Source organism: Pseudomonas sp. CC120222-01a, from assembly GCF_003097235.1.
GTDB lineage: Bacteria > Pseudomonadota > Gammaproteobacteria > Pseudomonadales > Pseudomonadaceae > Aquipseudomonas.
The window spans coordinates 1-57,538 of the sequence record NZ_QEQQ01000009.1 but is presented as its reverse complement, the minus strand read 5'-3'; the positions used below and the strand labels follow the sequence as shown (position 1 = coordinate 57,538).

Below are 57,538 nucleotides of genomic sequence, written 5' to 3'. Positions count from 1 at the left end.
GTCACCCACCAGGATCACCTTTCCGTTGGCCGGTGTCTTGATCGGTGTTCCAGCCGGGACCGCAAAGTCCAGCCCGGCATGCGGGTTGCGCTCCTCGCCATTGAAGAAGCGGCGCACGCCGAACTTGCTCGATAACGGCCCGCTGACGGGTTTGTCGAGGATCAGGTTGCTCGGCAGCACCGGGCTGAAGCTGCGATACGCCTTGATCTGCTCGGCCAGTTCACGGTCGATGCGCTTGAGGTCGTCCGGGTTCGGGTTGACCTGGCGGGTGTTCTTCAAGGTGATGTGCTGCTCGGGGTACTTCTTGCTGCCAACGCTGAAGGGCAGGCTGCGGCCGCCCTGGGTCAGCACGGCGGTGCCGGGCTTCTGGGTCAGCGGGATGCCGACGATGGCCAGCCAGTTGTCCTGCTCCTTGACCACCAGCACTGGCTTGCCATCGAAGCGCGCGCTCGGGGCGGTTGCTGACGGGCCGAGGTCGACCACTGCTACACCACCCGGCACCGGTTTGTTCAGGGTGCGGGTGATGTAGCTGGCCTGGGCGCCTGCGGCCAGCAGCATGAGGGAGAGGGCGAGCAGGGGCGCGAACAGGCGGGGCATGTGTCAGTCCAGTAAAGAGAGGGTGACCGGGGTCAGGTGATTGTCTTCGACGCGTACCAGCAGCTCGCCTTCGTTCAGGCGCGCGGTCAGGCGCTGGCCGTTGCGGGTCTGCTCGGCGCTGCGGATGGCCTGGCCCTGCTCGTCGAGGAGGATGCTGTAGCCGCGTGCCAGGGTCGCCAGCGGGCTGACTACCTGCAGCGTCTGCAGTTGTGCCTGGAAGCGCTGGCGACGGTCCTTGAGTACTTCGCGCATGGCCCGTGGCAGGCGCTCGGCGAGGCTGTGCAGGCGCTGCTCCAGCAGCTTCAGGGTGCGCCCCGGATGCTGCGCGGCCAGGCGGGTATCGAGGCGTGCCAGGCGCTCGCGGCGCTGGTTGAGGTTGAGCATGAAGGCGCGGCGCAGGCGCATGTCCAGGTCATCCAGGCGTTGCGCTTGCTGGCGCAGGCGTTCACCGGGATGGCGCAGGCGCCGGGTCAGCGACTCCAGGCGCAGGCGGTCATGGGTCAGGCGGTTCTGCATGCGCAGCAGCAGGCGCCGCTGCAGGCCATCGAGGCGCTGCTGCAGACCGCTGTTGTCGGGGGCCAGCAGTTCGGCGGCAGCCGAAGGCGTAGGCGCGCGCACGTCGGCGACGAAGTCGCTGATCGACACATCGGTTTCGTGGCCGACGGCGCTGACGATTGGCGTTACGCAGGCGGCCACGGCGCGGGCCACGGCTTCTTCGTTGAAACACCAGAGGTCTTCCAGCGAGCCACCACCGCGGGCCAGGATCAGCGCGTCGAAGCCCAGCCGGTCAGCTTGTTGCAAGGCGCGGACGATCTGGTTGATCGCCTCGCGGCCCTGCACGGCAGTGGGGATCAGGTTCAGCTCGACCTGCGGTGCCCGGCGGCCGAACACGCTGATGATGTCGCGGATCACCGCGCCAGTGGGCGAGGTGATGATGCCGATGCGTTGCGGATGGGCCGGCAGCGGCTTCTTGCGCTCGGCACTGAACAGCCCTTCGGCGCCGAGCTTCTCTTTCAGCGCCTCGAAGGCCAGGCGCAGGGCGCCATCACCGGCCGGTTCGACCGTGTCGAGGATCAGCTGGTAGTCGCCACGCCCTTCGAACAGCGACACCTTGCCGCGCACGCGCACTGCCAGGCCGTCACGCAGGGCCTGGCGCACGCGGGTGGCGTTCTGCCGGAACAGTGCGCAGCGCACCTGGGCACCGCTGTCCTTGAGGGTGAAGTACATGTGGCCGGAGGCCGGGCGGGCGAGGTTGGATATCTCGCCTTCCACCCAGACGCTGCGGAACACGTCTTCCAGCAGCACGCGCGCGCGGCCGTTGAGTTGGCTGACGGTGAGGACCTCGCGGTCCAGGCCGAGTCGTTCGAAAGGGTCTTTGATCATGGTGGGCATGATAAAGGACATGACGCACGGTTGTCTGTTCCGGCGATGAGGCCAGAACAGGCTAACCTGTGCCGGTCGCTCAAGGAATTGGCCCCATGCTCGCCCAGCTGTCCTTCTCTGCTTTTGAATGGATTCCGATCCTCCTGGCCATCGGCATCGCCTACATCGTCTTCGGCATCGCCGGCTTCGGCACCGCGCTGGTGGCTGGCCCGGTACTGATCCATTTCATGCCCCTGTCGCGGATCATCCCGCTGCTGGTGCTGCTGGACTTCGTCGCCGCCTTCGGCAACCTGTTGCCGTCACGTCGCGACGTGGTGCGCGGCGAGCTGCTGCGCCTGTTGCCGTGCATGGCCGTGGGCTGCACCCTGGGCGTGGTGTTCCTGCTGCACCTGAAGTCCGAGCTGCTGTTGCTGCTGATGGGTTTGTTCGTCACCGCCTATGCGATCTACGGCCTGGCGGTGAAGGTGCGACCGGCCCGGTTGTCGGGCCTCTGGGCGGTGCCCATGGGCACGGTTGGCGGGCTGTTCGGCGCCTTGTTCGGCAGTGGCGGTTTCCTTTATGCGATCTACCTGAGCGCCCGGCTGGAGATAAAAGAGCAGGTGCGCGCGACCCAGAGCGCCCTGATCAGCTGCAGCACCATTGTGCGCCTGTCGCTGTTCCTGCTGGCCGGCGTGTACGCCGACACCAGCCTGTTGCTGCTCGCCGCCTGCCTGCTGCCGGTGATGTTCATCGGTCTCTGGGCGGGCCGGCGACTGACCCTGAAGCTGTCCCGCGAAGCCTTCGTGCGCCTGGTCACCTGGCTGGTGCTGGCCAGTGGCCTGGCGCTGATCGGTCGCTACCTGAGCGGCTGAGCTGTAGAATTGCAGGATTACCGCAGTCCGCAGGCCCGCTTCGTTCATGAACACCCAGAGCATCATTGTCCCCAAGCTATCCACCGTCGAGGTGCACGAAGCCCGTGCCCGCGCCATCCTGCGCTGGCTGGTGCGCGAGAAGATCGTCGAAGAACAACTGACCACTTGCGGGCGCACCGGCAACCGCATGGGCCATGCCTTGGCGGCGGGCGCGCGCAAGGTCGCCCTGCATCCTGAAAAGCTGCCGTTTGGCGAGCAGGTCAATGGCCTGGAGGTGATGCTCAAGCGTTGCATCTATACCCCGACCGAGGGGTTCCTCGAGGAGGCCGGTTGCCCGGAATGCCGGCGTGAGGTCGGCGAGCCGCTGTTCGAGAGCCTGGAGGAGTGGATGCCGGCGGTGAGCGACAACTTCACCTGCCCGCTGTGCGGCCATGAAGACGACATCAATGGCTTCATTTACCTGCAGCCATGTGCCTTTTCCAACCTTGGGTTCATCTTCAACAACTGGGGCGAGGCCGGGTTCACCCAGGCCTTTCTCGACAGCTTTGCCGACTGGCTCGACCAGCCGGTGGCAGTGGTGCAGGTAAAAGTGCCACAAGGCTGACCGAAGGCCCTTATTTTGCATTGAGCGGCGCGCCGTGGATGAGTATAATGGCGCGCTTCCATTTTTCCCGCCCGGGAGCCCCCGCGATGCTGCGTATCAGCCAAGAAGCCCTGACCTTCGACGATATCCTCCTTGTACCTGGCTACTCCGAGGTACTGCCCAATGAAGTCAGTCTCAAGACCCGTTTGACTCGTGGCATCGAGCTGAACATTCCGCTGGTTTCCGCTGCCATGGATACCGTCACCGAAGCGCGCCTGGCCATTGCCATGGCCCAGGAAGGCGGCATCGGCATCATCCACAAGAACATGACCATCGAACAGCAGGCCGGCGAAGTGCGCAAGGTCAAGAAGTTCGAGGCTGGCGTGGTCAAGGACCCGATCACCATCGACGCCGACGCCACCGTGCGCGACCTGTTCGACCTGACCCGCCTGAACAACATCTCTGGCGTTCCGGTACTGGCGAACGGCGACCTGGTCGGCATCGTCACCTCCCGTGACGTGCGCTTCGAAACCCGTCTGGACGCCAAGGTCCGCGACGTGATGACGCCGAAAGAGCGTCTGGTCACCGTCCGCGAAGGCGCCAACAAGAACGAAGTCCGCGAGCTGCTGCACAAGCACCGCCTGGAAAAGGTCCTGATCGTTGACGACAAGTTCAACCTCAAGGGCATGATGACCGTCAAGGACATCGAAAAGGCCAAGGCCTACCCGCTGGCCAGCAAGGACGACCAGGGTCGCCTGCGCGTCGGCGCTGCGGTCGGCACCGGCAAGGACACCGGCGAGCGCGTTGCCGCCCTGGTTGCCGCCGGCGTTGACGTGGTGGTGGTCGACACCGCCCACGGTCACTCCAAAGGCGTGATCGACCGCGTTCGCTGGGTCAAGGAAACCTACCCGCAAGTGCAGGTGATCGGCGGCAACATCGCCACCGGCGCTGCGGCCAAGGCCCTGGCTGAAGCCGGCGCCGACGCCGTCAAGGTCGGTATCGGCCCAGGCTCGATCTGCACCACCCGTATCGTTGCCGGTGTCGGCGTGCCGCAGATCAGCGCCATCGCCAACGTTGCCGCAGCACTGGAAGGCACGGGCGTGCCACTGATCGCCGACGGCGGCATCCGCTTCTCTGGTGACCTGTCCAAGGCCATCGTTGCCGGTGCTTCCTGCGTGATGATGGGTTCGATGTTCGCCGGTACCGAAGAAGCACCGGGCGAAGTCGAGCTGTTCCAGGGCCGTTCCTACAAGGCCTACCGCGGCATGGGCTCGCTGGGTGCCATGGCACAGGCGCAAGGCTCGTCCGACCGTTACTTCCAGGACTCCTCGGCTGGCGCCGAGAAGCTGGTACCGGAAGGCATCGAAGGCCGCGTTCCTTACAAGGGCGCCCTGGCCGCGATCATCCACCAGCTGATGGGCGGCCTGCGTTCGTCCATGGGCTACACCGGCAGCGCAACCATCGAAGAGATGCGCACCAAGCCGGAATTCGTGCGCATCACCGGTGCCGGCATGGCCGAGTCCCACGTGCATGACGTACAGATCACCAAAGAAGCCCCTAACTACCGCGTAGGCTGAGGTTTCAAGCAATAACCGAACGGGGCTGTCACGAACAGCCCCGCGTCGTTTCCGATTTCCACTGACGAGATTGAGTCATGGCCCTCGACATTCACGCTCACCGCATCCTGATCCTCGATTTCGGTTCCCAGTACACCCAGCTGATTGCCCGCCGCGTGCGCGAAATCGGCGTGTACTGCGAACTGCACCCGTTCGACATGGACGATGAAGCGATCCGCGAATTCAACCCGCGCGGCATCATCCTCGCTGGCGGCCCCGAGTCGGTCCACGAAGCCAACAGCCCACGCGCCCCACAGGCTGTGTTCGACCTGAACGTGCCAGTTCTGGGTATCTGCTACGGCATGCAGACCATGGCCGAACAGATGGGCGGCAAGGTCGAAGGTTCTGACCTGCGCGAGTTCGGTTATGCCCGCGTTGACGTGGTCGGCAAGAGCCGCCTGCTCGACGGTATCGAAGACCACGTCGACGACGACGGCGTACTGGGCCTGGACGTGTGGATGAGCCACGGCGACAAGGTCACCCAGATGCCGGGCAACTTCCACGTGCTGGCCAGCACCCCGAGCTGCCCGATCGCCGGCATGTTCGACGATTCGCGCGGCTACTACGGCGTGCAGTTCCACCCGGAAGTGACCCACACCAAGCAGGGCGGTCGCATCCTGTCCCGCTTCGTGCAGGACATCTGCGGCTGTGAAGCCCTGTGGACTCCGTCCAACATCGTTGAAGACGCCATCGCCCAGGTGCGTGAGCAAGTCGGTTCGGCCAACGTCCTGCTGGGCCTGTCCGGCGGCGTTGACAGCTCTGTTGTTGCCGCGCTGCTGCACCGCGCCATCGGCGACCAGCTGACCTGCGTATTCGTCGACAACGGCCTGCTGCGCCTGCACGAAGGCGACCAGGTGATGGCCATGTTCAAGGAGAACATGGGCGTCAAGGTGATCCGCGCCGACGCTGAAAAGCAGTTCCTTGACAACCTGGAGGGCGAAGCGGACCCTGAGAAGAAGCGCAAGATCATCGGCCGCACCTTCATCGACGTGTTCGATGCCGAAGCCAGCAAGCTGGACAACATCCAGTTCCTCGCCCAGGGCACCATCTACCCGGACGTGATCGAGTCGGCTGGCGCCAAGAGCGGCAAGGCCCACGTGATCAAGTCGCACCACAACGTGGGTGGCCTGCCGGAGGAAATGAACCTCAAGCTGGTCGAGCCGCTGCGTGAACTGTTCAAGGACGAAGTGCGCAAGATCGGCCTGGAGCTGGGCCTGCCGTACGACATGGTCTACCGCCACCCGTTCCCGGGCCCGGGCCTGGGCGTGCGCATCCTCGGTGAAGTGAAGAAGGAATACGCCGACATCCTGCGTCGCGCCGACCACATCTTCATCGAAGAACTGCGCAAGGCCGACTGGTACCACAAGACCAGCCAGGCATTCGTGGTGTTCCAGCCGGTCAAGTCGGTCGGTGTCGTCGGCGACGGCCGTCGCTACGCCTGGGTCGTCGCACTGCGTGCCGTCGAGACCGTGGACTTCATGACCGCGCGTTGGGCACACCTGCCGTACGAGCTGCTGGAAACCGTCAGCGGCCGTATCATCAACGAAATCGACGGTATCTCCCGCGTCACCTACGACGTGTCGAGCAAGCCGCCAGCCACTATCGAGTGGGAATAAGTTGAGCCACAAGGGCGCCGCAAGGCGCCCTTGTTGTTTCTGCCGTCAGCGCAGGTGAAACAACACTTCACTTAATATTTCCCATTTGCAGGTGTATCGTATTCGCCCTTCACCGCCAGCTGTGCTGGCAGCTTGATTGCGCAGAACGCGAGGTACCCGCACCGATGTCCTTCACCCGTCGACAAATGCTCAAAGGCCTGACCGGCCTGGTTGTGGTTGGCCTGGGCGCCGGTGGCGCGGCCCGTTACTGGCTGGGCAAGGTCGAGGACGACAATGCCGGGCATGACTACGAGCTGATCGCCGCGCCCCTGGACGTCGAGCTGGTGCCCGGCTTCAAGACTGAGGCCTGGGCCTTCGGCCCTTCGGCGCCGGGCACTGAGTTGCGCGTGCGCCAGGGCACCTGGCTGCGGGTGCGCTTCATCAACCACCTGCCGGTGGAAACCACCATCCACTGGCATGGCATTCGCCTGCCGCTGGAAATGGACGGCGTGCCCTACGTTTCGCAACTGCCGGTCAAGCCGGGCGAATACTTCGACTACAAGTTCCGCGTGCCGGATGCCGGCAGCTACTGGTACCACCCCCACGTCAGTAGCTCCGAGGAACTCGGGCGCGGGCTGGTCGGCCCGCTGATCGTCGAGGAGCGCGAGCCGACCGGGTTCAAGCACGAGCGCACCCTGAGCCTGAAGAACTGGCACGTGGACGAGCAGGGCGCCTGGCTACCCTTCAGCATCCCCCGCGAGGCTGCACGCAACGGCACCGCCGGGCGGCTGATCACCATCAATGGCCAGGCTGACTCCGTCACTGAGTTGCCGGCTGGGCAGGTGGTGCGCGTGCGTCTGCTGAACCTGGACAACACCTGGACTTACCGGTTGAACCTCAAAGGTAACTGCGAGGCGAAAATCTATGCCCTCGACGGCAACCCGGTGACCCCACGGCCACTGGATGATGAGTACTGGCTCGGCCCGGGCATGCGCATCTGCCTGGCCATCCGCATTCCCGAGGCGGGCGAGGAAGTTTCCCTGCGCGACGGTTTCGTGCGCCTGGGCACCTTGCGCTCGGTGGCCAGCACCGACGCACCGGGCGAGTGGCCCAAGGCCCTGCCGGCGAACCCGATCGCCGAGCCGGACCTGGAGAATGCCGAGAAGCTCAACTTCAATTTCGAATGGGCGGCGAGTGTCTCGGTCGAAAGCGATCCGGACAAGCCGTCGAGCATGTGGCAGATCAACGGTCAGGCCTGGGACATCACCGACAAGACCTGCGCTGACCGGCCGATCGCCACGCTGAAGAAGGGCAAGAGCTACATCTTCGAGCTGAAGAACATGACCCAGTATCAGCACCCGGTCCACCTGCACGGCATGAGTTTCAAGGTGATCGGCTCCAATCGCCGCCAGATCCCCGAGCAGTACTTCACCGACACCTACCTGTTGGGCAAGAATGAACGCGCTCAGGTGGCCTTGGTGGCGGATAATCCGGGCACCTGGATGTTCCACTGCCACGTCATCGACCACATGGAAACCGGCCTGATGGCCGCGATCGCGGTGGTCTGATGCGTCCGCAGATCGTCGATCGCAGTCGCGATCAGGAATTCATGCGCCTGGCCCTGGCCCTGGCCGCCGAAGGCGCGGCCATGGGTGAGGTGCCCGTGGGCGCGGTGCTGGTGCAGCATGGGCAGGTGATCGGCCAGGGCTTCAACCGGCCGATCATCGACAGCGACCCCAGCGCTCACGCCGAGATGGTGGCTATTCGCGCGGCAGCCAAGGCCGCCAGCAACTACCGCCTGCCGGGCAGCACGCTTTACGTGACCCTGGAGCCGTGCAGCATGTGTGCAGGGCTGATCGTGCACTCGCGGGTGATGCGGGTGGTGTATGGCGCACTGGAGCCCAAGGCGGGGATCGTGCAGAGTCAGGGGCAGTTCTTCGGGCAGGGCTTTCTCAACCATCGGGTGATGGTGGAGGGCGGGGTGCTGGCGGAGGAGTGCGGGCAGATCCTCAGTGACTTCTTCAAGGCCCGCCGGGCCAAGGCTTGACCTGTACCGGCCTCTTCGCGGGCGTGCCCGCGAAGAGGCCAAAGCAGGCCTACATCGGCGGCGACTGATCCGCCGGCTTGTCCTTGTTCACCCCAGGCACATGCAGGTTGCCCTCGGCCACCTGGCCTTCGAGCTGCGGTTGGGTTACCCAGGTGAGGATGTCGTAGTAACGGCGGATGTTGGCCACGAAGTGCACCGGCTCGCCGCCACGGGCATAGCCGTACTTGGTCTGCCGATACCACTGCTTCTGGGCCAGCCGCGGCAGCATCTTCTTCACGTCCAGCCACTTGTTCGGGTTGAGCTTTTCGCGCTTGGCCAGGGTGCGGGCGTCTTCCAGGTGGCCGGTGCCGACGTTGTAGGCGGCCAGGGCGAACCAGGTGCGGTCTGGCTCCTTGATGCTGTCGTCGAGCTCTTCCTTGATCTTCATGAAGTACTTGGCACCGCCCTGGATGCTCTGCTTAGGGTCCAGGCGGTTGGACACGCCCATGGCCTGGGCCGTGCGCTGGGTCAGCATCATCAGGCCGCGCACGCCGGTCTTGGAGGTGACTTCAGGCTGCCACATCGATTCCTGGTAGCCGATGGCTGCCAGCAGGCGCCAGTCGACCTGCTCGACCTTGGCGTAGCTCTTGAAGTGCTTCTCGTACTTGGGCAGGCGCTGTTGCAGGTGCTGGGCGAAGGTGTAGGCACCGACGTAGCCAAGGACGTCGACATGGCCGTAGTAACGGTCCTTCAGGCGCTGCAGGGTACCGTTCTTCTGTGCCTTGTCGAGGAATTCGTTGATCTCGTTGAGCAGGCTGTTGTCGTCACCGGCTGCCACCGCCCAGCGCTGGTCACGGGTGTCGCCGAGGTCGAAGGCGACCCGCACGTTGGGGAAGTACACCTGGTTCATCGACAGTTCATTGGAGTCGACCAGAGTCAGGTCGATCTGCCCTTCATCGACCATGCGCAGCAGGTCGACCACTTCGACCGCGTCGGATTCCTCGTACTCAAGGCCGGGATACTGCTTTTTCAGCTCGGCCAGCTGGTCGGCGTGGCTGCTGCCCTTGAGCACCATGATCTTCTTGCCGACCAGACCCTTGGCATCGGTGGGGCGCGGGCGGCCGTTGCGGTAGATGACCTGGGGGGTCACTTCCAGGTAAGGGTGCGAGTACTTGACCTGCGCCTTGCGCCGGTCACTGCTGACCAGGCCGGCCGCCGCCAGCACCGGGCCGGAAGGCTTGCCGAGCGAGTCGTACAGTTCGTCGAGGTTGTCGGCGGTCTCGATCTGCAGCTTGACGCCGAGATCTTCGGCGAAATGCTGGACCAGCTCGTATTCGAAGCCGGTTTCGCCGTTGCGGTCCTGGAAGTAGGTGGCCGGGCTGTTGCGGGTGATCACGCGCAGCACGCCGTCCTCCTTCACGCGCTCGAGGGTGCTGGGTTTTTCAACGCAGGCACCGAGCAGCAGAAAGAGTCCGGTTGCGATTAGCCATCTGGCGCAACGCTGGCGCAAAGCAGTGTGGGCGAACATAGGTTGCAGTATACGCAAAGGACCGGCACAGCCATATCTCGACAACGGTTAGCTTGTCTGGTAGCGATTTTTTCGCTATGGCACGGCAGGGGCGGTCCAAGGCCGGCAGGTTCGCTGTTTTTTCTGACCCCGAAGTCCGGTTCAGCCGCCCGGCAGCCGTGGTGTAGAGCGGGTGCCGAAAGCCGTCGAATTAGGCTAGAATGCACGGCCTCTAAGCACACCCCTTCCTGAGGCTGTCCCGACGATGTTGATCCTGCGCGGCGCTCCTGCCCTTTCTGCCTTTCGCCACGGTAAATTACTCGAGCAACTGAGCCAGAAAGTCCCCGCTGTTACTGGTTTGTATGCCGAATTTGCCCACTTCGCCGACGTTGACGGCGAGCTGACCGCCGACCAGCAGCAGGTGCTGGGCCGTCTGCTCAAATACGGCCCGAGCGTGCCGGTACAGGAGCCGACCGGCCGCCTGTTCCTGGTTGTGCCGCGCCTGGGCACCATCTCGCCATGGGCCAGCAAGGCCAGCGACATCGCTCACAACTGCGGCCTGCAGTCGATCCAGCGCCTGGAGCGCGGCATCGCCTACTACGTGGCCGGCAACCTGAGCGACGCCGACGCCGAGCTGATCGCTGCCGAACTGCACGACCGCATGACCCAGCGCGTGCTGGCCAAGCTGGAGCAGGCAGCCGACCTGTTCAGCCACGCCCAGCCCAAGCCGATGACCTCGGTCGACATCCTCGAAGGTGGCCGCGACGCACTGGCCAAGGCCAACATCGACCTGGGCCTGGCCCTGGCCGAAGACGAGATCGACTACCTGGTCAATGCCTTCCAGGGCCTCAAGCGCAACCCGAACGACATCGAACTGATGATGTTCGCCCAGGCCAACTCCGAGCACTGCCGCCACAAGATCTTCAACGCCAGTTGGGATATCGACGGCCAGGCGCAAGAGAAGAGCCTGTTCGGCATGATCAAGAACACCTACCAGATGCACAACGAAGGCGTGCTGTCGGCTTACAAGGACAACGCCTCGGTGATCGTCGGTTCGGTGGCCGGGCGCTTCTTCCCGAACCCTGAAACCCGCCAGTACGGCGCGGTGAAGGAGCCGGTGCACATCCTGATGAAGGTCGAGACGCACAACCACCCGACCGCCATCGCCCCGTTCTCCGGCGCCTCCACCGGCTCCGGCGGCGAAATCCGCGATGAAGGTGCGACCGGCCGTGGCGCCAAGCCAAAAGCCGGCCTGACCGGCTTCACCGTATCCAACCTGCGCATCCCGGGCTTCGAACAGCCATGGGAGCAGGCCTACGGCAAGCCTGAGCGCATCGTCGACGCGCTGGACATCATGATCGAAGGCCCGCTGGGCGGCGCCGCGTTCAACAACGAGTTCGGTCGCCCGGCCCTGACCGGCTACTTCCGTACCTTCGAGCAGGCTATCGACACCCCGCACGGTGAAGAAGTGCGCGGCTACCACAAGCCGATCATGCTTGCCGGCGGCATGGGCAACATCCGTGAAGACCACGTGCAGAAGGGCGAGATCACTGTCGGCGCCAAGCTGATCGTGCTCGGTGGCCCGGCCATGCTGATCGGCCTGGGCGGCGGCGCCGCTTCGTCGGTGGCTACCGGTGCCAGCTCGGCTGACCTGGACTTCGCCTCGGTACAGCGCGAAAACCCTGAGATGGAGCGCCGTTGCCAGGAGGTCATCGACCGCTGCTGGCAGCTGGGTGACAAGAACCCGATCGCCTTCATCCACGACGTTGGCGCCGGTGGTATCTCCAACGCCTTCCCTGAGCTGGTCAACGACGGTGGCCGTGGCGGCCGCTTCGAACTGCGCAACGTGCCCAACGACGAGCCGGGCATGGCCCCGCACGAAATCTGGAGCAACGAATCGCAGGAGCGTTACGTGCTGGCCGTCAGCGCCGTCGATTTCGAGCGCTTCCAGGCCATCTGCGAACGCGAGCGTTGCCCGTTTGCCGTGGTCGGTGAAGCGACGGAAGAGCCGCACCTGACCGTCAGCGACAGCCATTTCGGCAACACCCCGGTGGACATGCCGCTCGACGTGCTGCTGGGCAAGCCGCCGCGCATGCACCGTTCGGTCACCCGCGAAGCCGAGCTGGGCGATGATTTCGACCCGAGCCAGCTGGACCTGGACGCTGCCGTGCAGCGCGTGCTCAGCCACCCGGCCGTGGCCAGCAAGAGCTTCCTGATCACCATCGGCGACCGCACCATCACCGGCCTGGTTGCCCGCGACCAGATGGTCGGCCCGTGGCAGGTCCCGGTGGCCGACTGCGCCGTCACCGCCACCAGCTTCGACGTCTACACCGGTGAAGCCATGGCCATGGGCGAGCGTACTCCGCTGGCACTGCTGGATGCCCCGGCGTCCGGCCGCATGGCGATCGGCGAGACCATCACCAACCTGGCCGCCTCGCGCATCGAGAAGCTGTCCGACATCAAACTGTCGGCCAACTGGATGTCCGCCGCTGGCCACCCGGGTGAAGACGCCCGCCTGTACGACACCGTCAAGGCTGTCGGCATGGAGCTGTGCCCGGAGCTGGGCATCACCATTCCGGTCGGCAAAGACTCGATGTCGATGAAGACCAAGTGGAGCGAAGAGGGCGTCGAGAAGAGCGTTACCTCGCCGATGTCGCTGATCATCACCGGCTTCGCCCCGGTCACCGACATTCGCCAGACCCTGACCCCGCAACTGCGCATGGACAAGGGCGAGACCGACCTGATCCTGATCGACCTGGGCCGCGGCAAGAACCGCATGGGCGCCTCGATCCTGGCCCAGACCTACGGCAAGATCGCTGCCCAGGCACCGGACGTCGATGACGCGGAAGACCTCAAGGCGTTCTTCGCCGTGATCCAGGGCCTGAACGCCGATGGCCACCTGCTGGCCTACCACGACCGTTCCGACGGCGGCCTGCTGACCACCGTGCTGGAAATGGCCTTCGCCGGCCACTGCGGCCTCGACCTGCACCTCGACCCGCTGACCGACAGCAAGGCCGACGTCGCCGCCATCCTCTTCAACGAAGAGTTGGGCGCGGTCATCCAGGTTCGCCAGGATGCCACCCCGGACGTACTGGCACAGTTCAGCGCTGCTGGCCTGGGCGAAGAGTGCGTTGCGGTGATTGGCAAGCCGATCAACAACGGTGAAGTGTCCATCAGCCTCAATGGCGAAGTGCTGTTCGACGACGACCGTCGCATGCTGCAGCGCCAGTGGGCCGAAACCAGCTACCAGATCCAGCGCCTGCGCGACAACGCCGACTGCGCCGACCAGGAGTTCGACCTGCTGCTCGAGGAAGAAAACCCGGGCCTGTCGGTCAAGCTGGGCTACGACGTCAACGACGACGTCGCCGCTCCGTACATCAAGAAGGGCGTGCGCCCGCAAGTGGCGATCCTGCGCGAGCAGGGCGTCAACGGCCAGGTCGAGATGGCTGCCGCCTTCGACCGCGCAGGTTTTGCCGCCATCGACGTGCACATGAGCGATATCCTCGCCGGCCGTGTCGACTTCGAAGCCTTCAAGGGCCTGGTCGCCTGCGGTGGCTTCTCCTACGGTGACGTGCTCGGTGCCGGTGAGGGCTGGGCCAAGTCGGCGCTGTTCAACAGCCGCGCCCGTGATGCCTTCCAGGCCTTCTTCGAGCGTACCGACAGCTTCGCCCTGGGCGTGTGCAACGGTTGCCAGATGATGTCCAACCTGCACGAGTTGATCCCGGGCACCGAGCACTGGCCGCACTTCGTGCGTAACCGCTCGGAGCAGTTCGAGGCACGTGTGGCCATGGTCGAGGTGCAGAAGTCCAACTCGATCTTCCTGCAGGGCATGGCCGGTTCGCGCATGCCGATCGCCATCGCCCACGGTGAAGGCCATGCCGAGTTCGCCAGCGAAGAGGCACTGCTGGCAGCCGACCTGTCCGGTTGCGTGGCGCTGCGCTACGTCGACAACCACGGCAAGGTCACCGAAGCCTACCCGGCCAACCCGAACGGCTCGCCGCGTGGTATCACCGGCCTGACCAGCCGTGACGGCCGCGTGACCATCATGATGCCGCACCCGGAGCGTATGTTCCGCGCCGTGCAGAACTCCTGGCGCCCGGATGAGTGGCAGGAAGACGCCGCGCTGATGCGTATGTTCCGCAACGCCCGCGTGTGGGTGAACTAAGGCGTGTACAAGCTCGCCTTCTTCGTCCCGGCCAGCCATGTTGAAGTGGTCAAGGCCGCCGTGTTCGCCGCCGGAGGCGGGCGTATCGGCGACTACGACCACTGCGCCTGGCAGACCTTGGGCCAAGGCCAGTTTCGCCCGTTGGACGGCAGCCAGCCGTTCCTCGGGCAAACCGGCCAGGTCGAGGTGGTCGAGGAGTGGAAGGTGGAACTGGTGGTGGCCGACGACCTGATCGCTCAGGTTGTCGCTGCGCTCAAGCAGAGCCACCCGTACGAGACGCCAGCCTACGAAGTCTGGCGACTCGCCGAGTTCTAGACCGCATCACGGCCATTCGCGGGACAAGCCCGCTCCTACAGGGATATCACCGCTCTGAAGCAGCGTGATATCCCTGTAGGAGCGGGCTTGTCCCGCGAATAGGCCGGTTCAGCCAGCCACAATCTCCCGCCTCTGCTCAGGCCGCCGCAGCCAGGCACACGCCAGCAACCCCACCTCGAACAATACCCACATCGGCACCGCCAGCATCGTCTGTGAAAACACATCCGGCGGCGTCAGAATCATCCCCACCACAAAGCACCCGACGATCACGTAGGGCCTGCTGCGCCGTAACGTGGCCACATCGGCCAACCCCACCCAAACCACGATGAAGGTCGCCACCGGGATCTCGAAGGCCAGGCCGAACGCCAGGAACAGCGCCAGGATGAAGTCCAGGTACTGGCTGATGTCGGTCATCATCGCCACACCGTCCGGCGTCACGCTGGCAAAGAAGCCGAACATCATCGGGAACACCAGGTAGAACGCGAAGGCCATGCCGGCATAGAACAGCACGATGCTCGACACCAGCAACGGCAGGGCGATGCGCCGCTCGCGGCGGTACAGCCCCGGAGCGAGAAAGCCCCAGGCCTGGTGCAGCAACAGCGGCATGGCCACGAACAGCGCGCACATCGCTGTCAGCTTGAAGGGCGTGAGGAACGGTGAGGTGACGCTGGTGGCAATCATGCTTGCGCCTTCCGGCAGGAAGCGGCGCAGGGGTTCCGAAATCAGGGTGTAGAGCTGCTGGGCGAAGGGGAACAGCCCGGCGAACACCCCCGCCAGCAGCAACAGGCAGCGTACCAGGCGCTTGCGCAGGTCGCGCAGGTGGTCGGTCAACGGCATGCGTGCGGCCGGGTCCAGGGCAATGCTCATGGGGTGTTCTCCCGGACGCCGGTGGCGGGCACGATGCCATTGGCCGACTCCGCCTTGAGGCTGATGCCTTGACGGATTTCCTGCTCCAGGCGCTGCAGGGGCGCGCTGTCCAGATTGGGCATATCGATCTCGCGTTCCATCTGCGCACGCAAGCCGTTCATTGCCCGGCGTGCCTGGCCCAGGCCGCGGCCCAGGGTGCGCGCCGCAACCGGCAGGCGTTCCGGGCCTAGCACCAGCAGGGCGACGACCCCAACCAGCAACAGCTCGCTGAAACCTACCTCGAACATCAGGCTTGGCGGTCCGCTTGTGGCTGCTGTGCGGCCTGAGCGGTTACCGGTGGCTGTTGCTGCACTTGAGCGGCACCTGGGGCGTTGACGTCATGATCGCCACCCATGGATTTGCGAAAGCCCTGGATCGCTTCACCGACATCGCTGCCCAGGCCCTTGAGGCGCTTGGTGCCAAACAGCAGAAACACGATCAGCAGTACGATCACCAGTTGCCAGATTCCGATGCCACCCATTTCGACCACTCCTGTAAGGTCATGAAAATGAAGGCCAATCCTGCCGCGTGCAGATGACGCCCAGATGACTGCAAGGCGATTGCAACCTGACTGCAACACGCCACGTGTTGACTGGCGCCTTTCATCGATTGCAAGGGAGCGTGGCATGGGTGGCAAGCGGCAGCAGGGCGCGGCACTGCTGATGGTGATGGTGGTGCTGGCCATGCTCGCCGCAGGTATGGCCTGGCTGGTGGAGGATGGTCGACGCCAGGTGGATGAGGTGCAGCTGTTGCGCCAGCGGGTGCAGGTGCGAGCCATGGAACAGGCCGGCCTGGCCTATGCCGAACAAGCCCTGCGTGACCCTGCCTGGCGGCTCAGCCCGTTGTTCTGGCAGGCGCTGCGCGGGCAACCGCTGAAGTACGACTTCGGCGCCGGGCAGGCGCAGCTGCGGGTTCGTGACCAGCACACCTGCTTCAACGTGAATGCGCTGCTGGGGGCCGATGGTGAACGGGCCGAGCGCCAGTTGAAGCGCTTGCTGGGGGACGACATGGCCGCCGAGCGTCTGGTCGATGCCTTGGCCGACTGGCTCGACAGTGACAGCGATGCTCGCCTGCAAGGCGCCGAAAGCGCCCAGTACCTACGCCAGCAGCCCCCGCGCCTGGCGGCCAACCAACCGATGCTCGATACCAGTGAACTGAACCTGCTGCTGGAACCGGACGCTTCCCGGCAACGGCGTTACCCGATGCTGTGCGCCTTGCCGCAGACCACTGGCTGGCGACTGAATGCCAATGCACTGGGATTGGAGCACTTGCCATTGCTCGATGCACTGTATGAGGGGCGCTACCCGCGTTCGTTGCTCAGCCGCATTGTCAGTGGGCGGCCGGCGTCGGGGTACGAGGATGCCTCGGCGTTGCGCCAGGCGCTGGGAGCGGTGGATGACGAGACGTTCGAACGGTTGAGCGAGGGGTTGTTGCTCAACAGTGGGTATTACCTGTTGCAGCTGTCGTTCGAGGAGCAGGGCAGGGTGATGCGCAGCGAGTTTCAGGTGGAGGCGTTAGGCGTGGTGCAGTGGCATGCCCGGGTGCCGGCGCAACAAGTGCGAGTGCGCAGCCGGGAGCCGATGGCTTGGTGAGGCTGGAGATTGCTGGGGCTGCTTCGCAGCCCTTTCGCGACACAAGGCCGCTCCCACAGGTACAGCGCCTGATTCGAAATTGGCGCTGTACCTGTGGGAGCGGCCTTGTGTCGCGAAAGGGCCGCAAAGCGGCCCCATGCACGGAACTATCAGGCGGTACCGATCTCCCCACCATCATCCCGCTGAATTACCACCGTCGTAGCCCGTGGCCTTACCTTGGCCCCGGCCGGAGTCGCATCGGTCGCCTTGTCGGTATAAGGCCAGTTATCCGGGTGCTGGATATTGATGAACAACGTCTTGTTGTCCGGCGTGAAGCTGATGCCCGTCACCTCGCAACCGTTCGGCCCGACGAAGAAGCGGCGCAGGGCCGTCTGGTTCTGGGCATTGATCGGCACCTGCTTGCCACTGGCATCCACCAGGTCAGTGGGGATCACCGCCAGCAGCTGGTCGTTGGTGTAGTCGGTGAGTGTGGTTTCGCCGTTGTCGGTCTCGAACCACAGCACGCCACGGCTATCGAAGCTCATGCCGTCAGGGCTGGCGAACTGGTTGAGTTCGGTCAGGCCCGAGCGGTTGATGTCGGCAGTACCGGCCGCGTTGGCGCCGAACACGAAGATGTCCCAGGTGAAGCTCAGCTGGTCGTCGCTGTCGTGCCAGCGGATGATGTGGCCGTGACGGTTCGGGCCACGTGGGTTGGCGGCATCGACCTTTTCCGGGGTACGCGCGCTGTTGTTGGTCAAGGTCAGGTAGGCGTCGCCGTTGAGCGGGTTGACGGCCGTCCACTCCGGGCGGTCCATCGGCGTGGCGCCCACGGCATCGCCGGCACCCCGGGTGTTGAGGATGATGCCCGCGAGGTCACCGTACAGCGCCCCGAGGGTGCTGCCGGCGGAGGTGGCGGTGTTCACGTCGAGCAGCAGCCACACGCCAGTACCGTCGGCATTGAAGCGGGCGACATACAGCTTGCCCTGGTCCAGGTACTTGGCTCCGGTGGCCAGGCGGTCCGCCGGGTTGGCGTCGGCAGCATCCCACACGGCCGTGGAGACCCACTTGTACAGGTACTCGTTGTTCGAGTCGTCACCCATGTACCAGACCAGCGGCTTGCCGACCACCGGCAGGCCCGGGCAGCAGCCTTCGTGGCGGAAGCGGCCCAGGGCCGTGCGCTTGGTAGCCAGGGTGCTGCTGTTGTACGGGTCGATCTCGACGATGTAGCCATAGGTGCTGGCTTCGTTGCGGTAGTCGTCGGTGGCGCTGGCACCTTTGACGGTGACGTCGAAGCGGGCGAACTCATCGGCTACTTCGCTGCTGTCACCGGCAGCACTTTCCCACTTGTACTGGCCACTGGAGGTGCCGACGCCGATGCGGCGCTGGTCTTCCGGGCGGGTGCCCTTGTTGACGAAGATACCCGGCCAGTTCTCTTCGCAGGTCAGGTAGGTGCCCCAAGGGGTGTAGCCATTGCCGCAGTTGTTGTTGGTGCCGCGGCAGTGGGTGCCATCGGCCGAATACTTGGTTTTGACGTGGTCGGTGCCACGCAGCGGCCCGGTCAGTTCCATGCGCGAAGCGGTGGTGAAGCGGCGGTTGAGCGGGTCGTTGTCGACCACCTGCCAGCGGCCGTTGACCTTCTGCAGGCGCACCACGCCAGCGCCGTGGGCGTTGATCTCCTTGCGCACCTCTTCGGCCGGGCGCTTGCCACTGGCATCGGTAGTCGGGCCATTGGGGTGCAGGGCCGCGGTGTCGATGTATTCGAAGTTGATCGCCAGGAGGCCGTCTTCGGAGCTGCCGTTGATCGGGAAGAAGTGCATGCCGTCGTGGTGCATGCCCATGGCATTGGCCTGGTCGGTCGAAGTGTTGCTGCCGTCCGATTTCCACGGGTTGCCGTTGCTGTTCAGCGGCGTGCCCCAAGGCGCCAGCACATAAGCGCTGTAACCGGCGGCGACGACACAGGCATCGGTACGCGAGCCAGGGATGGACTGGAAGCCCAGGGCCAGTTTCGGCTCTTCAGGCTCGGTCACCGGTGGCTCGGTCACGGGCGGCTGGGTGACCGGATCGTCATCGGAACTACCACTGCTGTCGAAACAGCCGGTCAGGCCGGTACCGGCAATCATGGCGATGGCCGCGCCCAGGCTGCCGCGCATCACGCTGCGACGGCTCAGGTAAGCGTCCATGACGCTGGCCATTGGCAGGTTGCCGCTCTGGTTGCGGTCCAGGTTATCACCGGTATCTCGACTCATCAGGGTGTCCTTATAGTGGCTGAGTTAGAGGAAACCGCGACTTTAGGGCGCTACTGTGATGATTCATTGGCAGAAATGTTAACGGGTTTTTAAAACTGTAAGTTCTTATTACAAATCCAGACAGATCGATTTGGAATGATTGTCGGATTTCTGACATTAAACTGTCATGCCTACGCCGCAACATCCGGGGCCCAACGAGAACTCGGATAAGGATGGCGGGCCCGATGGCAAGCAGTGTGAACAGGCGCGAATTGATCAGCTGGATGGGTGTCGGTGCGCTGGCACCGCTGCTCGGCGCCTGCTCTGCATTGCCAGGCCAACGAGGCGGCAGCGCCCGTGTGGATCTTCTATACGTCGCCGACACGCTGGATGCGCGCCAGCCCGGCCTGCCGGTGGTGCCGGCCACGCGCCTGGGCCCGGTCAGCCACCTGGGCCGTGCACCGTGGATGACCGGTGCCAGTGCCAGCCTGGCTTACCCGCAACTGGCACCGTTGCTCGATGCCAACCAGCCGGCGGGTGCAAAACTGGGCGGCTACGCCGTGCTGGGTGCGCTGCTGGAGCAACTGCGTAGCGAAGCCGGGGCGGGCAACAGCCTTACCCTGGAGAACGGCCAGGGCTGGAACGGTAGCGGCCTGGCCTACCTCACCCAGGGTGAAAGCGGCGTGCAGGGCAGCCAGCTGCTGGGCAGCGAAGTGCGGGTCAGCAGCGATGAGCGTGTGCTCTGGCCCCAGCGCAGTGCGGCGCTCTATCGCCAGTCTTCCGCCATCACCCTCGGCGCCGGGCTTGCGGACGCTCAACGCAAGTCGCTGAACCTTGAGCCGCTGCATCTCTTCGAGCGCGGCGGTGCGCGCATCGCCGTGGTGGGTGTCACCGACCCCTACGCCCAGGACCAGAAAGCCTCCCTTAAACAGTGGTACCAATCGTTGCTGCCGACTTTCGAGCAGGCGCGGCGCGAGGCCGACCTGGTCGTGGCGATGGCCGATGTCGGCACCGGGCCGGGCCTGTGGCTGGCCGAGCGGTTGACTGAAGTCGACGTACTGCTCTGTGCCCGCGGCCAGGACCTGTGGCCGGCACCGGTGCAAGCCACCCAGGCCAGTGGCCGACGGGTGCCGGTGCTGTTTGCCGGCTGCCGCGGCAGTGGCGCATTCCGCCTGCGTTGCCAGCAGGTCGCCGGGCAATGGCAGTTCGACGGGCAGTTCTTCCCGGCCTTTGAGCGCTATCTGTCGCCTGCTGCGCAGATGCGCGCCAGCCAGTTGCAGGGTGAACTGCACCAGCAACGTGCCGGCCACGCGGCGTGGCTTGACCAGCCACTGGCGCGTGCGCCGCAGGCCCTGTGGCGCCGCGACACCCGCGGCGGCAGCTGGGATCGCCTGCTGCACCAAGCCTTGGCCGACGACAGCAGCATGCCGGTGTTGCTGCCAGGCCTGCGCTACGACTACCCCTTGGCGGCAGGCGAAGCGATTACCCGCGAGCACCTGATCAGCCTGACCGGTGGCTACCCGGCACCGGTGGTCGAGGCCCCGGCCCGGCAAGTCGAACAAGTGCTGGAGAACGCGGCCGAGCAACTGTTCGGCGACCCACTGCTGCTCGACAACAGCCAGGACCTGCCGCGCTGGCAGGGCCAGGCCTGGCGTGTCAGCTACAGCCCGCAAGGCAAGCGCGTCAGCGGTATCGAAGCGGTGCAGGGCCTGTGTCGTACCTTTGGCCTGCAGTTCGAAACCCAGGCGGGTGAACCGCTATGGCAGCAGGTCGAGGCCTGGCTGGCGCGGCAGAAGGCCGATTGGCAGCTGGCGTCATTGCAACTGCCCGAGGTGCGCTATGTGCAGGGCCACCCAGGCTGGCACCCGCGGCAGGCCGTTTCGTGAGCCTGGCTTCACGCCTGATGACCGGCGGCCTGCTGACCCTGGCCGGCTGGCTGGCTGCCCAGTGCGTGTTGCAACTGGGGCGCCAGCCGCAACCGTCCAGCCCGGCGCAGGTCGCCGCCACTGCGCTACCTGGCCTGCTGGTCGGTCACTGGCAGCCAGCGGCCGATGACGGCGCGATCGCCATCACCCGCCTGCCGTTGCAGTACCTCGGCGGCCTCAAGGCCCAGCCGTTGTCGGCCAGCGTGGTGGTGCTGCGTTACGGCCAGCAGGTCCGCACCCTCGGCCGTGGTCAACGCCTGGCGCCGGGCATCGTATTGCAGGACATCGACGCCGATGGCCTGATTTTCGACAACCAGGGGCGGCGCGAACGCCTGCCCTGGCCGCCACGCCCTGCCGTGACCGGCTTCAAGCGGCAAGGATGAATGATGTTCGCCAGATACTGCGTGGCCGCAGCCTTGAGCCTGGGCCTGACACTCGCCTGGGCAGAAGAGCCGGAAACCTTCGATGACAACGGCACGCCGGTGTATGAGGTGAACTTCGTCGACACCGAACTGGGCGAGTTCATCGACAGCGTGTCGCGCATCACCGGCACCACCTTCATCGTCGACCCACGGGTCAAGGGCAAGGTCACCGTGCGCACCGTCGACCGCCACGATGCCGATGCCATCTACGACATCTTTCTCGCCCAGCTGCGTGCCCAGGGCTATGCCGCCGTCGACCTGCCCAACGGCAGCGTCAAGATCGTCCCCGACCAGGCTGCGCGTCTGGAACCGGTGCCGGTCGAGTCCGCGGGCAAACAGAGCGAAGGCAGCGATGGCGTGGCCACCCGGGTGTTCAATGTGCGCAATGCCGCCAGCGAGCAGATGCTCGGCATCCTCAAGCCGCTGATCGACCCCCGCGTCGGGGTGATCACGCCGTATCCGGCAGCCAACCTGCTGGTAGTCACCGACTGGCGCAGCAACCTCGAACGTATCGACAGCCTGCTGCGCCAGCTCGACCAGGTCAGCGACGAGCCGCTGCAGGTCATGCCGCTGCGCCATGCCAGCGCTGCCGACACCGCGCAGCTGCTCACTCGCCTGCTGGCCCGCGAGCAAGGCGCCGCCAGCACCCAGGTGGTCGCCGACCCGCGCAGCAATGCCTTGCTGGTACGTGGCAGCACCGACCGCGTGAGGGCGCTGCTCGGCCAGCTCGACCGCCCCAGCGACAACCAGCACAACAGCAACACCCAGGTCATGTACCTGCGCCACGCCAATGCCGCCGAAGTGGTCAAGGTGCTGCGCGGCCTCAGCCAGGAAGGCGCGGTGCCCGGTGCAGCAGATGGCGAAGGCGAGGGCAAGGAGCGGCCAGTGATGGCGGCCGCCAGCGACTCGGGCATTCGCCTGGAATACGAAGAGGGCACCAACGCCGTGGTCATGGTCGGCCCCGACAGTGAACTGGCGGCCTACCGCTCGATCGTCGAACAGCTGGATATCCGCCGTGCCCAGGTGGTGGTCGAGGCGATCATCGCCGAGGTGTCCGATATCCAGGCCCAGGAACTCGGCGTGCAGTGGTTGTTCGCCGACGAGAAGTTCGGCGCCGGCATCGTCAACTTCGGTAGCAACGGAGTGAACATCGCCAACATCGCCGGTGCCGCCGCCAGTGGCGACAACGAAGCACTGGGCGACCTGCTGTCGTCCACCACCGGCGCCACCGCTGGCTTTGGCCATATTGGCGGTGGTTTCAACTTCGCCATGCTGATCAACGCCCTCAAGGGCAAGAGCGGCTTCAACCTGCTGTCGACGCCAACCCTGCTGACCCTGGACAACGCCGAGGCGTCGATCCTGGTTGGCCAGGAGGTGCCATTCGTGACCGGCTCGGTGACCCAGAACAACGCCAACCCCTACCAGACCATCGAGCGCAAGGAAGTCGGCGTGAAGCTGCGTATCAAGCCGCAGATCAACGTCGACAACAGCGTACGGCTGGACATCGTCCAGGAGGTTTCGTCGATTGCCGACTCCCGCGCCGCCAGTGACGTGATCACCAACAAGCGCGAGATCAAGACCAAGGTCATGGTCGAGGACAATGGTCTGGTCATCCTCGGCGGCCTGATCAGCGACGAGCTCAGCACCAGCGATCAGCGCGTGCCGTTGCTCGGTGACATTCCCTACCTGGGCCGACTGTTCCGTTCCGACGCCAGCAAGAACACCAAGCAGAACCTGATGGTGTTCATTCGCCCACGCATCCTGCGCGACGGGCCGAGCTTGGCGCGCCTCAGCGAAGGCAAATACCGCACCCTGCAGCAGACCACGCCGCTGCAGTTGCCCGACCTGGCCGAAGGCACCCCGTTGCTGCAGGTGTTCCCCGCCAGCCGCGCACGCCTCGAAGGCGGTAACTGGTGATGCTGCCCTATCGCCTGGCACGCCAGGCCGGGCTGGCCATGGCCCCGTCCGAAGAAGGCTGGCGCCTGTGGCTGCGTCGCGACGCCGACAGCGCCCAGTTGCAGGAACTGCTGCGCGTACATGGCCGGCCCATGGCGCTGGAGTACCTGGAACCTGCGGCGTTCGATGAGCGCCTTGGCCAGCTCTATGAGGCGGGTGCCGGCGCGACCGAAGCGCTGATCGAAGGCATTGGCGATCAGGTCGACCTGGACAGCCTGATGAGCGAAATGCCGCGCATCGAGGACCTGCTCGAAAGCGACGACGAAGCCCCGGTGATCCGCCTGATCAACGGCCTGTTCGGCCAGGCGCTGCGCCTGCGTGCGTCGGATATCCATATCGAAACCTTCGAGCAGAGCCTGGTGGTGCGCCTGCGCGTTGATGGCCACCTGCGCGAGGTACTGCGCCCGCCGCGGGCGCTGTCGGCGATGCTGGTGTCGCGGATCAAGGTCATGGCCCGGCTGGACATCGCCGAGAAGCGCCAGCCCCAGGATGGCCGCATCACCTTGCGCGCAGCGGGCAGGGAAGTGGACGTGCGGGTGTCGACATTGCCTGGCATTCATGGCGAGCGCGTGGTGATGCGGGTGCTCGACAAACAGGCCAGCCTGCTGGCGCTGGCCAACCTGGGCATGCCCGCCGCCGTGCTGCAGGGCCTGCGCAGCTGCCTGGCGCGGCCCAACGGTATCGTCCTGTCCACCGGCCCGACCGGTTCGGGCAAGACCACCACGCTGTACGCCAGCCTCAATAGCCTCAACGACGGCAGCCGCAACATCCTCACCGTCGAGGACCCGGTCGAATACGCAATCGCCGGCATCGGCCAGACGGCGATCAACCCGCGTGCCGGGCTGACCTTCGCCAGTGGCCTGCGCGCCATTCTGCGCCAGGACCCGGACGTGATCATGCTCGGTGAAATCCGCGACCAGGAAACCGCGCAGATCGCCGTGCAAGCCAGCCTCACCGGCCACCTGGTGCTGTCGACGCTGCACACCAACAGCGCGGTGGGTGCTGTCACGCGCCTGCGCGACATGGGCATCGAGCCGTTCCTGATCGCCTCGTGCCTGCGCGGCGTGCTGGCCCAGCGCCTGGTCAGGCGCTTGTGCCAGTGCGCTGTCGCGCAGCCACTGCAACCGGCCGAACGCGCCCTGTGGCCCGAGCTGGCGGCGCTGCACAGTAGTTATCACGCGATCGGTTGTGAGCATTGCCAGGGCAGTGGCTATGTCGGCCGCCTGGGGCTTTACGAGTTCATTGAACTGGACGCTGGCCTGGTCGGCCTGCTGTACGACGGCGCCAGCGAACTGGCCATGCAGGGCTACCTGGCCGAGCGCAGGCAAAGCCTGGTGGCGATGGCCAGCGACTGCCTGGCCCGCGGCGAAACCAGCCTCGCCGAAGTGCTGCGCGTGGTACAGGGCTGACCGATGCCGACTTTCCGTTATCAGGCCGTCGATCTCGCCGGCAAGACCCACAAGGCCAGCCTGCAGGCCGACAGCGAACGCCATGCGCGCCAGTTGCTGCGCGAGCAGGGCTTGTTCCCGCGCCAGCTGCAGCGCCATGAAGCCGGTAGCCGCCAACCGCGGCGCCAGCGCCTGAGCCGTGCGCAGCTGTGCGAGCTGACCCGCCAGTTGGCGACCCTGACTGGCGCGGGTATCCCCCTGGTCGATGCGCTGGCCACGCTGGAACGGCAACTGCGCGAACCGGCTCTGCACAGCGTGCTGGTGGCACTGCGCGGCTCGCTCGCCGAAGGCCTCGGGCTGGCCCGCAGCCTGGCTCGGCAAGGGGCGCCATTCACCGGTTTGTACTGCGCGCTGGTCGAGGCGGGCGAGCGCTCCGGACGCCTGGCCCAGGTACTGACCCGCCTGGCCGATCACCTCGAACAGGTGCAGCGCCAGCAGCATAAGGCGCGCACCGCGCTGATCTACCCCTGCGTACTGATGGGCGTGTCGCTGGCAGTGGTGGTCGGCCTGATGACCTTCGTCGTGCCCAAGCTCACCGAACAATTCGCCCACGCCGGGCAGAGCCTGCCGCTGATCACCTCGCTGCTGATCGGCCTGAGCCAAGGCCTGGTGCAGGCCGGCCCCTGGCTGCTGGGTTTGGCGCTTGTCGCCGGCCTGCTGGGCAGCTGGCTGCTGCGCAAGCCGAACTGGTGCCTGCGCCGTGATGAACTGCTGTTGCGCCTGCCGCGTATCGGCGTGCTGCTGCAGGTACTGGAAAGCGCCCGCCTGGCGCGCAGCCTGGCAATCCTCTGCAGCAGTGGCGTGGCCCTGCTCGAAGCCCTGCAGGTAGCCACCGAGACTGTCGGCAACCGGCGCATCCGCCTGGCCATGGCGCAGGTGCGCCAGCAAGTGCAGGGCGGCACCAGCCTGCACCGCGCCCTGGATGCCAGCCAGCAGTTTCCGCCGTTGCTGGTGAACATGGTCGGTAGTGGCGAGGCCAGCGGCACCTTGGCCGACATGCTCGAACGCGTGGCCGACGACCAGGAGCGAGGCTTCGCCCGCCAGGTGGACACCGCCATGGCGCTTTTCGAACCCCTGATGATCCTGGTGATGGGCGCCGTGGTGCTGTTCATCGTGCTGGCGGTGCTGTTACCGATCATGCAACTCAACCAGGGCCTGCAACTGTGAAAACAAGGAGCACTTCCATGCAGCATCGACGCAACCGCCAGCGCGGCTTCACCCTGATGGAAATCATGGTGGTGATCTTCATCATCGGCCTGCTGATCGCCGTGGTCGCGCCCAGCGTGCTGGGTAATCAGGACAAGGCCATGAAGCAGAAGGTCATGGCCGACCTGGCCACGCTTGAACAGGCACTGGACATGTACCGCCTGGACAACCTGCGCTTCCCCAGCAACGAGCAGGGCCTGGCTGCATTGGTGAAAAAGCCGACCCAGGAGCCGCTGCCACGCAGCTGGCGCAGTGACGGCTATGTGCGCCGCCTGCCGGAAGACCCATGGGGCACCCCGTACCAGTACCGCATGCCTGGTGAGCATGGGCGGGTCGATGTGTACTCACTGGGTGCCGATGGCGTGCCCGGTGGTGAAGGCCAGGATGCCGACCTGGGCAACTGGACGCTCTAGACCATGCGTGGCCAGCGCGGCTTCAGCCTGCTCGAATTGCTCGTGGTACTGGCCATCGCCGGGCTCATGACCGGCATGGCGGTGGCCTGGCTCGACAGCGGCAAGTCCAGCGTCGATCAGGCGCTGCAGCGCCTGGCCACGGAAACCCGCACCCAGGCCGCGCTGGCCCGGCACGCCGGGCAGCTGCGCGGATTACGCTGGACTGGCCAGCGGCCTGAGTTCGTGCGCCGTGAAGGCGATGGCTGGGTGGTCGAGGCCGGAGCCCCGGCTGACTGGCCAAAGGGCCTGCGCCCGGACTGGCCGGCCAGCGCCCAGCCACGTGTGCTGTTTACCCCGCAGGGCTGGGCGCAACCGGGCTCGGTGAGCTGGCGCTGGGTCGACGGCAGCCAGCGTTGGGAGTGGGGCCGCGACGGCCAGTTGCGCGTGGCGATGGCGCCATGAAGCGCAGGCAGCGCGGGTTCACCTTGCTGGAAGTGACCGTGGCCCTGGCGATAGCCGCCGTGCTGGCGGTCATCACCAGCCAGGTGCTGCGCCAGCGCCTGGCGGTGCAGGACAACGTGCAGCAGCATCGTTTGGGCGTGCTGTGCGCTCGCGAGCTGCAGGCGCGCTTCACCGTCGAGCAATATTGGCCGGCCAGCAACCAGGTGGAGGGTGTGCTCAGCCAGGGCGGCCAGGCCTGCCATTGGCACATGCAACTGCGCCGCACCGGTGTGCGCGAGCTGCGCCGTGGCGAATTGCAGTTGTATGCCGACCGCGACCAGCGCCTGCCACTCGGGCAATACAGCGTTTTTCTGGAGCAGCCATGAAGCGGCGCCAGGCAGGTTTGACCTTGATCGAACTGATGGTCGCCATGGCCCTGACCGCGCTGCTCGGGGTCATGCTGTCGGCGTTGGTCAATGGCTGGCTCAAGGTGCGCGAGCGGCTGCAGGTGAACACCCAGGAAACCAGCGTGCTGGAGTTCTGCCTGGCCCTGGAGCGGCGCTTCGACAGCCCGGTGCTGCGCCGTCTGTACGAACAACGCCTGCCTTTGGCCAGCCGCTGGCTCGACTGGCAGGCCGACCGCCAGCAGTTGCTGTGGGTGGCCGCCGCCGCCTTGCCCGAGGCCGAGGGCGGTTCGCGCCTGCAACGTCAACGCCTGCGCTTCGATGCGCGTGAGCAACGCCTGCTGCTGGAAAGCTCGGCCGAGCTGTACGCTGCCAGCGAGCCGCGCTGGGTATTGCGCGAGCAACTGCCGCGGGTCAGCGCGATCAATGTGCTTTACCACCAGGGTGACCGCTGGCTGCCCTGGCCCTCCGACCAACCCGCGCACCCCGGTCGTGGCGTGCGCCTGGAATTGCAGCGTGATGGAGCACCGTATGTCTGCACCTTTGTTCTGCCCTGGGGGCGCTCATGAAGTTTGAATGGCGCAGGCAAGCGCCGACCCGACCGTGGTTGTTGCTGCGCCCGGGAGAGGTCTGGGACTGGCTGCTGGTCGAGGCGGATGGCAGCCATCGCCAAGGGCAGGGCGAGCCACCGGCGAACTTGCAGGCACGGGTGGCGCTTATCGTCCCCGGGGAATGCTGCAGCCAGTTTCAACTGGCGGCGCCGCCTGGCTTGAAGCGCGATGAGTGGCCGCTGTTGCTGGAAGACCGCTTGCTGCAGGCAACGGACGCGATCCTGTGTGCCTGCCTGTCGCGTCAGGCGGGGCAATTGCGCCTGATGGCGGTGGAGCGGCAGTTGCTGGTGCCGTGGCGCGAGCAATGTGCCGAATGGGGGTTGCAGGTGGACTGCTGCTGGGCCGAGTTCCAGCTGTTGCCGACACCCGAGCCGGGCACGGCCTGGCAGTGGCAGCGCACGCCGGACATCTGGTTGTGCAAAGGGCAGGTCGAGGCCGGACTTGAGCATTGGTTGGCCTGGCCCACGGCGTTGGGCGAGCTGCCCCGGCAACCTTGGTCGGGACTGTCCCAGAGGGTTGTAGCCGGCGCTTGGCCAGGTGCGTTGGCACCGCTCGACAACCTGCCCAGCCTGCTCGAACGCCCCCGTCAGGTGCGCTCGCTGCCTGGTGTGTCACGGCAACAGCGGCGCCTGCTTGTGGCGTGCCTGGTGTTGGCCAGCGCATGGGGCGGCCTGTGGCTGACCCAGCAATGGCGCCAGGTGCAGACCTGGCGTGGGCAGGTGGTGGCGGTCACCGGCGAACAGGCCAGCCCCCGGCACGCGGCACAGGCCTTGAAGCGCCTGCGGGAAAGCGAACTGCAACAGCAATTGCGTGAACGTCAACTCGAAGGCCTGCAAGTACGTCTGCAAGCCTGGCTGCGCGAGCACCCAGCCTGGCGGCTGCAAGCCGTGCGTTTCGATGGCCAGCGCTGGCACCTGCGCCTGGACGGCGATGGCGCCGCGCCGCCATGGGCCGAGATGGCCAGTGCGGTCGGCGCTGCCGTGCAGGTACAGGACGGGCAGGTGGTGTTCGACCTGGGAGCGGCCTCATGAATCGGGACTGGATGCAGCGTCACCGGCTGTGGTTTGCATGGGGGCTGATTGGCTTGCTGCTGGCGTTCCTGGCCATGCGCGAAGGCTTGGCGCAATGGCGTGAGCTCAGCCAGTGGCGTGAGCTGGCAGTGCAGGCCGCAAGCTTGCGGGATGGCCCGGGCGTGAGCCTGGAGCGCCTGCGCCAGTCAGCCCAGTCGCGGCAAATCGAACTGGCTGATGTCGAGGTGCAAGGTAAAAGCTGGCAGTTGCGGGGGCGGGTAGCGGATGAGCGCGTGTTGCAGGGCTGGTTGCAGAGCCTGCGTGCGGAAGGGGCGCAGCCATTGCAATGGGGGCTTGAGCAGGATGCCAAGGGGCTGCGTTTTGAGTTGGTGGTGCAGCCATGAGCCGTCGCGGGCTGCTGTGGTGCGGGTTGGTGTTCACGCTGACCCTGCTGGTCGAGTTGCCGGCTGCCTGGGTGGCGCGCGGTGTTGGCCTGCCGGCACGTGATGTCAGCGGCAGCGTGTGGCAAGGCCAGGCACAGCAACTGGGGCCGGTCGGGCCGGTGCGCTGGGTGGTGCAGCCATGGCGCATACAGGCCAACGCTGAGCTCGGCTTTCAGGGCCAGGCCTGGCAATTGCGCGCTGAAGGCTGGCCTTGGCGCTGGCGGCTGGAAGCTTCGGCTTTGGCCCCTCAGGCGACGGTTCTGGCGGACTACCGCCTGGCCGGGCAATGGCAAGGAACGCTGCGCATGCAGGGTTGGGGGCGCCAGTGTCGAAGCAGTGAAGGGCGGGTGAGCGTGACCGACCTGGCCTTGAGCGAACCGTGGTCGCTGGGGTTGGGGCAAGGTTGGGTAGAGATGGATTGCCGTGCAGGTTGGCGCTTGCGCGGGCAATTGGTGCAGCAGGGGCAACATGAGTTGAAGTTGGAGGCCGACCTGCTGGCGCACCGAGCGACAATTTTGCTCGATTTGCAGCCGGACGCCGAACTGACTGCAGTATTGCGGGGTATGCAATGGCTGGGCCCACAGGCGTTGTCTGGGCAAAAAAAGGTTCAGTGGTAGCGATTCTTCCTACAGACATTTCTAACGTTACGAAAAGCGCCATAGAACAGAAGCGCTAGCCTCTCGTTTGGGAGGCAATGATTTCCCTGGTGTGTGGCTTTTTGATGTCATGTTTACTCCCCTGAAGCCCGCGCCGCAAAAGGCCTGCACTCGGTTGACACAACAACGCTCAAGCCTATTTACTCAGTGCCTTTCACGGATGATTACACGGCAATTGGATTGAGACATTCACCGTGCATTTCAGGGAGATGCTGATGTACATGGATCGACGCGACCCGGTCGCAGGCTATCCCGTTTCTGGCGAACAGGAGTAACTCTCATGTTCGAAGCAGCCAGGTTCGGCGACGATATTTCACACACCAGCGCGCTGGGGGGCTTCCTGATCGGGGCCGCCCTGGGGATTGCGCTGGTGGCCACGGTGGCCATCGCCACCTTCACCTGCGGGTTCGGCGTGGCCTTGCTGGCCGGCCTCGCAGCCGGTATCGGAGGCAGCTTGCTGACCGCCGCCGGAGAGGCGATAGGCAGTATGTTCTCGTCCCCCTCAGGGACGATAACCACTGCCTCACCCAACGTCTTCATCAACAGCCGTAAGGCCGCCCGGGTCGAGAAAAGCATCGGCGCCTGCGACAAGCACCCCGGGCCGGTGCAGATCGCCGAAGGCTCGACCAACGTCTTCATCAACAGCGTCGCTGCGGCACGCAAGGGCGACAAACTGACCTGCGGCGCGACCATTTCCGGTGGTTCCGGGGATGTCTACATTGGCGGCGGCACTTACCGTTACCTGCCGGTCGATGACGAGATTCCAGAATGGCTGCGCACTACCGTGGATGTGCTGATGGCCATCGCCGGTGCCGCCGGCGGTATCGCCCAGTTGATCAAGGCCGGGACCCAGGCCGGCATGAAAGCCATCATGCCCTGCGCCCTGAAGTTCACCGCAGGCTTCGTCGCCGGCGAGGTGGCCAGCCGCTACGTGATCGAGCCCGTGGCACGCAAAGCCATCGGTGGCTTGGTCGGCAACCCGGTTGACCTCACCACTGGCCGCAAGCTGATCCCCGATGAAATCGACTTCAGCCTGCCCGGCCTGATGCCGATCGAGTGGTCACGCTTCTACGCCAGCGACCTCACCGTCGACAGCGTACTCGGCCGTGGCTGGGTGCTGCCCTGGGAACAGAGCCTGCGCCGCCAGGGCTCGTTCATCTACCTGACTGACAATCAGGGCCGCGAAGTCCCGTTCGTGACCCTGCAGCCGGGCGAGCGTCTCTACAACCCGCACGAACAGGTGTACTTGGTGTGCACCGAGGGCGGTCACTACATCCTGCAGACCCTCGACAACCTGTTCTTCTATTTCGGTGAAGTGCCCGACAGCAACACCGAAGTGCCGCTGCAACGCATCGAAAATGCCCTCGGCCATTTCCTGCATTTCACCCGCACCCCCGACGGCACCCTGACCGACATCAGTGCCACCGGCGGCACCCGCGTGCACCTGCACTACGACAATCCGCTGGGCCGGCTGACCGACATCAAGCGCGTGGTCGACAACCAGGCCGTCGAAACGCTGACCCAGTACCGCTACGACGAACTCGGCCAGCTGACCACGGTGATCAACCGCAACGGCGACACCGTGCGCAGCTTCAGCTACGCCGAAGGCCTGATGGTCACCCACAGCAACGCCCTGGGCCTGGGCTGCCACTACCGCTGGGAAACCCAGGGCGGCAAACCACGCGTGGTCGAGCACTGGACCAGCGATGGCGAGCACTACCATTTCCGCTATGACCTCGACGCCCGCACCAGCTGGGCCACCGACGTGCTCGGCCGCGAACTGGAAGTGCAGTACAACGCCGACCACCGCGTGGTCGCCAGCCGTGACTACGGTGGTGAGCGCTACTCCATCGCGCTGGACGAGAACGGCAACATGGTCGGCCTCGACCTGCCGGACGGTAACCGCCTGACCTTCAAGTACGACGAATATGCCCGCCTGCTCGAAGAAACCGACCCGCTGGGCCGCAAGATCCAGTACGAATACCACCACCTGACCACGCTGGTGACCCAGGTCAGCTACCCGGACGGCAGCACCTGGCGCGCACGTTACGACGACAAGGGCAACCTGCTCGCCGAATTCGATGCCCTCGGCCAGATGACCGAATACCTCAACAGCGATGACGGCCTGCCGCACACCATCATCGATGCGACCTACAAGTCCAAGTACCTGTGGTGGAACACCCTGGCCCAGGTCGAGCGTTATCAGGATTGCTCCGGCAAGAGCACCTACTACCGCTATGACGAGCGTCAGCACCTGGTGGCGGTGACCGATGCGCTGAACCAGACCACCAGCCTGGAGCGCAAACCGGACGGGGAAGTGCTGCGCATCACCCATCCGGACGGGACCAAGGAAAGCTTCACCTACAACGTCTACGGCCAAGTGCTCAGCCATACCGACGGTAAAGGCCAGACCATCCGCCTGATGCGCACCGCCCGTGGCCTGCCGAGCAGCCGCGAAGATGCCAAGGGCCAGCGGGTGCGTTACGAGTACGACAAGGCTGTGCGCCTGACCGCGCTGGTCAACGAGAACAACGCCACCTACAGCTTTGCCTACGACGCCTCGGACCGGCTGAGCGAAGAGGTACGGGTGGATAACCTGACCCGGCGCTTCAGCTACAACGTTGGTGGTCACCTCACCCGGCTGGATGAGATTGGCTACGGCGAAAACGCCGAGCGCCCGGAGCGGCATACGCTGTTTGAGCGTGACACCATTGGCCGCCTGATCGCCAAGCTCAATCGCGACGCGCAGCAGCAGTTCACCTACGACGACGGTGACCGTTTGCTCAGCATTGAGCGCCACCCGAGTGGTATTGGCAAGCAGCTGGGCGTAACCGAAGAAAAGCTGGAGTACGCTTACGACCTGCTGGGCCGGCTGACGCAGGAAATCACGCCCGCTGGGACGCTGGGCTACGAGTACGATCCACTCAGCAACCTGACTACGTTGACCCTGCCGGATGGGCGCAAGGTTAACCACCTGTATTACGGCAGCGGGCACCTGCACCAGCTGAACCTAGACGGCCAGGTGATCAGCGACATGGAGCGGGATGATCTGCACCGCGAGGTGTACCGGACCCAGGGCAAGCTCACCAGTTGCTTCGGCTACGACGCGATGGGGCGCAAGGCCTGGCAGTTTGCCTCGACCTTGCCCGCGGACAAGCTTTCGCAGGTGCACAATACCGGCATCAATACCTCGCTGCTGGTGGAGCATGCCTACAACCCGATTCACCGCCGCTATCAGTACGACCCGGCGGGCGAGTTGGTACGTACGCTCGACAAGCTGCGCGGCGAGATCAAGTACGAGTACGAAGCCAATGGCCAGTTGCGCAGCCGTGATACCGGCTCGCTGGTGGGCAGCGAAGAGTTCCGCTATGACGCGGCGGCGAACCGCCTGAACTTCAATGCGCGGCAGTTTGACAAGGTGAGGGACAACCGGATCAAGCAGTGGCGGGATCAAGAGTACCGGTACGACCCTTGGGGCAACCTGATCGAGAAGCTCTCGGGGCACAGCAAGCTGCAGACCTTTGCCTATGACTGCGAGAACCGGTTGGTTCGGGCTGAAACCGTGGTCAATGGCAGGCTGGAGAGTGCGGGACACTACCAGTACGACAGCCTTGGGCGGCGGGTGGCCAAGCAGGCTGAAATCAATGGTGAAGTTGAGCAGAAGCGCTTCCTCTGGCAAGGCTTGAGGATGCTTCGGGAGGAGGCGCCAGGGCAGTGCACCGTGTACCTGTACGAGCCGGGTAGCTATGCACCACTGGCGCGTGTTGACCAAGCAGAAGGCGAAGAGCAGAAACTCTACTACTTCCATACGGACCAGATTGGTACGCCGCTGGAACTGACGGACACAGATGGCAAGATCGTTTGGCAGGCGACGTATCGCTCGTGGGGCTCTCTAGAGCAGCTAGCTATCAGTGAAGTCGAGCAGAATCTTCGATTTCAGGGTCAATACTTTGATGACGAATCGGATCTAAACTACAATACGTTTCGATACTATGATTCTGAAGTCGGGCGATTTGTTACCCAGGATCCGATTGGATTGGCAGGAGGGTTCAATCTTTATCGCTATGCTGCGAACTCGATAAGTTGGATAGACCCTTATGGCTTGGCAGGTTTCTTCACGAGCTCAACGTTCACCGCTCCGTCTGGTAGCACGCACACCGTTTTTCAGCAGAAAATTGACTGGGACTTGCCTGTTAATACTCGCGAAGGTATCAAAACAAATCTTGATTTAGCGTCGGAGGGTAAAAGTCCTTTTGTTTTGAAAAATGGTAGTTACTCTCAGCTTAATTTGCACCATTCTAAGCAGGATGCGCTTGGCTCGCTCTTTGAGTTATCAGCAGATACGCATCAGACATATGGAAGGACAAACGCGCTTCATCCTCATCTGCCGGGGCAACATCCACATAATCCAGTAGATCGCACTATTTTTAATGGCGACAGAGAAAGTTATTGGATGTCGAGAGCGCAGGCGGAAAAAAATATTCGTTCAAGTAAATTAACTTGTGGGTGACTCAAAATGCTATCGGATAAAGTTATAAATTTTTGTCGCCAAAAAGGCTGGTGGTATGATGATGCTAGCGCAGATTACGAGGCTGAGCTAGTTAAGTTAGGGGTTGATATAGGGTCGGACTGTGCTGAGTTTTTCTTGCATGCCGAAGATGGCCCCACATTTTCCTCGAGAGGACATGAACTCTATCAGCTTGGTTGGTTCTCTAAAAACACCAAGTTTGATCTTGCACTGAAGCGCACTCATGACACTCTAGGTTTGAGCTTTGATTACATACCCTTGGACAGCTTTGAGGGTGAAAGCGGCTATTACTATAATTCCAGAACTGGAGAGGTGCTTGAGATTTCCCTTGGTGTGAGATTGGAAGATTTCAAAGCGGGGCGATTTGCCCCGCAGTGGAGTGACTTCAATAGTTTCATTGAGTTTTATTTTGAGCTGAGCTGATCCTTATGCTGGGAGAAATTATGAAGGTCACTAATCTTTTATATCTCTAGTCATTTTGGTTGGTAAAAATGTATAGCGACGCAATTAAAGGTGCTTCGTTGACGCTGTGTGGGTAAGAGCATTTACTACCGATACGACGAGCGCCGGTATGTGGTAGCCCACCCGCCTGGAGTACCAGCCGGACGGTGAAGTGGTGCGTATCAGCCATCCGGACGGGACCAAGGAAAGCTTCACCTACAACGTCTACGGCCAGGTGCTCAGCCACACCGACGGCAAGGGCCAGACCATCCGGCTGATGCGCACCGCCCGTGGCCTGCCGAGCAGCCGCGAAGATGCCAAGGGGCAGCGGGTTCGCTACGAGTACGACAAGGCCGTGCGCCTGACGGCACTGGTCAACGAGAACAACGCGACCTACAGCTTTGCCTACGACGCCTCGGATCGGCTGAGCGAAGAGGTGCGGGTGGATAACCTGATCCGGCGCTTCAGCTACAACGTCGGTGGCCACCTGACTCGACTGGATGAGATTGGCTACGGCGACAATGCCGAGCGGCCGGAGCGGCATACGCTGTTCGAGCGCGACACCATCGGGCGCTTGATCGCCAAGCTTAATCGCGATGCGCAGCAGCAGTTCACCTACGACGACGGTGACCGGTTGCTGAGCATCGAGCGCCACCCGAGTGGTATCGGCAAGCAGCTGGGCGTGGCCGAGGAAAAGCTGGAGTACGCCTACGACCTGCTGGGCCGGCTGACAAAAGAAATCACGCCTGATGGGACGCTGGGCTACGAGTACGACCCGCTCAGCAACCTGACCACGCTGACGCTACCGGATGGCCGCAAGGTCAATCACCTGTATTACGGCAGCGGGCACCTGCACCAGCTGAACCTGGATGGCCAGGTGATCAGCGACATGGAGCGGGATGATCTGCACCGTGAGGTCTACCGCACCCAAGGCAAGCTCACCAGTTGCTTTGGCTACGATGCGATGGGACGCAAGGCCTGGCAGTTTGCTTCGACCTTGCCCGCCGACAAGCTCTCGCAGGTGCATAACACCGGCATCAACACCTCGCTTCTGGTAGAGCATGCTTACAACCCGATTCACCGCCGTTACCAGTACGACCCGGCCGGTGAGCTGGTACGCACACTCGACAAGCTGCGCGGCGAGATCAAGTACGAATACGAAGCCAACGGTCAGTTGCGCAGCCGTGATACCGGCTCGCTGGTGGGTAGTGAAGAGTTCCGCTACGACGCCGCGGCGAACCGGCTGAACTTCAATGCCCGGCAGTTTGACAAGGTCAGGGATAACCGGATCAAGCAGTGGCGTGACCAGGAGTATCGCTACGACCCGTGGGGCAACCTGATCGAGAAGCGCTCGGGGCACAGCAAGCTGCAGACCTTTGCCTATGACTGCGAGAACCGGTTGGTTCGGGCTGAGACAGTGGTCAATGGCAAGCTGGAGAGTACGGGGCACTACCAGTACGACAGCCTAGGGCGGCGGGTGGCCAAGCAGGCTGAAATCAATGGTGAAGTTGAGCAGAAGCGCTTCCTCTGGCAAGGCTTGAGGATGCTGCGGGAGGAGACGCCTGGGCAGAGCATTTTGTACTTGTATGAGCCGAGTAGCTATGCGCCGTTGGCTCGGGTCGATCAGGTGGAAGGGGAAGAGCAGAAGCTCTACTACTTCCATACTGACCAGATTGGTACGCCTCTGGAGCTGACGGATAGCAATGGCAGGATCGTTTGGCAGGCGACGTATCGGTCATGGGGTGAGATAGAGCAGCTACCTATAAATGAGGTCGGGCAAAATCTGCGCTTCCAAGGTCAGTACTTTGATACTGAAACAGGACTGCACTACAATACCTTCCGGTATTATGATCCTGAAGTTGGACGTTTTGTTACTCAAGATCCTATCGGCATAGAAGGCGGCTATAATTTATACGTTTATGCTCCAAATGCTGTTATCTGGATTGACCCTTTTGGACTATGCAAGAGCGCCGTTAGTGGTGACAAAGGTCGAACCAAGGCGATGCATGATTTGGAACGGAGTGGGTATAAAATTGTCGCTGAAGAGGTGACAATGAAAGTTAACGGAAGTAGGGTGAGGGCTGACTTTGTTGCTCGCGATGCCCAAGGTAAGTTGCATGTATTTGAAGTTAAGCATGGTGCAGGAGCACTTACCAAAAATCAAAAGGCAGCCGGTGTGTTTGATATGAGTAACCCTGCAAATACAACCCAGCATCTGGGCGGAGGAGTTATCAAACCGTCAAGTGGTACCGCGGCCAAGTTAAAGGTCGACACTAAGAGTGCGCGTGGTAAATTGCTCGGCGGTAAAGGGGCTGTTCATGATGCGGTATTTAATGTCCTTAAGTATAGGTAATGTATGAGTGCAGATAATCGCGTCCTTTTCGAGTCTGAATTGTTAAAAGAGTTGAAGTTGGTCGCGTCTAAGTTTGAGGGTGTGACCGCTTCAAAAAACAAGCTGAAATTTAAGTATAATAAAAAATTTGTGGCTGAGCTTGTCTTTGAGCATCTGTCTCGAGTGGATTCCTATGTATTGGTCGGAATGGTAAGTGGGGGGGAGATTTTTGAATGTTCTTCTAATTTTACTCCGCCTTACAAAAGCAATTTATTCAATGAGTTTTGCTTTTCATTTATTTCGTCGAGCGAACAAAATAAAGTCTTTAGTGGTAGCTTGGATGGGGCGATAAAAACACCATCGCCAGATTCGGTTGGTCAAGTATGTGCGCATATTAAAAGCGTTCTGGAAGAATTCTATATTCCCAGGATGTTAGCATGTATTGTGCCGAGTGAGCGGACAATCAAAGATGTTTTGTCTTCGCCTGAAAGTTACGCGTATCCAGCGGTTTTTATACATTGCGCAGCGGTCTTGGGTAAAAATGGAAGGTTGACTGATTTGAGTGAGGCAGTGAATTCAAAAAAGATAGTTAAAAATAAAGATTATGATATTCCGCTGTTGTCGAATTTGGCTTGAGGGCGAAGGGCGTAGATTTTTTAAGAACGGTCAGTGGCTTGGGAAGTACCTTTGATAGGAATAGGTTGATCTTTAAAATCTCAGCATTATAGCGTGAGGCGTTTTGCGTCTCACATAAATAATAATTATCGCAAATTATTTCTTAAATAATTAATGCTGGCATGAAAGCCATCATGCCCTGCGCCCTGAAGTTCACCGCAGGCTTCGTCGCCGGCGAGGTGGCCAGCCGCAATTGAGCTTGTTGTTTAGATTTTTCTAGCTTTTCAGTCAACCCCCTATCGCCAATCAGCCGGCAACAGGGGCTGAAGGTCAACGCAGCCTGTTCTTGGTCAGCTCGATTTCGTTCATCAGTGCCTTGGCCAAGGCGATCAGGTAATCCGCTGCACCCAGCAGCTTGTGGTCATCTTCCATGTCGTCTTCGCGCACCAGGTGCTTGATGTAGCCCAGCAGAATCGAGACTTGCTCGTACGCGTCCTCGATTGGGACATCGGGTTGCACGCGTAGCAGGTTGATCGGTGGGTTGCCGACGTCGAGGAAGGTTTCCGCGCCGATGGTGGTGATGACTTTGGGTTCGTCTGCCATGCGTCACTCCTGGGCCTGCTGGCCGTATAGCTGGGCGTGGACATGTTCGACCAGTGAATGGGCGATCTCGCTGGCATGCATGGCGTTGCCGAGCATGTTCAGGCCAGGCTCGCCAGCGTGGGCGCGGCAGTGTTCGTCGATGGTTTCGATGACGCCGCGCAGGAGTTCGCTGGCATGGGCCAGGGCGTCGGGGGGGCACATGTCGGTGCGGACGGTGAAAAATGGGGTGTTGATGGGCTTGTTGCGGGGTGGGTCGGGTACTATTTTTTTAATGACGTAATTGGAAATGTCTTACAGGTGAGGGCTTGGAGGGGTAGGGCGGTGGATGGGGGCAGGGCTACCAGGTGCTCGCCATGACAGGTTCAGCGCCTGTGAGATCTAGCGCCGCCCGCGCGGCGCTCGATCTCACAGGCGCTGAACATCTCAAGGCAGGCACATCCGCGCCTCACCCCTTACTCCGCCTTACCACCCTGCACACTGGAAACCCACTGCTCACTCCGACTATGCCCACTGGTCCTCAACAACCCCAGGTCCAGCGCATTCTCGCCATCCGCCGCGCCTTTGCCCTTGGCCATCTCGGCAATCGCCGTGCCCAGGTCCACCGGCGAATTGGAGGCATCGACCGACACATCCCGGCGGTAGTCATTGCCGTTCAGGGTTTCCCGGGTCACCGAGCTGGCATCGAGCGCGACCGCACCCTTGGCCGATTGCAGGCGGGCACCCACCAGCTGGGCATCACCGCCTACCTTCAACGCCACACCGTCACTGCCCTTAAGCACCGCCTGCTGCCCCACGCTGTCGCGCTGCACGTGCGACACATCAAGGCTGAAGGTCGGCGAGAAGCCCGGGTCAGCCTTGCTCAAGGCCAAGCCGGCTTTTTCCTCAACCTTGCCACCCAGTGGCCCGGCCAGCGAAGTGGCGGCGTTGACGTAACCTTGCGGGTTCTTCTCCTGGCTCAGGCGTGCATCGCCCTTCACCGTTAGCGTGTCGACGTTGTCCTTGCGGCTGGCGATGCGCAGGTCGCCATCGATCGCGCCGCTGATGCGCCCGGCTTCCAGGCTGGTGCCTTCGATGCGGGTATCACCACGGCTTTGCAGGTCGATGCTTTCGGCGCGCAGGTTGCTGGCGTTCCAGGTCTGGTTGTCGCGTTTGTCCAGCTCGACCTTGGCCCGGCCATGCAGGCCACGGGTGTCGGTGGTGCCTGCGGTCATGTTGAAACCGGCACCGGCGGTGATCTCGAGATTGTTGCGCTGCTCGTGATTGGAGGAGGCCTCGATCAGCATGCCGCCGCTGGACGCGTTGAGCTCGATCTGCTCAGCAGATGCTTGCAGGCCCTCCAGGTGCAAGGCAATGTCCTCGCGAGCAGCACTGCTGAGGGTCAGCTTGCCGGCGCTGGCGAATTGGGCATCGACGGCCTGACGGGCGTTTTCATCCTGCGTGCCATGGGTGAAATGGCCACCGACGCCGCCGCCTTGGGTTACACCCATCTTGGCTGCCAGCTCCAGGCCGCCGCCGAGTTTGCCGCCGTTCGCGTGTTGGGTGTCGTTGCCTGCCTTGACCTGCAGGCGGCCATCGCTGTGCAGGTGAATATCGCCCACCTTGGCTTCGCGGCTGCCGATACGAGTGCCCTCCAGCAACAGATCACCCGTGCTGCTCAGGCGGACTTCACCCCTGGCGTCGATCTGTGCCACCTGCGCCTTGGCTTGCACGGTTTGCAGCTGCGTGTGGTCAAGGTAACCACGGCCATCGAAGCCCGTGCTGCCAGGGCGGTTGCCGACCTTGGCCCAGGCGTTGCCGTCAAGCTGGCGGCTCAACACTTCGGTGTGGTCGTTGGCCTGGGTCAGTGACAGGTTGCCAGCACTGTGAATGTTCACCCCACCTTCGCCGCCATCCAGGTGTGTCCCTTCATATTGACCATCGCTACCCAGCTGGACCTGAATGCCCTGTTGCCCATAAAGGCTGCCGGGTACTGCGGTGCTGGCCATTGTCTGCTTGTCCAGCGAGCCACCCTTGCCCGCGCCGCGGGCATTCAGGTCACTGCCGGAACTGGTGTCGATGCGCAGGTCACCGCCAAAGGCCAGACGCTGCACGCTGTCCTCCTCGGTGTTTGCGGCGGCATGCATCGTGTGTGCCTGGGCGTCGATCTGCAGTTGGCCGGCATTGGCACGCCAGGCGGTACCTTGGTCGTTGATCGTGTCGGCCTTGGCCTCGACCTTCGCCCCCGACAGTTCACTGACCTGGGCAATGCCACGGCGCTGGTTTTCCAGGCGCATGAGGTGCTCGACGGTCATGTCGGCACCGACGCTCGGGGCCACCATGGCGTCTTCGGGTGAGGCCTGCTGGAAGCGTGCGGCTTCTTCGCCCAGCACCAGCCGTTCGATCGGCCGGGTCAGGTCGCGGTACTCGACGCTGGCGCCGAGGCTGCCGGACCATTCGTTGCGGAGTTCTTCGCGTTCATGGGTATCCAGAACCGCACGGTTGTCGATGCGCTTGGCGCTGACGCTGAGGGTATCCCCGGCAGTGACGCGTGCGGCTTCGGTCACCAGTTCGTCAGCATCGACTTTCAGGTTGCCACTGGCCTGCAGTTCGCTGCGTTGGGCCTTGCTTTCGCGTTCGGTCACCACGGTGTTGTTGTGATGGCCTTCGAACAGGCTGCCCAGGCGGTCGATGCCACCCGTGACAGTCAAACCTCCGCCACTCTGGCTTGTGCGGGTGGTCGACTCGCGCTCATTGCGGGTGGCGCCCAGCGTCACTTGCCTGGCCTTCACATCGAGGTTGCCGGCACCGGCCTGAACCTTGGAACCGTTGACTTGCAGGTGCCCCTCGCTGTTCAGGCCAACCGTCGCCCCCTTCAGTTCGCTGGCGATCTGCGTGGTGTCGCGCACCTTTTCGTTGCCGGTGGTCACTTCATAAGCCACGCCCGCCGCATACTGGCGCGACTCCGGCTTGCCGTCTTCGGCTGCCTGGGTTTGCCGGGCACTGACAGTCAAGCCACGCTGCTGATCGCGGCGTTCGCTGTCGTTGACCGCTTGCGCACTGCCAATCAGCACATCGCCCTTGGCTTCCACTTGCAGGTGCTGGCCGGCCTCGACCTTGGCGCCCTGGATGCGCAGTTCGTCGGCACTGGCCAGGCGCAGGTTGCTAGTGGAGGACACATCGCTGATCAATACCTGATCTTTCTGGATGGTGCGTTTGTCATCGTTTCCGAACAGGCCGAACACCTGGCTATTGCTGTCATGGTCGGTCGAGGTGCTGCTAGCGTGGTCCGCTTCGATGATCAGTTGGCCTTTTTGGCTGTGGAGCACCGCGTCCAGGGTGCCGGTGAGCGTGCTGCCTTTGATGGTCACCTGGTCGGCAATCACATCCAGCTTGCCACCTGCGATAACCCGGCTGCCGGCGACGGCCTGGCCTTGGGTGTCATTACCTTTGCGACTACCAAAGAATGCCCCGGACACCAGGTCGCCGCGGTAGTCGCTTTCGGTGCTGGTGTCTTGCAGCGCCAGGGTGCCGACTTCTGCCTGCTTGCCGTTGATGTCCATGTCACCGCGGCTTTGCAATGTGCTGCCTCGTACCTTGACGGTATTGCCTGCCCTGAGCGTCATACGCTCGGCATTCAGCTCGCTGGGCTTGGCCGATTCCTTGAACTGCTCGGTATCGCGATCTCCCCTCCAGAGATGCTTGCGGTGGCGAATGGTTTGTTCGATGCGCTCGCTGTCCAGGCCGCCTGCGATGTCCAGGTCGCCGCCGCTGTCGAGGGTTAGTGCTTCCAGCACATTGATGTCGGCGGCTACCAGTTGCATGTCGCCACCGGACTCCAGCAATACACTGTCCCTCCCCAGCAGGCGCGTGCCTTGCTGTTTGGTCTGCGTGGTGGTGCGCTCACTGTCGTAGGTTTCGTGGGTGATAAACAGGAATTTCTTGCTCCAGTTGTCCTTGTCTTTGCTGAGCGCCCGACGGGCTTCGCCATCCAGTGTCAGTTTGTTACCAGCCTTGATCTCGATCCGCTCGGCCTGGCCATCGGCATTGTGTAGCGTCAGGTCGTCAGCGGCGCCGAGGCGCAGTAAGCCGTGTTTGGTATTCAGCGTGGCGTACTGCTCGCCTGCGCCACTGATCATCAGGGTGCCGGCCGATTGAACGTCGATACCGTCATCGGCCTTGAATTCCACCGGCCCCATGCGTACGCCCGCACCTTCGGCAGTGCTCACCACGCGAATGCGCCCGGCGCGCATGGCACCGAACAGGTTGGCGTCGATGCTCGACGGGGTGCCCGGCAGGTGTTCGAGGATCTGGCCATCGGCATGGGCGATGCGATTGCGGCCAACGGTCACGTTGAGGTCACCCTTGGCCATGAGCAAGCCGTGCTGGTCCACCTTGGGGGCAATCAGATCAAGCGCGCCCTCGGTATTGCTCTGGCCATCGCTTAGCACCTGCAAGGTGCCTGCGCTGTTCAGCGTGTTGAAATTGCGCAGTTGTTCATCCTGCAACTCGGGTGTGCCGACCACGAACCCGGCGCGGGTGGTGTTGATGAAACTGCCGCCATTGAGGGTGATGCCATTGGGGTTGGCGAGAATGTAGTCGGCAGGGCGGCCGAAGATCTCCTGTGGGCCTTCGATCAGCGAGGCGTTGCGGCTGACCACCTCGTTGAGAATGGTCGACGCTGCCTGGCCCTGGAACTGCGGGTTGGCGGCCAATGCGCCGGCCAGTTGCGAGTGGCCGTCTTGCAAGGCGTTGTTCAGCACCACGCCGGGGCGGGCGACGTTGTAGTCGATGAACTGGTTATGCGACAGGCCACTGGCGTTGGGCGGGACGATGTCGATCACCGGTACGCCATGATCGTTGTTGATGATGGCCGTGCCAGTGGGGCCGTTGGCGGCCTCAAGCCCACCCTGCGCCAGAGCGCTGGTGGGGCCGAGCAAGGCGAGGAAGATGGCCCAGCGCAGGGTGTCCGGGCGGGTAGACGGTAACGGCGAGAGTATCTGCATGTTCTTGTTCTCTTTTTGTTGTGGGTGAATCAGATGCTCAGGGCGCACTCCAGTACCCAGAAACCAGGCTCCAGGCGGGAGCGGGGCAGGTCGCTGGTGTAAAGGGCGCGTTGGTAGTCGAGGCGCAGCCGGGCATCCGGCAGGCTCAGTTCGATGCCGGCGGCTGCGCCTGCCAGGCGTTGCGAGGGTTTGCCAGTGGCTGGTCGGGTCCAGCCCACGTCCAGGCCGAGGTATGGGCGTATCTGCAGGGGGTGGGCCCAGCTCGCTGGCAGTGCTTGGCTGAAGGTATTGCGCCAGGCCGCGCCGCTGGCGCCGGAATAGGTGCGCAGGCGAAAGCCCCGTACGGTCGAGTCGTCGCTGACCAGCAACTGCTCAATGGCGGGCAACGCGTGTTCGCTGTACTGCAAGGCCAGTTCGCTTTGCCAGCGCCAAGGCGTGTCGGGCGGCCCCTGGCGCAGATGCAGGAGGCTGGCGCGGTACTTGCGAAAATCCGGGCGCAGGCGCTCCGCACCCAATGGCCCCTCGTCGGCAGCAAACCAGTCCAGGCCTTGGGCAACACCCACATACCCGTTCCATAACCCGCCTTCGAGCCACAGCAGGTTGATGCCAGCCTCAAGGCTGGTGAGTGTCGGGCTCTGCTGGGTGATGACGGCACCCGCGCTGCGGTTGACCAGCTGCTTGCGGTCCAGCCGTGCGCTGGCGCTGAGCATGCCTTGCTGGTTGCGCCACAGCACCCGCTCGATGCTCAGGCCCTGGTAGCTGCTGCTGCCGTCGCTGGTCTGCCGACTGTGCGGTAGCGGTGCGTCGTAGGTCAGTTGGCTGGCGTTGAGGGCAAAGGTCCACGGGCCGTAGGGGATGCTGTAGTACAGCGTGATGCCTCGCACCTGGCCCGGAGCGTGGAAGACGTTGGCGAGTAACGACACACGCAGGTCGTCATTGAGCCCCAGCGGGCTGTCCAGGCCGAAGCCCAGGTTGAGCCGGTGGCGGCCGGTCAGCTCACTGCCGCGGTTATCCAGGCGGCTGTCCAGGTGCCAGCGCGAACCGATCTTGCGCGGTTGCAGCACAACCCGGGTACCGCCCTGCAGTTCGCCGGGCAGCAGATCCATGCCCACGTCATAGGCGCGCAGGCGATTGAGTTGGTCGAGGCCCTGCTCGAGGGCGGGCAGGTAAAGGGGCTCGCCTAGAACGTCAGGGAAGGCGCCTGGCAAAAACAAAGGCAGCTCGGGGTCGTCGAGCTCGATGGATTCGACGAAGCCTTCGACGATGACGATATCCAGTGGTGCATTATCGCCAGGCTGTTGGCGCAGGTACGGGCGGCTGGTCGGGTAGCCCGCGCTGACATACAGCTGGGTGATGCCCCTGAGCAGGCTATTGATGTCATTGATGCCCATGCAGGGCATAAGCCGCTCGCGCAAAGCGGACTCAAGCGCCTGATCCGCCAGTTGGCGGTTGCCGATGATGCGCAGGCCGGACACGGCCCAGCACTGACTGTCTTCCGGCTGGGCGGTGGCCTGTTCATTGCGTTCGGGTAAAGCCTGCTGCTGCCAGCGCTTGAGCCGCTGTTGCTGTTCGAAATGTCGCTGGGATTGCTGCTGGTCGCGCAGTTGCAGGCTGGCGGGGTCGTCAGCCAGGGCCGTGTGGGCGATCAGCATGCCCACCAGGCAACCGGCGAGCGACCTGCTGGTGATGTAGCGCAATCGACATGGCATGGAACACCCCCGCAAATGGCGTACGGATTACGTACTCGTTTGCGTGGATGCTAAGAATTCATGCCATCGATTGGATGCAGTCCCTGGCCTAAGCAGGGCGTAGGGCAGGTGTGTATTTGAAGTATGAAACGTCCTACAAGCTCAATCTGAATGTAGGACTATCAAGGGCGAATCTCGATCAGGGTGCCGTCGCGCACCAGGTTCCACACTTCCTGCATGTCGCGGTTGCGCATGGCGATGCAGCCGTCGGTCCAGTCGAGGGTGTGGAAGTACCATTCGGGGTAGTTATCGTCGACCGGCGTGCCGTGGATCATGATCATGCTGCCGGCGCTCCAGCCTTCGCGGGTGGCACGGGCGGCGTCGCTGATGTTCGGGTAGGTGATGTGCATGGCCAGGTTGAAACGGTCGCTTTGCTTGCGCCAGTCCAGCCAGTACAGGCCTTCCGGGGTCTTCTTGTCGCCTTCGCGTTCCTTGGCGCCCTTGGGCTGCTTGCCCAGGGAGATACGATAGGTTTTCAGCGGCTCGCCGCGGCTGATCAGCTGCAGGCGCCGCTCGGACTTGATCACCAGCACCTTGTCGATCAGTGGCTGCATGGCGGCCTGGGATTGCGACTGTACTGGCGCGGGCGGTTGCGGCTTGCGAATGATGACTTCGGTGAAGGCCGCCTGGGACACCGTGGTAACGCAAAGGCAGAAAAGGGCGAACAACCAACGCATGAAGCAGTACCTGCGAGCTTAAGTGGTGGGCGAAACATTCATCGGCGGCAGGTATTCATGGCCAATTGGGTAGTGCTGCCTGATGCGGTCGCGATAATAGCATTCTAGTGTGCGAGTGACGGTGCGGAAAGCCAGCTCGCCCCAGGGGATTTCGTGCTCCTCGAACAACCGTACCTCCAGGCTTTCGACACCGACGGCGAAATCAAGGTCGGCCAGCTCGGCACGGAAGAACACATGCACCTGGTTGATGTGTGGCAGATCGAAGAGTTGGTACAGGGCCGTGTCCCCGACCCGGGCGCAGGCTTCCTCGACCGTTTCGCGACGGGCGGCCTGGTCGAGGGTCTCGCCGTTTTCCATGAAGCCCGCCGGGAGCGTCCAGAAGCCGCGGCGCGGCTCGATGGCGCGGCGGCACAGCAATACCTGGCTGCCCCAGGTGGGCAGCACCCCGGCGACGATGTTGGGGTTCTGGTAATGGATGGTCTGGCAAGACTCGCAGACGAACCGCAGGCGGCTGTCGCCCTCGGGGATCCGCTGAATGACCGGCTGTCCGCACGCGCTGCAAAATTTCATGCTGTTCTTCCTTAGTGACCGGGTTATCTTGGCGCGCCACGTGGGGTTGCCGCAAGCGCACGGGGCTTGGGTGCTTCGCGGCTTTGGTGCATCATGCAAGGCAGGCCTTGGAAACGAGAGTGCGCAATGCTGGACGAGCTACTTCGCCGAATGAGCAACCACCAACCCGCTTCACTGGAAACCGACCGACGGTTCCCCGAGGCGGCGGTACTTTTGCCCATTACCCGCAGCGAAGCGCCCGAGCTTGTCTTGACCCTGCGTGCCAAGGGGCTGTCGACCCACGGCGGCGAAGTCGCCTTTCCCGGCGGCCGTCGCGATCCGGAAGACCCGGACCTGGTATTTACCGCGCTACGTGAAGCCGAGGAAGAAATCGGCCTGCCGCCCGGCCTGGTGGAGGTGGTCGGCCCACTCAGCCCGCTGATCTCCCTGCACGGCCTGAAAGTGACCCCGTTCGTCGGTTTGATCCCGGATTTCGTCGAATACCGCGCCAATGATGCCGAAATCGCGGCAGTCTTCAGCGTGCCGCTGGAATTCTTCCGCCAGGACCCGCGTGACCACACCCACCGTATCGATTACCAGGGCCGCAGCTGGTACGTGCCCAGCTACCGCTATGGCGAGTACAAGATCTGGGGGCTGTCGGCGATCATGATCGTCGAGTTGGTCAACCTGCTGTATGACGCCGGTATCAGCCTGCATCAACCCCCTGAGCGCTACATCGAAATCTGAGCGGGGCACACCCCGCCGTCTGCGTGAACCCCTGAGGAGCGAACATGAAATACCGCCTGGGCGACCATCGGGTCGAATGCCATCCCACCAGCTGGGCCGCACCCAACGCCACCCTGATCGGCAAAGTGCGCCTGCAGGCCCGTGCCAGCGTGTGGTTCGGTGCGGTGCTGCGGGGTGACAACGAACTGATCGACATCGGCGAGGACAGCAACGTCCAGGACGGTACCGTGATGCACACCGACATGGGCTCGCCGCTGACCCTGGGCAAGGGCGTGACCATCGGCCACAACGCCATGCTGCATGGCTGCTCGGTTGGCGACTACAGCCTGATTGGCATCAACGCCGTCATCCTCAACGGCGCGCGTATCGGCAAGCATTGCATCATCGGCGCGAATGCACTGATCCCGGAGGGCAAGGAAATTCCTGATGGCTCGCTGGTGATGGGCTCGCCGGGCAAGGTGGTGCGCGAGCTGACCGAACAGCAGATGCGCATGCTCGAAGCCAGCGCCGCGCACTATGTGCACAATGCCGAGCGTTATGCGCGGGAGCTGGTGGTCGACGATGAGTGAAGTTGCTGTAGAGCGGCCGGTGGCGTCGCCATGCGTGAGCATCTGCGCACTGGACGAGCAGGACATCTGCACCGGCTGCCAGCGCACCGTGGCCGAGATCGGCCGTTGGGGGCGGATGGACAATACCGAGCGCCGGGCGGTGCTCAAGCTTTGCCATGAACGGGCGGTGGCGGCCGGGCTGATTATTGGGCACTGACCGCAAAATCAAGTAATCTGTGCGGCTTGCCCACAGATCACTCGCCATGTTCTATCTCATTGCCTATATCAGTAGCGTAGTGCTGATCAACTACGCCTTCTCCAGCGCCCCGCACCTGGACATCATCTGGTCCTGCTGGGGCGGCCTGGTGTTCATCCTGCGCGACATGGTGCAAACCCGCTATGGCCACGGCGCCCTGATCGCCATGCTGCTGGCCCTGGTGCTGTCGTACGCCACCTCGGAGCCGGCCATCGCCCTGGCCAGCGCCACCGCATTCTTCGTCTCCGAGCTGATCGACTGGCTGGTGTTCAGCATCACCCGCCGGCCGCTGCGTGACCGCCTGTGGCTGAGCTCGGCGCTGAGTATTCCGGTGGACACTTTCATCTTCTTCGGCATGATCGGCGCACTCACGCCGGCGGTGATCGGCACCGCCATGGCCTCGAAATTCGCCGGTGTCACGGCCGTCTGGCTGGCCATGGCAATTCGTGCGCGGCGGGCCGCTGTAGCCGGTTGATGGTGTAGAATACCGGTCCTTTTTCAGCGGGCCGCGCCAAGCCTGGTGCGGCCCCGGACGCCTTCGAGGACCTGAAATGACCCGTATCGGAACCCCATTGTCGCCAACCGCGACCCGTGTACTGCTCTGCGGCTGTGGCGAGCTGGGCAAGGAAGTGGTGATCGAGCTGCAGCGCCTGGGCGTCGAAGTGATCGCCGTCGACCGCTACGCCAATGCCCCGGCGATGCAGGTGGCGCACCGCAGCCACGTGGTCAACATGCTCGATGGCGTTGCCCTGCGGGCGATCATCGAAGCGGAAAAGCCGCATTACATCGTTCCGGAAATCGAAGCCATCGCCACCGCCACGCTGGTCGAGCTGGAGAACGAGGGCTTTAACGTGGTGCCGACCGCCCGCGCCACCCAGCTGACCATGAACCGCGAAGGCATCCGCCGCCTGGCCGCCGAAGAGCTGGACCTGCCGACCTCGCCGTACCACTTCGCCGACACCTTCGAGGACTACGCCAAGGCCGTGGCCGATGTCGGCTACCCGTGTGTGGTCAAGCCGGTGATGAGCTCCTCGGGCAAGGGCCAGAGCCTGCTGCGCAGCGATGCCGACCTGCAGAAGTCGTGGGACTACGCCCAGGAAGGCGGCCGTGCCGGCAAGGGCCGGGTGATCATCGAGGGCTTCATCGATTTCGAATACGAAATCACCCTGCTGACCGTGCGCCATGTGGGCGGCACCACCTTCCTCGAGCCGGTCGGCCACCGTCAGGAGAAGGGCGACTACCAGGAATCCTGGCAGCCACAGGCCATGAGCGCGAAAGCCCTGGCCGAGTCGCAGCGCGTGGCCAAGGCGGTCACCGATGCACTGGGGGGGCGTGGTCTGTTCGGTGTGGAGCTGTTCGTCAAGGGCGACCAGGTGTGGTTCAGCGAAGTGTCGCCGCGCCCGCATGACACCGGCCTGGTGACCCTGATTTCCCAGGACCTGTCGCAGTTCGCCCTGCACGCCCGCGCCATTCTCGGCCTGCCGATCCCGGTGGTGCGCCAGTTCGGGCCTTCGGCTTCGGCGGTGATCCTGCCGGAAGGCCAATCGCAGCAGACCAGCTTTGCCAATCTGGGCGCTGCCCTGAGCGAGCCGGACACCGCCATTCGCCTGTTCGGCAAGCCGGAAATCAACGGTACTCGCCGCATGGGCGTTTGCCTGGCGCGTGATGAGTCGGTGGAAGCGGCGCGGGCGAAGGCGACCCGTGCTTCGCAGGCGGTCAAGGTCGAGTTCTGATCCGAGACCGTACGGGGCTGCAAAGCAGCCCCAGCTTTCTTACAGCTCGGTATTACGGGTTTCTTTCAGGCACAGCACGGCAATCAGGCTGATCACGGCCGCCGCCGACACATAGCCCCCCACCCAGCTCAACCCACCCATGCTGACCAGCTTCTGGGCAAAGAACGGCGCTGCCGATGCGCCGACGATGCCGCCCAGGTTGTACGCCGCCGAAGCGCCGGTATAACGCACGTGAGTCGGGAACAGCTCAGGCAGCAGCGCCCCCATCGGTGCAAAGGTCACGCCCATCAGGAACAGCTCGATGGCCAGGAACAGCGCCACGCCCGTGGTCGAGCCCGAAGTCAGCAGCGGTTCCATGGTGAAGCCCGAAGCCACCGCCAGCAGGCCGCCGACAATCAGCACCGGCTTGCGCCCGTAACGGTCACTCAGCCAGGCCGACAGCGGTGTGGCCAAGGCCATGAACACCACGGCGAAGCACAGCAGGCCGAGGAAGGTTTCGCGGCTGTAGCCCAACGTGGTCACGCCATAGCTGAGCGAAAACACCGTCGAGATATAGAACAGCGCATAGCACACCACCATGGCGGCTGCGCCCAGCAGGGTTGGCATCCAGTATTTGCCGAACAGGTCGACCACCGGCATTTTCACCCGTTCGTGGCGGGCGACTGCCTTGGCGAACACCGGGCTTTCTTCCAGCTTCAGGCGCACATACAACCCCACCATCACCAGCGCGGCACTGAGCAGGAACGGAATGCGCCAGCCCCAGTCACGGAACTGCTCGTCGCTGAGCAGCATGGCCAGGGTCAGGAACAGGCCGTTGGCCGCCAGGAAGCCGATCGAAGGGCCAAGTTGCGGGAACATGCCGAACCAGGCGCGTTTGCCCTCCGGCGCGTTCTCGGTGGCCAGCAATGCGGCGCCGCCCCATTCGCCCCCAAGGCCCAGGCCTTGGCCAAAGCGCAGCAGGCAGAGCAGGATCGGTGCCCACACGCCGATGCTGTCATAGCCCGGCAGCACGCCGATCAGCGTGGTCGATACGCCCATCAGCAGCAGCGAGGCGACCAGGGTCGACTTGCGCCCGATGCGGTCGCCGAAGTGGCCGAACAGGGCCGAGCCCAGCGGGCGGGCCAGGAAAGCGATGCCGAAGGTGATGAAGGCCGCAAGCATCTGCGCGGTGCCCGACCCGGACGGGAAGAACACCGGGCCGATCACCAGCGCGGCGGCGGTGGCGTAAACGTAGAAGTCGTAGAACTCGATGGCGGTGCCGATGAAGCTGGCAGTGGCGACCCGCGCAGGCGAGTTGACCGGCGCGGCAGGCGCCTCGGCATAGGTGCTGGTTGTCATTAAGTAGGTCCCTAACAGTCTGGTCCGTTCCATGCATTGTCCGTGGCCAGTGCAGCCATTGAAGGCAGGCACGGCCTGGCGGACGCCGGAGCGTATTGTTGTTGTGTTCGCGCGACTGACACCAGCCCAGGCGGGTAGGGGTGGGAGCGGGCACTGTTCGGGGTGTTGAAGCAGGACCGCGGGGCGTGTCAGTGGAGCGGACTGGCCGTGTGACGCCGGGTGCGGGTAGCGGGCGGAACGGCGGGGCTGGGTAAGCGTGACCCGAGTATAGCTATCGGGTCACGGTCCACACCAGTACCTTGCTGGCGCAATTGTCCTCTGTTTCGAGGATTTCCAGGCGATAGCGGCCGATCTTCAGGCAAACGGCACTTTCCGGGATGCTTTCGAGGGCTTCGGTGACCAGCCCGTTGAGGGTTTTCGGGCCACCGTCGCAGGGCAGGTGCCAGCCTAGGGTACGGTTGATTTCACGCAGCGAGGCGGTGCCTTCGATGACGAAGGTACCATCGGGCTGCGGGTGCACGTGTGGGTTGTCCAGGCTCTGTTCGTCCTCGAATTCGCCGACGATTTCCTCGAGGATGTCTTCCAGGGTGACGATGCCCAGCACCTCGCCGTATTCGTCAACCACCACGCCCAGGCGCCGCTGCTGCTTGTGGAAGTTCAGCAGCTGCATCTGCAGGGGCGTGCTTTCCGGCACGAAGTAGGGCTCGTAGCAGGCGCCCAGCAGCTGCTCCAGGGTCAGCTCGGCCTTGGGCAGCAGGTGGCTGATGAGCTTGGTGTTGAGGATCGCTTCGACCTGGTTGATGTCGCTGTGGTACACCGGCAGGCGCGTGTGCCGGCTGACGATCAACTGCTCGATGATGTGTGCGATGGGGTCGTCAAGGTTGATGCCGTCGACCTCGTTGCGCGGCACCAGGATGTCGTTGACGGTGATCTTGTCCAGCGACTGCAGGCCGTCCAGCAGGCCGTGGCGCGGCACTTCGTGCTCATCGTCTTCGTCGTCGTCATCTTCCTGCGGATGCAGGGCCACAGCTGTGGGCTGTACGCGGAACGGTCGCAGCATCAGCTTGGCGATGCCGTCGAACAGGCAGGCCAAAGGCTGCAGCAGGGCGAGGGGAAACGGGCGCAGGCTCAGGCCAAGGCTGATGAAGGCCTGCGGGTTGCGCCGGGCCAGGCGCCGCGGCAGGAATTCGGCGAACACCAGCAAGGCTGCCACGGCGGCAAGGCCCGCCAGCCAGAAGCCGTGTTCGCCGTTCTGGCGTTGGCCGATCAGGCATGCCAGGCCCAGCACCAACAGTTTGCCCAGGCTGGCGCACAGCACCAGGGCCTGGGCCGGCAGTTGCGGCTGGCCGTCATCGCCGTTGCGCAGCGAACCATTGAGCTGCAGGCGGGCGGCGTCCACGGCAGTGAACAGCGCCGACCACAGTAACGCCAGTGCCAGAATGCCGAGTAGCGGTGCGTACGGCAGGGTGTCCATGGGCGGCCGTCAGATATGCAGGATGAATTCGCGAACCAGCTTGCTGCCGAAATAGGCCAGCATCAGCAGGCAGAAACCGGCCAGGGTCCAGCGGATCGCCTTGTGCCCGCGCCAGCCCAGGCGGGTGCGGCCCCAGAGCAGCACGCTGAACACCACCCAGGCCACACACGCCAGCAGCGTCTTGTGCACAAGATGCTGGGCAAACAGGTTCTCGAGGAACAGCCAGCCGGAAATCAGCGACAGCGAGAGCAGGCACCAACCCGCCCAGAGGAACCCGAACAGCAGGCTTTCCATGGTCTGCAGTGGCGGGAAGTTGCGGATCAACCCGGACGGGTGCTTGTTCTTCAGCTGGCGGTCCTGCAGCAGCAACAGCAGCGACTGGAACACCGCGATGGTGAACAGGCCATAGGCCAGGATCGACAGCAGGATGTGCGCGAGGATGCCGGGTTCTTCGTCGATCAGCGGCACCGTGCCGGGTGGGGCGAACTGCGCCAGCAGGGCGGTGACGGCACCGAGCGGGAACAGCAGCACCAGCAGGTTTTCCACCGGGATGCGCAGGCAGGCCACCAGCGTCAGGGCGATGACCGCCACGGCAATCAGGCTGGCGGCGCTGAAGAAGTCCAGGCTCAGCCCCAGCGGGGTGATCAGCTGGAAGAACAGCGCGCCACCCTGGGCAACCACGGCGAGGGCGCCGAGCAGGCCAAGCAGGCGTTTGTCGGCCTTGCGGCCCTGGGCCAGGTAGCTGCCCTGATAGATGGCCGCAGCTATATATAAGCCGGCGGCGATCAGGTTGGGGATGAGGCTGGGTGAGGAAACCATAAGTCCTGGTTGCAGAGCCCTGAAAGAGACGGAGTTTGGCATAGAACGCCACCGGCCATCCAGACCGATCGGCAGCGAGGTGTGCGCCGCCGTCGCACTTCGTTATAATCGCCGCCTTGCTGTGCCTGGTGGGTGTGCATTTCCCCCTCGGGCGCCTGACAAACCTCGGCTTTTACTGGGCCTGAAAGGATCACCATGTTCGAAAACCTGACCGACCGCCTGTCACAGACGCTGCGCCATGTCACCGGCAAGGCCAAGCTGACTGAAGACAACATCAAGGACACGTTGCGCGAAGTGCGCATGGCCCTGCTCGAGGCCGACGTTGCCCTGCCGGTGGTCAAGGATTTCGTCAACAGCGTCAAGGAACGTGCGGTCGGCACCGAGGTATCGCGCAGCCTGACCCCGGGCCAGGCGTTCGTGAAGATCGTCCAGGCCGAGCTGGAAAGCCTGATGGGCGCGGCCAACGAAGACCTCGCCCTGAACGCTGCGCCACCGGCCGTGGTGCTGATGGCCGGCCTGCAGGGCGCCGGTAAGACCACCACCGCCGGCAAGCTGGCGCGCTTCCTCAAGGAGCGCAAGAAGAAGAGCGTGATGGTGGTGTCCGCCGACGTCTACCGCCCGGCGGCGATCAAGCAGCTGGAAACCCTGGCCAACGACATCGGCGTGACCTTCTTCCCGTCCGACATCAGCCAGAAGCCGGTGGCCATCGCGGAAGCTGCGATCCGCGAAGCCAAGCTCAAGTTCATCGACGTGGTCATCGTCGACACCGCCGGTCGCCTGCATATCGACGCCGACATGATGGACGAGATCAAGGCCCTGCACGCCGCAGTCAAGCCGATCGAGACCCTGTTCGTGGTCGACGCCATGACCGGCCAGGACGCCGCCAACACCGCCAAGGCGTTCGGTGAAGCCCTGCCGCTGACCGGTGTGGTGCTGACCAAGGTCGACGGTGACGCCCGTGGCGGTGCTGCGCTGTCGGTGCGCGCCATCACTGGCAAGCCGATCAAGTTCATCGGTATGGGCGAGAAGACCGAAGCCCTCGAGCCCTTCCACCCGGACCGTGTCGCTTCGCGCATCCTCGGCATGGGCGACGTGCTCAGCCTGATCGAGCAGGCCGAGCAGACCATCGACAAGGCCAAGGCCGACAAACTGGCCAAGAAGCTGAAGAAGGGCAAGGGCTTCGACCTCGAAGACTTCCGCGACCAACTGCAGCAGATGAAGAACATGGGCGGCCTCGGCGGCCTGATGGACAAGCTGCCAAGCATCGGCGGGGTCAACCTGTCGCAGATGGGCAACGCCCAGGGCGCGGCCGAGAAGCAGTTCAAGCAGATGGAAGCGATCATCAACTCGATGACCCCGGCCGAGCGTCGCGACCCTGACCTGATCAGCGGTTCGCGCAAGCGCCGCATCGCCCTCGGCTCCGGCACCCAGGTGCAGGACATCGGCCGGCTGATCAAGCAGCACAAGCAGATGCAGAAGATGATGAAGAAGTTCTCGGCCAAGGGCGGCATGGCCAAGATGATGCGCGGCCTGGGCGGGATGCTGCCGGGCGGCGGCATGCCGAAGCTGTAACCCCTATTTTGGGTGCCTGCTTTTCGATGAGCGGGCGCCCGGAACCCCCGCTGCGGCGGGGCAACGGCCACGGATTCCGTGGCTTAACCGGCAAATCTGGACGGTAGGGCAGGGCTCTGCCGAAAAAGGCATTTGCAAATGTCCGTGTATTCCCCGAGAATATGCGGCCTTTTGGGCACCCGTGTGCCTATTTGGCATTCAGATTTGCAGCACCGACTATAGGAACAATGTTCACATGGTAACCATTCGTCTTGCCCGTGGCGGCTCGAAAAAGCGCCCATTCTACCACCTGACCGTGACCAACTCGCGTAACGCCCGTGACGGCCGTTTCGTTGAGCGCGTAGGCTTCTTCAACCCGATCGCATCGGGCGCCGAAGTCAAGCTGTCGGTCAACCAAGAGCGCGTTTCCTACTGGCTGAGCCAGGGCGCACAGCCGTCTGAGCGCGTTGCTCAGCTGCTGAAGGACGCTGCCAAGGCTGCCGCCTAAACAGTATGAACGCGACGCCAGAAAAGGCTGACGACCTCATCGTCGTTGGCAAGATTTTTTCGGTTCACGGCGTTCGCGGCGAGGTGAAGGTGTATTCCTTTACCGATCCGATTGAAAACCTGTTGGATTATCCGCGCTGGACGCTTCGGCACGAAGGCAAGGTAAAGCAGGTCGAGCTGGTCAGCGGTCGTGGCTCCCAAAAGGGCCTGGTCGTGAAACTGAAAGGCCTCGATGATCGTGATGAAGCCCGTCTTCTGAGTGGTCACGAAATCTGCATTGCGCGGAGCCTTTTGCCCAACCTGGCTGCCGACGAGTACTACTGGTACCAGTTGGTGGGTCTGAAGGTCATCAACCAGGACGAACAACTGTTCGGCAAGGTCGATCACCTGTTGGAGACCGGTGCGAACGATGTAATGGTGGTCAAGCCCTGCGCAGGCAGCCTGGATGATCGCGAGCGTCTGTTGCCCTATACGGCGCAATGCGTGCTCGATATCGACCTGGAAGCAGGCGTGATGCGGGTTGAATGGGACGCGGACTTCTAAACGATGGGTAACCTTCGCGTAGACGTCATCACGCTGTTCCCCGAGATGTTCTCGGCCATCACGGAGTACGGCATTACCAGCCGCGCGGTGAAACAGGGGTTGCTTCAGGTGACTTGCTGGAACCCGCGGGACTACACCACAGATCGTCACCACACGGTAGATGATCGGCCGTTTGGCGGTGGTCCGGGCATGGTGATGAAAATCAAGCCTCTGGAAGACGCCCTGGTTAGCGCCAGGCAAGCGACCGGAGCAGCGGCGAAGGTGATCTACCTTTCGCCACAAGGCCGCAAGCTGACTCAGCAGGCGGTCAAAGGCCTGGCCGAACAGGAATCGTTGATCCTGATCGCCGGTCGTTATGAAGGCATCGACGAGCGCTTTATCGAGGCTCATGTCGATGAGGAGTGGTCGATTGGTGACTATGTGCTTTCCGGTGGCGAGCTGCCGGCCATGGTGCTGATCGATGCGGTTACGCGGCTGCTGCCCGGAGCTTTAGGGCATGTGGACTCGGCGGAAGAAGATTCCTTCACCGACGGTCTGCTCGATTGCCCGCACTACACCCGACCTGAGGTGTATGCGGATCAGCGTGTTCCCGACGTGTTGCTAAGTGGCAACCATGCACATATCCGGCGTTGGAGGATGAAGCAGTCCCTTGGTAGGACCTTCGAACGACGCGCCGATCTTCTGGAAAGTCGCTCGCTTTCTGGAGAAGAGAAGAAGCTGCTCGAGGAATATCTCCGCGAGCGGGACGATAGTTAAACGTATCGATGGTGGATCAAGTATCCATCTTAGGAGCACAGCATGACCAACAAGATCATCCAGCAGCTCGAAGCCGAGCAGATGAGCAAGGAAATCCCGACCTTCGCACCAGGCGACACCATCGTCGTCCAGGTTAAAGTGAAGGAAGGTGATCGTTCCCGTCTGCAGGCGTTCGAAGGCGTTGTCATCGCCAAGCGTAACCGCGGTCTGAACAGCGCCTTCACCGTGCGCAAGATCTCCAGCGGCGTAGGCGTTGAGCGTACCTTCCAGACCTACAGCCCACAGATCGACAGCCTGGCCGTGAAACGTCGTGGTGACGTGCGTAAAGCCAAGCTGTACTACCTGCGCGACCTGTCCGGCAAAGCCGCTCGCATCAAGGAAAAACTGTCCTGAGTGCAGTTTGCCCGGTGGCCAAGGCCGCCTAGCGAGAAAAAAGCAGCCTTCGGGCTAATGCCAGTCAGTTAAGCTGACTGGCATTTTCATTTTCGGGTCGGGTATTTTGCTGGTCGTTGCTTCACTGCTCTGGGGAACCAACGA

The 57,538-nt window shown here is 63.3% G+C and carries 50 protein-coding genes and 2 pseudogenes (1 of these 52 cut by a window edge); 35 read left to right on the top strand and 17 right to left on the bottom strand.

The genetic code is table 11. From position 1 onward, the window contains the following. On the bottom strand, positions 1 to 597 hold the 5' portion of the coding sequence (locus N430_RS13570) for a M23 family metallopeptidase (RefSeq protein ID WP_110637354.1). Its footprint begins 231 nt before the window's first position; 597 of the gene's 828 nt are visible here — the first part of the coding sequence; it begins with the start codon at positions 595 to 597; the stop codon falls past the left edge of the window. A 3-nt stretch (positions 598 to 600) separates the two neighbouring features. Further along, positions 601 to 1,980: an exodeoxyribonuclease VII large subunit gene (xseA, locus tag N430_RS13565; RefSeq protein WP_110637523.1), complete on the bottom strand. Its 1,380-nt coding sequence runs from the start codon at positions 1,978 to 1,980 to the stop codon at positions 601 to 603. 95 nt (positions 1,981 to 2,075) lie between these two features. On the opposite strand from xseA, the gene N430_RS13560 reads away from it, so the two are divergent. From N430_RS13560 to tadA, 6 genes are all read left to right on the top strand, one after another. Beyond that, positions 2,076 to 2,831, top strand: coding sequence for a sulfite exporter TauE/SafE family protein (locus N430_RS13560; RefSeq protein WP_110637352.1), 756 nt, complete (start codon positions 2,076 to 2,078; stop codon positions 2,829 to 2,831). Positions 2,832 to 2,877: 46 nt separating this feature from the next. Further along, the gene (locus tag N430_RS13555) at positions 2,878 to 3,435 is read left to right on the top strand and encodes a sugar ABC transporter ATPase (RefSeq protein ID WP_103445500.1); all 558 of its coding nucleotides are present in this window, start codon (positions 2,878 to 2,880) and stop codon (positions 3,433 to 3,435) included. Between the two features lie 86 nt (positions 3,436 to 3,521). Further along, complete coding sequence (gene guaB / locus N430_RS13550; protein WP_110637350.1) at positions 3,522 to 4,991, top strand: IMP dehydrogenase; 1,470 nt, start codon at positions 3,522 to 3,524, stop codon at positions 4,989 to 4,991. A 77-nt stretch (positions 4,992 to 5,068) separates the two neighbouring features. Beyond that, entirely contained in the window at positions 5,069 to 6,646 is a 1,578-nt protein-coding gene (gene guaA / locus N430_RS13545) for a glutamine-hydrolyzing GMP synthase (RefSeq protein WP_110637348.1), read from the top strand. Between the two features lie 164 nt (positions 6,647 to 6,810). Next, entirely contained in the window at positions 6,811 to 8,193 is a 1,383-nt protein-coding gene (locus N430_RS13540) for a multicopper oxidase family protein (RefSeq protein WP_110637346.1), read from the top strand. Continuing rightward, complete coding sequence (tadA, locus tag N430_RS13535) at positions 8,193 to 8,672, top strand: tRNA adenosine(34) deaminase TadA (RefSeq protein ID WP_110637344.1); 480 nt, start codon at positions 8,193 to 8,195, stop codon at positions 8,670 to 8,672. Before N430_RS13540 ends, tadA begins: the two co-directional genes overlap by 1 nt. Before the next feature lie 49 nt (positions 8,673 to 8,721). On the opposite strand, the gene mltF is transcribed toward tadA, so the two are convergent. Further along, entirely contained in the window at positions 8,722 to 10,179 is a 1,458-nt protein-coding gene (gene mltF / locus N430_RS13530) for a membrane-bound lytic murein transglycosylase MltF (RefSeq protein WP_110637342.1), read from the bottom strand. 244 nt (positions 10,180 to 10,423) lie between these two features. Between mltF and purL the strand changes: the two genes are divergently transcribed. After that, a complete protein-coding gene (gene purL, locus N430_RS13525) occupies positions 10,424 to 14,323 on the top strand; it encodes a phosphoribosylformylglycinamidine synthase (RefSeq protein ID WP_110637339.1) in 3,900 nt (1,299 codons plus the stop codon). 3 nt (positions 14,324 to 14,326) lie between these two features. Further along, entirely contained in the window at positions 14,327 to 14,638 is a 312-nt protein-coding gene (locus N430_RS13520; protein ID WP_015269114.1) for a hypothetical protein, read from the top strand. A 108-nt stretch (positions 14,639 to 14,746) separates the two neighbouring features. Here the strand turns inward: N430_RS13520 and tatC are convergent, their stop codons facing one another. From tatC to tatA, 3 genes are read right to left on the bottom strand one after another with little or no spacing between them, the layout of a single operon-like run. Next, positions 14,747 to 15,505 carry a twin-arginine translocase subunit TatC gene (gene tatC / locus N430_RS13515; RefSeq protein ID WP_110637337.1) on the bottom strand — a complete coding sequence of 253 codons (759 nt, stop codon included), beginning with the start codon at positions 15,503 to 15,505 and terminating at the stop codon, positions 14,747 to 14,749. Beyond that, a complete protein-coding gene (gene tatB / locus N430_RS13510; protein WP_110637335.1) occupies positions 15,502 to 15,792 on the bottom strand; it encodes a Sec-independent protein translocase protein TatB in 291 nt (96 codons plus the stop codon). The genes tatC and tatB overlap by 4 nt, the downstream gene beginning before the upstream one ends. Next, complete coding sequence (tatA, locus tag N430_RS13505; protein ID WP_110637333.1) at positions 15,792 to 16,025, bottom strand: twin-arginine translocase TatA/TatE family subunit; 234 nt, start codon at positions 16,023 to 16,025, stop codon at positions 15,792 to 15,794. The genes tatB and tatA overlap by 1 nt, the downstream gene beginning before the upstream one ends. A 145-nt stretch (positions 16,026 to 16,170) precedes the next feature. Here tatA and gspK point away from each other — a divergent pair, with 145 nt between their 5' ends. After that, positions 16,171 to 17,136, top strand: coding sequence for a type II secretion system minor pseudopilin GspK (gene gspK / locus N430_RS13500; RefSeq protein WP_110637331.1), 966 nt, complete (start codon positions 16,171 to 16,173; stop codon positions 17,134 to 17,136). Positions 17,137 to 17,285: 149 nt separating this feature from the next. On the opposite strand, the gene N430_RS13495 is transcribed toward gspK, so the two are convergent. Next, entirely contained in the window at positions 17,286 to 19,361 is a 2,076-nt protein-coding gene (locus N430_RS13495; RefSeq protein WP_110637330.1) for a PhoX family phosphatase, read from the bottom strand. A gap of 224 nt (positions 19,362 to 19,585) precedes the next feature. On the opposite strand from N430_RS13495, the gene N430_RS13490 reads away from it, so the two are divergent. The 16 genes and pseudogenes from N430_RS13490 to N430_RS29295 all read left to right on the top strand — a co-directional run bounded on the left by N430_RS13490 (position 19,586) and on the right by N430_RS29295 (position 38,191). After that, entirely contained in the window at positions 19,586 to 21,226 is a 1,641-nt protein-coding gene (locus tag N430_RS13490) for a lipoprotein UxpA (protein ID WP_110637327.1), read from the top strand. Continuing rightward, on the top strand, positions 21,223 to 21,648 hold the full coding sequence (locus N430_RS13485) for a pilus assembly protein PilZ (RefSeq protein ID WP_110637325.1): 426 nt from the start codon (positions 21,223 to 21,225) through the stop codon (positions 21,646 to 21,648). Before N430_RS13490 ends, N430_RS13485 begins: the two co-directional genes overlap by 4 nt. A 21-nt stretch (positions 21,649 to 21,669) precedes the next feature. Further along, a complete protein-coding gene (gspD, locus tag N430_RS13480; RefSeq protein ID WP_371922777.1) occupies positions 21,670 to 23,604 on the top strand; it encodes a type II secretion system secretin GspD in 1,935 nt (644 codons plus the stop codon). Then, a complete protein-coding gene (locus N430_RS13475; RefSeq protein WP_110637321.1) occupies positions 23,604 to 25,052 on the top strand; it encodes a GspE/PulE family protein in 1,449 nt (482 codons plus the stop codon). The genes gspD and N430_RS13475 overlap by 1 nt, the downstream gene beginning before the upstream one ends. Positions 25,053 to 25,055: 3 nt before the next feature. Further along, entirely contained in the window at positions 25,056 to 26,258 is a 1,203-nt protein-coding gene (gene gspF, locus N430_RS13470; RefSeq protein ID WP_110637319.1) for a type II secretion system inner membrane protein GspF, read from the top strand. A 17-nt stretch (positions 26,259 to 26,275) separates the two neighbouring features. Further along, complete coding sequence (gene gspG, locus N430_RS13465) at positions 26,276 to 26,710, top strand: type II secretion system major pseudopilin GspG (protein ID WP_110637317.1); 435 nt, start codon at positions 26,276 to 26,278, stop codon at positions 26,708 to 26,710. Between the two features lie 3 nt (positions 26,711 to 26,713). Further along, on the top strand, positions 26,714 to 27,151 hold the full coding sequence (gene gspH, locus N430_RS13460) for a type II secretion system minor pseudopilin GspH (protein ID WP_110637315.1): 438 nt from the start codon (positions 26,714 to 26,716) through the stop codon (positions 27,149 to 27,151). Further along, positions 27,148 to 27,516, top strand: coding sequence for a type II secretion system protein GspI (locus N430_RS13455; protein WP_110637313.1), 369 nt, complete (start codon positions 27,148 to 27,150; stop codon positions 27,514 to 27,516). Before gspH ends, N430_RS13455 begins: the two co-directional genes overlap by 4 nt. Next, positions 27,513 to 28,103, top strand: a complete 591-nt coding sequence (locus tag N430_RS13450; RefSeq protein ID WP_110637311.1) for a type II secretion system protein J — start codon at positions 27,513 to 27,515, stop codon at positions 28,101 to 28,103. Before N430_RS13455 ends, N430_RS13450 begins: the two co-directional genes overlap by 4 nt. Beyond that, positions 28,100 to 29,176, top strand: coding sequence for a type II secretion system protein GspL (locus N430_RS13445; RefSeq protein ID WP_110637309.1), 1,077 nt, complete (start codon positions 28,100 to 28,102; stop codon positions 29,174 to 29,176). The genes N430_RS13450 and N430_RS13445 overlap by 4 nt, the downstream gene beginning before the upstream one ends. Next, entirely contained in the window at positions 29,173 to 29,559 is a 387-nt protein-coding gene (gene gspM, locus N430_RS13440; RefSeq protein ID WP_110637307.1) for a type II secretion system protein GspM, read from the top strand. Before N430_RS13445 ends, gspM begins: the two co-directional genes overlap by 4 nt. Then, entirely contained in the window at positions 29,556 to 30,215 is a 660-nt protein-coding gene (locus N430_RS13435; protein WP_110637306.1) for a type II secretion system protein GspN, read from the top strand. Before gspM ends, N430_RS13435 begins: the two co-directional genes overlap by 4 nt. A gap of 319 nt (positions 30,216 to 30,534) precedes the next feature. After that, on the top strand, positions 30,535 to 34,764 hold the full coding sequence (locus N430_RS13430; protein WP_110637304.1) for an RHS repeat-associated core domain-containing protein: 4,230 nt from the start codon (positions 30,535 to 30,537) through the stop codon (positions 34,762 to 34,764). Positions 34,765 to 34,770: 6 nt separating this feature from the next. Beyond that, positions 34,771 to 35,205 carry a hypothetical protein gene (locus N430_RS13425; RefSeq protein WP_110637302.1) on the top strand — a complete coding sequence of 145 codons (435 nt, stop codon included), beginning with the start codon at positions 34,771 to 34,773 and terminating at the stop codon, positions 35,203 to 35,205. Positions 35,206 to 35,310: 105 nt separating this feature from the next. Further along, positions 35,311 to 37,186, top strand: a pseudogene (locus N430_RS13420) (RHS repeat-associated core domain-containing protein); the annotation flags it as partial. A 393-nt stretch (positions 37,187 to 37,579) separates the two neighbouring features. Continuing rightward, entirely contained in the window at positions 37,580 to 38,191 is a 612-nt protein-coding gene (locus tag N430_RS29295) for a hypothetical protein (protein WP_133248850.1), read from the top strand. A gap of 142 nt (positions 38,192 to 38,333) precedes the next feature. Here N430_RS29295 and N430_RS29455 read toward each other — a convergent pair whose 3' ends face one another. The 7 genes and pseudogenes from N430_RS29455 to N430_RS13390 form a co-directional block, all read right to left on the bottom strand. Next, a complete protein-coding gene (locus N430_RS29455; protein ID WP_158288791.1) occupies positions 38,334 to 38,504 on the bottom strand; it encodes a hypothetical protein in 171 nt (56 codons plus the stop codon). Further along, entirely contained in the window at positions 38,501 to 38,773 is a 273-nt protein-coding gene (locus tag N430_RS13415) for a DUF3077 domain-containing protein (protein ID WP_110637298.1), read from the bottom strand. The genes N430_RS29455 and N430_RS13415 overlap by 4 nt, the downstream gene beginning before the upstream one ends. Before the next feature lie 3 nt (positions 38,774 to 38,776). Continuing rightward, entirely contained in the window at positions 38,777 to 39,046 is a 270-nt protein-coding gene (locus N430_RS13410) for a hypothetical protein (RefSeq protein ID WP_110637296.1), read from the bottom strand. A gap of 179 nt (positions 39,047 to 39,225) precedes the next feature. Beyond that, positions 39,226 to 43,755: a hemagglutinin repeat-containing protein gene (locus N430_RS13405; protein WP_110637294.1), complete on the bottom strand. Its 4,530-nt coding sequence runs from the start codon at positions 43,753 to 43,755 to the stop codon at positions 39,226 to 39,228. 29 nt (positions 43,756 to 43,784) lie between these two features. Beyond that, the gene (locus N430_RS13400; RefSeq protein WP_110637292.1) at positions 43,785 to 45,464 is read right to left on the bottom strand and encodes a ShlB/FhaC/HecB family hemolysin secretion/activation protein; all 1,680 of its coding nucleotides are present in this window, start codon (positions 45,462 to 45,464) and stop codon (positions 43,785 to 43,787) included. 161 nt (positions 45,465 to 45,625) lie between these two features. Next, a pseudogene (locus N430_RS13395) lies at positions 45,626 to 46,045 on the bottom strand (murein L,D-transpeptidase family protein); the annotation flags it as partial. A 153-nt stretch (positions 46,046 to 46,198) separates the two neighbouring features. Beyond that, positions 46,199 to 46,750: an NUDIX hydrolase gene (locus N430_RS13390; protein ID WP_110637288.1), complete on the bottom strand. Its 552-nt coding sequence runs from the start codon at positions 46,748 to 46,750 to the stop codon at positions 46,199 to 46,201. 126 nt (positions 46,751 to 46,876) lie between these two features. Here N430_RS13390 and N430_RS13385 point away from each other — a divergent pair, with 126 nt between their 5' ends. The 5 genes from N430_RS13385 (at position 46,877) to purT (ending at position 50,013) form a co-directional block, all read left to right on the top strand. Beyond that, positions 46,877 to 47,476 (top strand): CoA pyrophosphatase, encoded by a 600-nt coding sequence (locus tag N430_RS13385; protein WP_110637286.1) that lies wholly within the window; start codon positions 46,877 to 46,879, stop codon positions 47,474 to 47,476. Between the two features lie 44 nt (positions 47,477 to 47,520). Continuing rightward, positions 47,521 to 48,045, top strand: coding sequence for a gamma carbonic anhydrase family protein (locus tag N430_RS13380; protein WP_110637284.1), 525 nt, complete (start codon positions 47,521 to 47,523; stop codon positions 48,043 to 48,045). Next, positions 48,038 to 48,241, top strand: a complete 204-nt coding sequence (locus N430_RS13375) for a DUF1289 domain-containing protein (RefSeq protein ID WP_103445468.1) — start codon at positions 48,038 to 48,040, stop codon at positions 48,239 to 48,241. Before N430_RS13380 ends, N430_RS13375 begins: the two co-directional genes overlap by 8 nt. Before the next feature lie 46 nt (positions 48,242 to 48,287). Continuing rightward, on the top strand, positions 48,288 to 48,755 hold the full coding sequence (locus tag N430_RS13370; protein ID WP_110637282.1) for a VUT family protein: 468 nt from the start codon (positions 48,288 to 48,290) through the stop codon (positions 48,753 to 48,755). Positions 48,756 to 48,831: 76 nt separating this feature from the next. Continuing rightward, complete coding sequence (gene purT, locus N430_RS13365; protein WP_103445466.1) at positions 48,832 to 50,013, top strand: formate-dependent phosphoribosylglycinamide formyltransferase; 1,182 nt, start codon at positions 48,832 to 48,834, stop codon at positions 50,011 to 50,013. A gap of 39 nt (positions 50,014 to 50,052) precedes the next feature. Here purT and N430_RS13360 read toward each other — a convergent pair whose 3' ends face one another. From N430_RS13360 to N430_RS13350, 3 genes are all read right to left on the bottom strand, one after another. Beyond that, entirely contained in the window at positions 50,053 to 51,351 is a 1,299-nt protein-coding gene (locus N430_RS13360) for an MFS transporter (RefSeq protein ID WP_110637280.1), read from the bottom strand. Positions 51,352 to 51,622: 271 nt separating this feature from the next. After that, positions 51,623 to 52,825, bottom strand: a complete 1,203-nt coding sequence (locus tag N430_RS13355; RefSeq protein WP_110637278.1) for a transporter associated domain-containing protein — start codon at positions 52,823 to 52,825, stop codon at positions 51,623 to 51,625. A 9-nt stretch (positions 52,826 to 52,834) separates the two neighbouring features. After that, positions 52,835 to 53,644 (bottom strand): inner membrane protein YpjD, encoded by an 810-nt coding sequence (locus N430_RS13350; RefSeq protein WP_110637276.1) that lies wholly within the window; start codon positions 53,642 to 53,644, stop codon positions 52,835 to 52,837. 195 nt (positions 53,645 to 53,839) lie between these two features. Between N430_RS13350 and ffh the strand changes: the two genes are divergently transcribed. From ffh to rplS, 5 genes are all read left to right on the top strand, one after another. Then, on the top strand, positions 53,840 to 55,216 hold the full coding sequence (ffh, locus tag N430_RS13345) for a signal recognition particle protein (RefSeq protein WP_012270758.1): 1,377 nt from the start codon (positions 53,840 to 53,842) through the stop codon (positions 55,214 to 55,216). A gap of 235 nt (positions 55,217 to 55,451) precedes the next feature. After that, positions 55,452 to 55,703, top strand: a complete 252-nt coding sequence (rpsP, locus tag N430_RS13340) for a 30S ribosomal protein S16 (RefSeq protein WP_027920106.1) — start codon at positions 55,452 to 55,454, stop codon at positions 55,701 to 55,703. Positions 55,704 to 55,708: 5 nt separating this feature from the next. Next, a complete protein-coding gene (rimM, locus tag N430_RS13335) occupies positions 55,709 to 56,245 on the top strand; it encodes a ribosome maturation factor RimM (RefSeq protein WP_054887025.1) in 537 nt (178 codons plus the stop codon). Positions 56,246 to 56,248: 3 nt separating this feature from the next. After that, positions 56,249 to 57,001: a tRNA (guanosine(37)-N1)-methyltransferase TrmD gene (trmD, locus tag N430_RS13330; RefSeq protein ID WP_003252146.1), complete on the top strand. Its 753-nt coding sequence runs from the start codon at positions 56,249 to 56,251 to the stop codon at positions 56,999 to 57,001. A gap of 42 nt (positions 57,002 to 57,043) precedes the next feature. Further along, complete coding sequence (rplS, locus tag N430_RS13325; protein ID WP_023629812.1) at positions 57,044 to 57,394, top strand: 50S ribosomal protein L19; 351 nt, start codon at positions 57,044 to 57,046, stop codon at positions 57,392 to 57,394. The last annotated feature ends 144 nt before the right edge of the window (positions 57,395 to 57,538 follow it).

Bases quoted from the DNA above. Each gene is read 5' to 3' on its own strand.
- xseA (WP_110637523.1), bottom strand. From the start codon at position 1,980: ATGATCAAAGACCCTTTCGAACGACTCGGCCTGGACCGCGAGGTCCTC.
- N430_RS13560 (WP_110637352.1), top strand. From the start codon at position 2,076: ATGCTCGCCCAGCTGTCCTTCTCTGCTTTTGAATGGATTCCGATCCTC.
- N430_RS13555 (WP_103445500.1), top strand. From the start codon at position 2,878: ATGAACACCCAGAGCATCATTGTCCCCAAGCTATCCACCGTCGAGGTG.
- guaB (WP_110637350.1), top strand. From the start codon at position 3,522: ATGCTGCGTATCAGCCAAGAAGCCCTGACCTTCGACGATATCCTCCTT.
- guaA (WP_110637348.1), top strand. From the start codon at position 5,069: ATGGCCCTCGACATTCACGCTCACCGCATCCTGATCCTCGATTTCGGT.
- N430_RS13540 (WP_110637346.1), top strand. From the start codon at position 6,811: ATGTCCTTCACCCGTCGACAAATGCTCAAAGGCCTGACCGGCCTGGTT.
- tadA (WP_110637344.1), top strand. From the start codon at position 8,193: ATGCGTCCGCAGATCGTCGATCGCAGTCGCGATCAGGAATTCATGCGC.
- mltF (WP_110637342.1), bottom strand. From the start codon at position 10,179: ATGTTCGCCCACACTGCTTTGCGCCAGCGTTGCGCCAGATGGCTAATC.
- purL (WP_110637339.1), top strand. From the start codon at position 10,424: ATGTTGATCCTGCGCGGCGCTCCTGCCCTTTCTGCCTTTCGCCACGGT.
- tatC (WP_110637337.1), bottom strand. From the start codon at position 15,505: ATGAGCATTGCCCTGGACCCGGCCGCACGCATGCCGTTGACCGACCAC.
- tatB (WP_110637335.1), bottom strand. From the start codon at position 15,792: ATGTTCGAGGTAGGTTTCAGCGAGCTGTTGCTGGTTGGGGTCGTCGCC.
- tatA (WP_110637333.1), bottom strand. From the start codon at position 16,025: ATGGGTGGCATCGGAATCTGGCAACTGGTGATCGTACTGCTGATCGTG.
- gspK (WP_110637331.1), top strand. From the start codon at position 16,171: ATGGGTGGCAAGCGGCAGCAGGGCGCGGCACTGCTGATGGTGATGGTG.
- N430_RS13495 (WP_110637330.1), bottom strand. From the start codon at position 19,361: ATGAGTCGAGATACCGGTGATAACCTGGACCGCAACCAGAGCGGCAAC.
- N430_RS13490 (WP_110637327.1), top strand. From the start codon at position 19,586: ATGGCAAGCAGTGTGAACAGGCGCGAATTGATCAGCTGGATGGGTGTC.
- N430_RS13475 (WP_110637321.1), top strand. From the start codon at position 23,604: ATGCTGCCCTATCGCCTGGCACGCCAGGCCGGGCTGGCCATGGCCCCG.
- gspF (WP_110637319.1), top strand. From the start codon at position 25,056: ATGCCGACTTTCCGTTATCAGGCCGTCGATCTCGCCGGCAAGACCCAC.
- gspG (WP_110637317.1), top strand. From the start codon at position 26,276: ATGCAGCATCGACGCAACCGCCAGCGCGGCTTCACCCTGATGGAAATC.
- gspH (WP_110637315.1), top strand. From the start codon at position 26,714: ATGCGTGGCCAGCGCGGCTTCAGCCTGCTCGAATTGCTCGTGGTACTG.
- N430_RS13455 (WP_110637313.1), top strand. From the start codon at position 27,148: ATGAAGCGCAGGCAGCGCGGGTTCACCTTGCTGGAAGTGACCGTGGCC.
- N430_RS13450 (WP_110637311.1), top strand. From the start codon at position 27,513: ATGAAGCGGCGCCAGGCAGGTTTGACCTTGATCGAACTGATGGTCGCC.
- N430_RS13445 (WP_110637309.1), top strand. From the start codon at position 28,100: ATGAAGTTTGAATGGCGCAGGCAAGCGCCGACCCGACCGTGGTTGTTG.
- gspM (WP_110637307.1), top strand. From the start codon at position 29,173: ATGAATCGGGACTGGATGCAGCGTCACCGGCTGTGGTTTGCATGGGGG.
- N430_RS13435 (WP_110637306.1), top strand. From the start codon at position 29,556: ATGAGCCGTCGCGGGCTGCTGTGGTGCGGGTTGGTGTTCACGCTGACC.
- N430_RS13430 (WP_110637304.1), top strand. From the start codon at position 30,535: ATGTTCGAAGCAGCCAGGTTCGGCGACGATATTTCACACACCAGCGCG.
- N430_RS13425 (WP_110637302.1), top strand. From the start codon at position 34,771: ATGCTATCGGATAAAGTTATAAATTTTTGTCGCCAAAAAGGCTGGTGG.
- N430_RS29295 (WP_133248850.1), top strand. From the start codon at position 37,580: ATGAGTGCAGATAATCGCGTCCTTTTCGAGTCTGAATTGTTAAAAGAG.
- N430_RS13415 (WP_110637298.1), bottom strand. From the start codon at position 38,773: ATGGCAGACGAACCCAAAGTCATCACCACCATCGGCGCGGAAACCTTC.
- N430_RS13405 (WP_110637294.1), bottom strand. From the start codon at position 43,755: ATGCAGATACTCTCGCCGTTACCGTCTACCCGCCCGGACACCCTGCGC.
- N430_RS13400 (WP_110637292.1), bottom strand. From the start codon at position 45,464: ATGCCATGTCGATTGCGCTACATCACCAGCAGGTCGCTCGCCGGTTGC.
- N430_RS13390 (WP_110637288.1), bottom strand. From the start codon at position 46,750: ATGAAATTTTGCAGCGCGTGCGGACAGCCGGTCATTCAGCGGATCCCC.
- N430_RS13385 (WP_110637286.1), top strand. From the start codon at position 46,877: ATGCTGGACGAGCTACTTCGCCGAATGAGCAACCACCAACCCGCTTCA.
- N430_RS13380 (WP_110637284.1), top strand. From the start codon at position 47,521: ATGAAATACCGCCTGGGCGACCATCGGGTCGAATGCCATCCCACCAGC.
- N430_RS13375 (WP_103445468.1), top strand. From the start codon at position 48,038: ATGAGTGAAGTTGCTGTAGAGCGGCCGGTGGCGTCGCCATGCGTGAGC.
- N430_RS13370 (WP_110637282.1), top strand. From the start codon at position 48,288: ATGTTCTATCTCATTGCCTATATCAGTAGCGTAGTGCTGATCAACTAC.
- purT (WP_103445466.1), top strand. From the start codon at position 48,832: ATGACCCGTATCGGAACCCCATTGTCGCCAACCGCGACCCGTGTACTG.
- N430_RS13360 (WP_110637280.1), bottom strand. From the start codon at position 51,351: ATGACAACCAGCACCTATGCCGAGGCGCCTGCCGCGCCGGTCAACTCG.
- N430_RS13355 (WP_110637278.1), bottom strand. From the start codon at position 52,825: ATGGACACCCTGCCGTACGCACCGCTACTCGGCATTCTGGCACTGGCG.
- N430_RS13350 (WP_110637276.1), bottom strand. From the start codon at position 53,644: ATGGTTTCCTCACCCAGCCTCATCCCCAACCTGATCGCCGCCGGCTTA.
- ffh (WP_012270758.1), top strand. From the start codon at position 53,840: ATGTTCGAAAACCTGACCGACCGCCTGTCACAGACGCTGCGCCATGTC.
- rpsP (WP_027920106.1), top strand. From the start codon at position 55,452: ATGGTAACCATTCGTCTTGCCCGTGGCGGCTCGAAAAAGCGCCCATTC.
- rimM (WP_054887025.1), top strand. From the start codon at position 55,709: ATGAACGCGACGCCAGAAAAGGCTGACGACCTCATCGTCGTTGGCAAG.
- trmD (WP_003252146.1), top strand. From the start codon at position 56,249: ATGGGTAACCTTCGCGTAGACGTCATCACGCTGTTCCCCGAGATGTTC.
- rplS (WP_023629812.1), top strand. From the start codon at position 57,044: ATGACCAACAAGATCATCCAGCAGCTCGAAGCCGAGCAGATGAGCAAG.